The sequence below is a fragment of the Microbacterium suaedae genome (genome assembly GCF_003254645.1).
Taxonomy (GTDB): domain Bacteria; phylum Actinomycetota; class Actinomycetes; order Actinomycetales; family Microbacteriaceae; genus Microbacterium; species Microbacterium suaedae.
This window is the reverse complement of record NZ_PNFD01000001.1, coordinates 916,481-974,151: the sequence shown is the minus strand read 5'-3', so window position 1 is coordinate 974,151 and position 57,671 is coordinate 916,481. Positions and strand designations below refer to the sequence as shown.

The following is a 57,671-nucleotide window of genomic DNA, read 5'->3' as shown; positions in this document are numbered from 1 at the left end:
GTGGCTCGCGTCGGATCCCGATCGGCAGCCCGAGCGCGACGCCTTCCTCGCGCGGATGTTCTTCGCGGGCGATCTCGATGACGACACGCTGCGGAGCGTGATCGCGCGGAGGCGAGACGAGACGGTCGCCGCCCGGGATGAGCTTCGCGGGATCCGCGAGCGCACCCCGCGCCCCGATCCTTCGGTCGATCGCGCGGGATGGCTGCGATCGAAGACGCTCGATCACGGGATCAGCGACCATGACCTGCACATCGACTGGCTCGACGACCTGCTCGCCGGGATCCCGAAAGAGGAGGAACGATGAATCGTCCGGTGATGTTCCTGCACGGGGGCAACGTCGGCGGCTGGATCTGGGAGCCCCAGGTCGCCGCGCTCAGCGACCGCCTCACACTTGCTCCCGACCTCCCCGGCTATCGGTCGCGCCGGGAGGATCCATGGATCAGCTTCGACGCTGTCGCCGACAGGCTCGTCGACGTGATCGACGAGGAGGTGGGCCAATCGGTCGATCTCGTCGGTCTCTCGCTCGGCGGCATCACCGCCCTCCACCTCGCGTCGCGCTATCCGGATCGCGTCGCGTCGGTATTCGTCACGGGAGCCTCGGTCCTGCCGTACACGTGGGCGATGCGGGCCGCGAATCGCGTCGCGCTCGCTGTCTGGAACCGTCGGTTCTACTGGGTCGGTACTGCGCGTCAGTTCGGCCTTCGGGGTGCCGACGCCGAGGACTTCCTCGCGGTCACGCCACCTGTCACTCGCGAGAACATTCGCCAGCAGCTGGCCGAGGTGTACCCCGGCGGACTGATCGCATCCGAGAGGATCACCGCCCCGCTGATGGCAGTGGCCGGCGAGAAGGAGACCGCCTACTTCCACGACTCGCTCCGGGTCATCCGGGCGGGCGCGCCCCGCGCGACGACGGGGCTCGCCCCCGGCATGCACCACGCGTGGAATGGTGAGGATCCCGAGCTGTTCAATCGCATCCTCCGTACCTGGCTCGAGGAGCGCGCGGCGCACCCCGACCTCCTGCCCCTGCCCGGCGACGCGGCCGGTCAGCGGCGGCGCGCGACCGCGGCCTCCGGGCGCAGATCGAGTCGCCGCAGCGTCTGAGCGTTGAGCGCGACGACGACGGTCGACAGCGACATGAGGATCGCGCCCACCGACATGGGCAGCACGAAGCCGATCGGTGCGAGCACGCCCGCCGCAAGCGGCACCGAGATGAGGTTGTAGCCCGCCGCCCACCAGAGGTTCTGTCGCATCTTGCCGTAGCTGGCGCGCGACAGCTCGATCACCGACAGCACCGAGCGGGGGTCGTCGCTCGCGAGCACCACACCCGCCGAGGCGATCGCGACATCGGTCCCGGCCCCGATGGCGACCCCGACGTCTGCCTGGGCGAGCGCGGGGGCGTCATTGACTCCGTCGCCGACCATCGCGACCCGCCGCCCCTCCGCCTGCAGCTCGCGCACACGGGCGGCCTTGTCCTCGGGGCGCACGCCCGCGAAGAACCGGTCGATGCCGAGCTCCGCGGCCACCGACGCCGCGACGGCCTCGGCGTCGCCCGTGATCATCACGACCTGCGCGCCGCGTGCGTGCAGCGCGTCGACGGCCTCGCGCGACTCGGCGCGGATCCCGTCCGCGAGGCGCAGCGCGCCGGCGACGGATCCGTCGACGAGCACGTGCAGGATGATCGCGCCCTCGCGGCGCCACGCGTCGGCGACGGCGAGCTCTTCCGCGCCCTCCTGCGCGAGCATGTATGGGCCGCCGACCTGCACGACGCGGCCGTCGACGACGGCGCGCACGCCGACCGCGGGGGAGGACGAGAAGTCGTGCGCTGGGAGAACCCGGATCTGCCGCTCAGTGGCCGCGGACACGATCGCGTGTGCCAGCGGGTGCTCGGAATCTGTCTCGGCGGCGGCGGCCAGCGCGACGAGTTCGTCGGCGTCGATGCCGTCGGCGGGCTGCACGGCCGTGACGGCGGGGGCGCCCTCCGTGAGCGTGCCGGTCTTGTCGAACAGCACGGTGTCGACGGTGCGCATGCTCTCGAGCGCGAGCCGGTCGGTGATGAGCACCCCGCCGCGTGCCGCCCGTTCGGTCGAGATCGATACGACGAGCGGGATTGCGAGGCCGAGGGCGTGGGGGCATGCGATGACGAGCACCGTGATGGTGCGCACGACGGCCTGGTCGGGAAGCCCGATCGCCGCCCACACGACGGCCGTGATGATGCCGGCGCCGAGCGCGAACCAGAACAGCAGGGCGGCGGCTCGGTCGGCGAGGCGCTGTGCGCGCGACGACGACGCCTGCGCTTCGGCGACCAGGCGCTGGATCCCCGCAAGCGCCGTGCCCTCGCCGGTCGCCGTGATCTCGACGCGAACGCCGGAATCGGTCGCGACGGTGCCCGCGACGACGTCGTCGCCGACGTCGCGCCAGACTGGGCGGGACTCGCCCGTGATCATCGACTCGTCCATGCTCGCCGATCCCTGCGTGATGCGGCCGTCGGCGGGCACGCGCCCGCCCGGGCGGATCACGACGACATCGCCGACGGCGAGGTCGTCCGGGGCGACCGTGACGGTCGTGTCACCCTCGACCCGCTCGGCCTCGTCGGGCAGGAGCGCGGCGAGCGAATCGAGCGCCGACGTCGTCTGTGCGATCGAGCGCATCTCGATCCAATGGCCGAGCAGCATGATGACGACCAGCAGCGCCAGCTCCCACCAGAACTCGAGCTCGTGATGAAGCACGCCGAGGCTCGACCCCCACGACGCGACAAACGCGACCGTGATCGCGAGGCCGATGAGGAGCATCATGCCGGGGCGTCGCGCCCGCAGCTCGCTGACGGCCCCCGTCAGGAAGGGGGCGCCGCCCCACGCGTACATGACGGAACCGAGGACCGGCGGCACCCAGGAGAGCCACGCCGCGTCCGGCAGCGGATAGCCGACGAGCGACGCGAACATCGGCGACAGCGCGACGACGGGCACCGCCACCACGAGCATGATCCAGAACAGGCGCCGGAATCGCGCGACGTGATCCCCGTGGCCGGCGTGGTCGGAGTGGTCGGAGTGGTCGGAGTGGTCGGCGTGGCGGGCGGGACCGGCGTGTTCGGAGTGCTCGGAGTGCTCGCCCTGCTCGCCCTGCTCGCCCTGCTCTGAATGCTCGCCGTGGCCGGCGTGATCCCCGTGGCCGGCGTGGCCGGCGTGCTCGGAGTGTTCGCCGTGCTCGCCCTGCTCTGAGTGCCCGCCGTGGCCGACGGGACCGGAGTGCTCGCCGTGCTCTGAGTGCCCGCCGTGGCCGGCGTGTTCATCGCGTGTGTGGCCGTCGTGCCCGGTGGTCTCGACCGTCGCGTGGTCGTGGTCGTGGTCGTCGCCGTCGTGGTGGTGCGCGTGCGGGTCGTTCGGGGTCATGACGCCTCCTTAGCCGCGGGCATCTCGTCGGATTCGATGCGTTGAGTGTATACCCCCAGGGGGTATCTGGGGGCCGTCTCGCGTACTCGATTCGCCGACGGCGATCGCGCGCCTGCGAGACTGATCGGCATGCGCGCGATGGCGGAGACTCTGGAACGGCATCAGACCGCGCTCTGTCTCGCAGCGCTCGCCGTGGGGGCGGTCGTCGGCCTCGTCGCGCCCGGGGCGGCGGGGACTCTGGGCGTCGCCGTCGAACCCGTGCTCGGGCTGCTTCTCTACGCCACCTTCCTCGGCGTGCCGTTCGATCGGATCCGCGTGGCCCTGCGCGACGGACGCTTCCTCGCGGCGATCCTGGTCGTCGACTTCCTCGTCGTGCCGGCCGTCGTCTTCGTGCTCTCGCGGATCGTCGCACACGACCGCGCGCTGCTCGTCGGCGTGCTGTTCGTGTTGCTCACGCCGTGTATCGACTACGTGATCGCCTTCACCGGCATGGCGGGCGGCGCGAAGGACAGGCTCCTCGCAGCCGTTCCCCTCCTGCTGATCGGGCAGATGGTGGTTCTGCCGCTCGCGCTCTGGATCATGGTGGGGAGCGACGTCGTCGCGGCGATCGAGCCCGAGCCCTTCCTGCGCGCGCTCCTGCTGCTCGTCGTCCTCCCGCTCGCGGCGGCCGCGCTGACGCAACTCGCCGCCGCGCGCTCGCGGCCCGGCCGGATCGTACGGGAGACCGCGACCACGGCGATGGTGCCGCTCATGATGCTCACCCTCGCTCTCGTCGTGGCGTCGCAGATCCACGGCATCGGATCCCACCTCGGTGCGTTGTCGCTGGCGATCCTCGTCCACGTGCTGTTCGCCGTCGCGATGGTGCCCCTCGGGATCCTTGCAGGGCGCATCGCCCACCTCGACGTGCCCGGTCGGAGGGCGCTCGTCTTCAGCGGCGTGACACGGAACTCTCTCGTCGTGCTGCCGTTGGCGCTCGCGCTGCCGGAATCGTTCGCCCTCGTGCCGCTCGTGATCGTCAGCCAGACGCTCGTCGAGCTGGTCGTGATGGTGATTCTCGTCCGCGTCGTTCCGCGGGCCGTTCCGGCTCACGTCTGACACCGCGGGCACGAGAACACGCGACGCTCCTCGCCGGGATTCGCGCCGAGTGCGTCTTCTTCGATGAGGGTGCCGCAGCGGCGGCACGGCTGCCCTGCGCGGCCGTAGACCCAGTGGTCGTGCCCGCGCCGTGCATCGCCCGTGAAGGTGCGCACGGGGCGCGCGAGGTTGCTGCGGATGGCGCGTACGCCGAGCGCGACGAGTGAGGCGACGTCGACGTCGGACATGGGGGTGCGCGGTGCGATGCCGCGGAGGAAGAGCATCTCGTTGGCGTACTCGTTGCCGAAGCCCGCCACGTTGCGTTGGTCGAGCAGAGAGACGTGGGCGGGGCGCGTGTCGCGCGCGAGGCGCCGGGTGGCTTCGTCCTCGTCCCAGTCGCGCCCGAGCGGATCAGGGCCGAGATGCGCGACAACATCGGCCTCGCGCTCGCGCGGCAGCAGCTCGACGACGGAGAGATCGAAGCCGACGGTCGTCCAGCCTGCGGCGTCGAGAATCGCCCGCGCCTGGAAGGTCGGGCGCCGCCAACGGTCGTCCACCCGGTACGTATGCCATTCGCCCTCCATCGCGAGGTGGGTGTGCAGGGTGACGTCGGCGATGCGGTGCAGCAGGTGCTTCCCGACGGCTCGCACGCTCTCCACCCGCTCGCCGGTGAGATCCGCCGTCGCGGCGCGCGGGACGCGCAGGTCGAAGCGGGTGAGGACCTCCCCGGCGAGCACCTCGTGCAGGCGCCTCGCCGTTCGGTGGACGGTGTCTCCTTCAGGCATGTGCGGGCCTCCTGCCCGTACGGTGCATCTCGCGACGCAGCGAGAGCCCCTTGGTCGCCTCGACGAAGCCGGCATCGCGCAGATGGCGGGCGAGCGGTGCGCGGAAGACCATTGCGCCGTTGACCTTCTCGACCGTGAGGGTGTCGAGACGCCGATCCCGGGCCGCGCCTGCGAGCCCATGTGCCGCGGCGGCGAGAACGTCGTCTTCGTCAGAGAACGCGAGCGCCGTGCGCCCGCCGCGTTCGAGATAGAGGATGAGATCGCCGTCGATGAGCACGACGATCGCCCCGGCCTTGCGCCCGGGTCGGTGCGTGACCTCGTCGAGCGCGGGCCACGCGAGGGCCGCGCCGTAGGGATTCGCGGGGTCGGTCGCCGCGAGCACACGCGGTGCCCGCGGCGCCGGATCCGGCACGGCGCTGAACGTGCGCAGCCGGTCGATCGTGGGCGACGCGGCGAACTGTGCGGCACCGAGCTTCTCGATCAGGTACCCGCGGCGGCAGTGGCCCGACTCTTCGAACGTCGCGAGCGTGCGGTAGACCTGCGCGAAACCGCCCGGCGCGCCCTCGCTCTGCACCGATCCGCGCGTCACGACGCCGTAGCGGTCGAGCAACAGCGACGCGTGTGCCGCGGCTCGCACCGTCTCGTCGGGCTCGGGCGACGGCAGGAGCGACCAGCGTCCGCCCGCGGTCGGGTCGCGCGGCGTCGCCGCGGGCCGGGGAAGCGAGATGCCGCGAAAGGTGCGGGTGCGGGGCGCGCGGCGGGCTGACTTGTGGCTCTGGGATCCGCGCGAGAGCAGGCTGCGCACGGGTGCGAAGGTATCGTTCGTGGCGCGCCCCGCCCAGACGAGACGCCAGAGGGCCTCCGTGACCGACGACTCGGAGATCTCGGACGCCTCGGACGCAGTGAGCCGGGATCGCACCATGTCGGCGATCTGCGCGGCGAAGAATGCGCCGCCGGGGGAGAGCGCGTCGGCGATGTGCTCGTCGAGAGGGTCTGCGAGTTCGACCTCGTCGGTCGCGAGCGTGAGAGGCACGGCGTCGGCGGGATGCAGTGCGACCCATCCGTCTCTGCCGGCGATCTGGCCATGGCCTGACCAGACCACCTCGCCGGCGGCCGTCAGCTCGTCGAGGAGAGCGGGGACGTAGTCGCGCACGCGGCTCGGCAGGATGAATGACTCCCAGGCGCTCGCGGGAATCGGCACACCGGCGAGCTGTTCGACGACCTGCAGGACGCCGTCGACGCCCTCGAGCGGACGGTCGAAGTGATGCCAGGAGGGCAGGAAGCGTGCATACGCTTCGGGCGACACGGGCTCGATGGATCCGCGTAGGGCGGCGAGCGAGCGCATCCGGATGCGCCGGAGCGCCTCGGCGTCGCACCACTCGGGTTCGTCGGCGATCGACGTGGATCCTTCGGGAAGGAAGAACCCGCTGACGGCGCGACCCTGCGTCTCGAGCCGCTGCAGCGCGTGACGCGCGACGGCCGCGCCGACCCCGAGGCGCGCGGCCAGCGCGGCGACCGTGAACGGCCCGTGGGAGCGCGCGTATCGGCTGACGAGATCGCCGAGGGGGTCGGCGAGCGGCTCGGTGAACGCGGCAGGGACGCCGACCGGCAGAGCTGTGCCCAGGGCGTCGCGCAGGCGCCCCGCGTCCTCGATCGCGGCGGTGCGCTCCTCGCCCGCCACGGTCACGCGGATCGCCCTCCGCGAGCGGACGAGCTGGTCGAGCAGGTCGGCCGCCTCCTCATCCGTGGCGTGGCCGCTGTCACCCGGCGCGGCCCCTTCAGGGTCGCCAGAATGTGCGGGTTCTTCGAGGCTTGTACTGGCACTTCCTGGCGACCCATCGGGGGAGAGCGGACCTTCGTGCCCGGTGGCGCCTGGCCCCGGACGAGAGTCGCCAGGAAGTGAGGGTGTTTCTGGGGCGGGACTGTCGTTTTCTGGCGACCCTGCCTGCAGGCGGACCGCGACCTCGGTGGCCGTGAGAGGACCGAGCAGGCGCAGCAGATCGGCGACGCCCTCGACACCGCGCACGCGGCGATCCGGCGCGAGCCGCTGCGCCTCGAGCTCGAAGCGGGCGACGACGTCCGGGTCGAGCAGTTCGCGCATCTCGACGCGCCCGAGCAGCTCGCCCAGCAGCGCCGGATCGACCGACAGAGCCGCGGCCTTGCGTTCGCCGAGCGGCGAGTCGCCCTCGTACATGAACGCGCCGACATATCCGAAGAGCAGATCGCGGGCGAACGGCGAGGGCTGCGCAGGGTCGGACTCGACGAGGCGGATGCGGCGCTCGCCGATGCCGCGGGCGAGTCGCAGGAGCGCGGGCAGGTCGTAGACGTCCTGCAGCACCTCGCGCAGAGTCTCGAGGATGACGGGGAAGGTCGGATGCCCGCGGGCCACGTCGAGCAGCGCGGCCGAGCGCTGCCGCTGCTGCCAGAGCGGCATGCGCTTGCCGGGCTGGAGGCGCGGCATGAGCAGCGATCGCGCCGCGCATTCGCGGAAGCGCGAGGCGAAGAGGGCGGATCCGCCGACTTCATCGGTCACGATCTGCTCGAGCTCGTCGGGCTCGAAGACGAACAGCTCGGCGCCCGGCGGCTCGGCCTCGGCGTCGGGGATCCGTGCGATGATCCCGTCGTCGCTCGCGACCGCGGATCCGTCGACGCCGAGCCGCTCGCGGATCCGTGCGCTCACGGCGAGTGCCCACGGAGCGTGCACGTGCATGCCGTATGGGGAATGCAGCACGATGCGCCAGTCGCCCACCTCGTCGCGCCCACGCTCGACCGTCAGCGTGCGGTCGGTGGGGAGGGAACCCGTCGCCTCCCGCTGCTCGGCGAGGTGCGCCAGGAGATTCGCGCGCGCGTTCTCGTCGAGGCCTGCTTCGCGCAACCGCTCGTGGGCTGTCTCGGGCGTCGCCGCGTCGATCTCGCGCGTGAAGCGACCGAGCGCCTCGCCGAGCTCGGCCGGACGCCCGAGGCCATCGCCCGTCCAGAACGGCACTCGGCCGGGCTGGCCGAATGCCGGAACGACGTTGACGCGGTCGTGCGTGATCTCGACGATGCGCCAGCTGGTCGTGCCGAGGGTGAACACGTCGTTCACGCGCGATTCGTAGACCATCTCCTCGTCGAGCTCTCCGACGCGGGCGTTCTGTGTCTCACCCGCGACGAAGACTCCGAAGAGACCGCGGTCGGGGATCGTGCCGCCGCTCGTCACTGCGAGGCGCTGTGCACCGGGCCGCCCCTCGAACACGCCGCGGTCGCGATCCCAGACAATGCGGGGACGCAATTCGGCGAACTCGTCTGACGGATACCGCCCGGCGAGGAGATCGAGCGTCGCCTCGAAGGCGCTGCGGGGGAGCGTGCGAAACGGCGCGCTGCGCCGCACCGTGTCGAACCATGCCTCGACATCGACGGAATCGAGCGCGGAGGCAGCGACGGTCTGCTGCGCGAGGATGTCGAGCGGATTCTGCGGGACGGTGATCGCCTCGATGGCGCCCGCGAGCATGCGCTCTGTGACGATCGCCGTGTGCAGGACATCGCCGCGGTGTTTGGGGAAGAGATCGGCGCGGCTGATCTCGCCGACCTGGTGGCCCGCGCGGCCCACGCGCTGCAGCCCGCTCGCGGCGCTCGGCGGTGACTCGACCTGGATCACGAGATCGACCGCGCCCATGTCGATGCCCAGTTCGAGGCTGCTCGTCGCGACGACGCACCGCAGCGCGCCCGACTTGAGCTCCTCTTCGACGATCGCCCGCTGATCCTTCGACACGGAACCGTGGTGAGCCTTCGCGAGTACCGGAGCGACGCCCGCCGTCTGACCGCCCTGGGCCGGCATCGCGGCCGCGGGTGCCGTCTGATCGGGTACATCGAGTCCGAGGCGCTCCGCATGGATCTCGTTGAGGCGCGCTGTCAGCCGCTCGGCGAGCCGGCGCGAGTTGGCGAACACGATCGTCGAACTGTTCTCGAGGATCCGATCGACGATCGCCTCCTCGACATGCGGCCAGATGGATCCCGTCGCCTCGACGTTCGAGGTGTCGAACCAGTCGTCGTCGGCATCCGTACCGGCCGGCTCCGTCTGGGGCGCGGCGTTGTTGGCCCCTCCGTCGGCCCGGCCCGGTTGAGGCCCGGTGCCGTCAGCCGCGCCGTCGGCGCCCTGACCGCCGCCGGGGGAGCCGTCCTCGACCCCTCCGTCCGCACCGGATCCCGGCGCGCCGCCGGCGGGCGTCCCCTCCCAGAAACGGTCGTCGGCTGGCACCATTGGCTCGCCCGACCGTGCCCCCGCGAGATCGGCGCGGTGCGATGCCGCGCGCGGCGCCGCCGGCGGCGGGTTCTGCATATCGTCGATCGGCACGCGCACCGTGAGCTCGAAGGTCTTCGAGGCTTTCGGGGCGACGATGTCGACGGGAGCGGCTCCGCCGAGGAAGCGTGCGACCTCGTCGATCGGTCGCACCGTCGCCGAGAGGCCGATGCGCTGCGCGGGCGCATCGAGCAGATCGTCGAGGCGCTCGAGCGACACTGCGAGGTGCGCCCCGCGCTTCGATGCGGCGACGGCGTGCACCTCGTCGACAATGACCGTGTGCACTTCGCGGAGAGTGTCGCGGGCGTTCGACGTGAGCATGAGATACAGCGACTCGGGTGTGGTGATGAGCACGTCGGGCGGATTGCGTACCATCTTCTGCCGCTCGCTCGACGGAGTGTCGCCCGAGCGCACGCCCACCGTGACGGTCGGCGGATCCACCCCCAGCCGACGCGCCGCCTGGGTGATGCCGACGAGCGGTGACTGCAGATTGCGCTCGACGTCGACGCCGAGCGCCTTGAGGGGTGAGACGTAGAGGATCTTCGTGCGGCGCTTGCCGTCGCGAGGCTTCGCTCGCGGCTCGAAGCCAGGCAGCGGGCCACCTTCGAGCCCCTCACGAAAGACGCGGTCGATCGCCCACAGGAATGCCGAGAGCGTCTTTCCCGAGCCGGTCGGTGCGACGACGAGAGCGTGGCGCCCCTGCGAAATCGCCCGCCACGCGCCGACCTGAGCGTCGGTCGGACGTGCGAACGCCGCGCGGAACCACCCCGCGGTCGGTTCGCTGAAGCTCTCAAGGATGTCCACGCGTCCATCCTGCCGCCGATGTCCGACATCCACGCGGCCCCGACATCACAACGCAGTCAATCCGCGCCCGATCTCGACATAACACCTGGAATCGCCCCATTCCACGCCAGATCGACTGCGTCATGTTGCACGAGTGCCGGGGGCTGCGCGCCGAGGCCGTGCGTAGGCTGGTCAGCATGGTGTCCGGGATCGTGCGGCGGGACAGAACCCGTCCGCGTGTCGCGGTCCGAACGCTCCGCCTCGCCGTTCTCGTCGGGGTGGTGATCGCTGGTCTGCTCGCGATGCATGTGCTCGGAGTCCACGCATCGCCACTCGGTACATCAGGAACGACGAGCCCCTCGGTGCATGCGAATCCGGCGCTCGCCGCCGAGGAACCGGCCGGCACGGGCGAAATGTGCGCGATGTGCGACGGCGGAGGCGAAGCGGGGATGGCGCTCGCCTGCGCGATCGCGCTGCTCGTCGCCCTGATCCTGAGGTCGCCGAACCGACCCGTCATGGGCCGCGCGGATCCGCTCGCCAAGCTGTTCGTGGTGCCGGTGATTCCGCGGGGCGACCGATTTCCGGCGCCACTTCGCCACGCGCTCTGCATCATGCGCACGTGACAGGGAGACCGTCCCGGCATACCCCGTGTGCTGGGAACCTCTCCGGCGCGCCGAGATCTTCGGCGCGTCAGCCACGTGATACCTGACGACGGAGAAATTGATGAAGAACCGCACATCGGCCTCGGCCGCATTGACGATGATCGCCGCTCTCTTCCTCGCGAGCTGCGCCTCGTCCGAGGAGGCGCCGCCGGTCGAGGAATCGGCCATCGGCACGACCGCGGAGAGCGAGATGCTCGCCAGCTGGGATCTCGACGGGCTGGACGCCACGCAGATCATCACCCAACTTGACGAGGCGCCCGTCGCGGAGCGGCCCGAGGGCCTCATCGCATCGGTGGAACCCGACGAGCTCGTTGTGACCGACGGATCGGGCGTCGAGACCCGCCTGCCCCTGCCGGAAGATGAGATGTACGTCGCTGTTGCGCCGTTCCGTGAGAGAACGCACGAGTGCTACTTTCACAGCCTCACGACGTGCCTCGGAGAGCTCGGAGACGCCGACGTGCAGGTGAAGTTCGAGACTGACGAGGGCGAGGTTCTCCTCGACGAGGCGCGCCGAACCTACGACAACGGTTTCGTCGGGCTGTGGTTGCCTCGCGGCGTTGAGGGCGTCCTCACGATCGAGCAGGACGGCGACGTCGGCAGCGTCGACATCGCCACGAACAGTGCCGACGATCCCACCTGCATCACGGGTCTGCAGCTGAGCTGACCAGTCCCCGCGCCCGGCCCCGTGCGGGGTCGGGCGCGGGGCTCGTCAACACAACGCAGTCATTTCGTGTCCGGCGACGCGGAATCCGCCCGATCAGCCGCAGCGGCTCCCGAATCGACTGCATTGTGTTGGGTGAGGTGTCCGTCCCGGAGGTCGAGCACGAGATCGGGGTCGAGGCGTCTCAGGAACGCGTCGTCGTGGCTGACGATCAGCACGGCTCCGCCGTAGGCGCGCAGTGCCTCGAGCAGCTGTTCGGCCGTGTCGATGTCGAGGTTGTTCGTCGGCTCGTCCAGCACGAGCAGCTGCGGAGGCGGATCCGCGAGCAGCAGCCGGGCGATCGCGACGCGGAAGCGCTCGCCGCCCGACAGGGACCCGATCGGACGCTGCGCCGCATCACCGCGCAGGAGGAACCGCGCGAGTCGGTTCCGGAGCTCGCGATCGGGCACATCGGGCGCCGCCCGCTGCACGATCTCGATCGCCGACGCCGCCTCCTCGAGCCCGTCGAGGCGCTGCGGGAGGTACGCGAACCGGTCGGTGTGCAGCTCGCCGACTGCACAACGACGCCAATTCTGTGCGGAATCGACCCCTGAGCCCGCTTCTGGCACGTCGGGCGCAGAATTGGCGTCGTTGTGCAGGGGGGATGTGCCCCGCGGTGGTCGACCGTGCAGCAAGCCCTCCAGCAGTGCTGTCTTCCCGGAGCCGTTCGGGCCGATCAGCGCCACCCGCTCCGGCCCCTGCACGATCCACTGCCGGTCGCCGTCGCTGAGGGTGAGGATCCGTCGCCCCGCGGCAACGTCCGGATCGGGAAGGTCGAAGCCGACGGAGTCGTCCTCGCGGATACGACGACCCGCCTCGTCGAGCGCGGCCCGGGCCTCGTCCTCCTTCCCGCGCGCCTCGACGCGCTGTCGGCCTGCGGTCGCCTCGGACGAGCTCGCGAGGGCGTTGGCGAGGATCTTCGGCATCGAGTCCGCGGCCTTCCGCCCCGCTCGCGCGCGACGGGCGATCTTCGTCTCGGCCTCGATCCGCTGCCGCTTCTCGCGCTGCAGCACCTTCTTGGCGTCGACGGCGGCTTGGCGGGCCGCCGCCTGCTCAGCGTCGACGTGCGCCCGCCACTGCGAGTACGGCCCGCCGAACACCGTGAGAGCGTGATCGCGCAGCTCGGCCGTCTCGTCCATGAGCTCGAGCAGTTCGAGATCGTGCGAGACGACGATGAGCGCCCCGCGCCACGAGAGCACGAGGTCGTGCACGAGGCGCCGCGCGTCGCGATCGAGGTTGTTCGTCGGTTCGTCGAGCAGGGTGATGGCGGCGCCGCGCAGGCGGATCCCCGTGAGGGCCGCGAGCATCGCCTCGCCTCCCGACAATTCGCCGACGCGCGCGTCGAGCATGTCGGGCGCGAGGCCCGCCTCGGCGAGTGCGGCGTGGGCCCGCGCCTCAATGTCCCAGTCGTCGCCCACTTCGTCGAAGCGCGCGGGGTCGACATCCCCGTCGGCGATCGCCCGCACGGCGTCGAGGGCGACGTCGACGCCCAGCAGCGTCGCGACCCGTGTCGAGACGTCGAGCGTGAGCCGCTGCGGCAGGTAAGCGACATCGCCGGTTGCCGAGACGTGCCCCGCGGTCGGGGCGAGCTCGCCTGCCGCGATCCGCAGGAGGGTGGATTTTCCGGAACCGTTACGTCCGACGAGGCCGGTGCGTCCGGTGCCGAATGTGCCGGTGACGTCGTCGAGCGCGACGGATCCGTCGGGCCAGGAGAAGGTGAGATGGTCGAGTGTCAGTGCGGGCATGGTGCCTCCCGAGATCAGTGCAGGGATGCGCTGATCAGCGGTCGGGCCCAGGGCCGACGAATGCGGCGGTCCGCCCCGTGTGAGGGAACGGAAGGGCATCGCAGATCAGCGCGAGAAGGGCGCTGGCGATGCCTCGGAGGGAGGTCGGTCAGCGCGGGTTACGCGACTGCGAGGTTCCGCACCGTTTCGTTCCGTTCGTCGGGGACACAGACACCGACATTTTACACGCGCCGTGCGCGGTCACCCTGAGGAGCTCCGTACGACGAGCCGAGGCGCTGCGACGATGCGCGCGGGAGGGGCGCCGTCGAGCATCGCGAGAGCCTGCCCTGCGGCGTCCTCGCCCATCCGCGTGCGGGGCTGATCAATGGTCGTCAGGCCGGGGCGCACGAGCTCGGCGAGCTCGGTGTTGTCGTAGCCGACGACCGCGAGGTCTTCGGGCACCCGCACCCGGCGGTCGCTCGCATCGGCGACGATCTGCGCGGCGAGTCGGTCGTTTGCGGCGAACACGGCGCTCACTTCGTCGGCGGCGTCCAGGAGACGGGGGATCCCCTCTGCGTCCGCGTCGAACTCGCGAGGATGCGCGACGAAGGATCGGTAGGTGTCGCGGCGGGCGCGAGACGCCGGCCGGGAGGATCCGTGGACGAATGCGATCCGCTCGTGGCCGCGCTCCCGGAGATGCGTGAGCGCGAGGCGCGCGCCCTCCTCGTCGTCGTTCCGGATCCACCCTGCTGCGTCAGGCACCGACGCAGGCCGCCCGACGACGACGAGCGGCACGCGCTCGGCTGCGGCGTCGAGGTCGTCGGCCTGCAGGTGGCCGGTCACGGCGATCACGGCGTCGACGCCGAGGTCGATGAGGCCCTGCAGGCGGGTGCGGAGCAGGTCGCGGTCGCGGCGTCCGTGGCTGAGGATCACGTCGAACCCGGCTGAGCGGGCGGCGTCCTCGACGCCGTTGACGATCTCGGTCTGATAGGCGTTGCGCAGATCGGTGAGCAGAACTCCGATGAGGTCGCTGCGCCCACTCACGAGGCGCTGCGCCCACCCGTTCGTACGGTAGTCGAGCTCGTCGGCCGCCGCGAGGATGCGGTCGCGACTGGCGGTGCTCACGCCGCGTTCGCCGCGCAGGGCGGCAGACACGAGCGACTTCGAGACGCCTGCGGCGCGGGCGACATCGAGGATCGTCGGGCGATGCGCGGAACGGGGCATGCGCCCAGTTTCTCCTGTCCGGGGGAGCGGGGCGTGCACCGCGCCTGGAACGTTCCGGATCTGTTCACCCGGCGGACCATCGACGGCCACCGAGGGCTCCTAGCGTCGGTCTCGTGACCTTCTACGAGACGCCCTCCGATGCGATCCGGAACGTTCCAGACGCACTTCTGCTCGACTTCGGCGGCGTGATATTCGAGACCAAGAAGGATCCTGCGGGCAAGCGGATCCTGGCCGAGCGCGTCCGCGGACGCCTCGCCGCGACAGGGATCGAGCTTCCCCTCGACTCCCTCGAGCGATCGCTCGCGGCCGGGCTCACCGCCCTCAAACACTGGAAGCACGCCCAGAGTCGGCGGATCGCTCCCGCGGAGCTCGCACCGCGCGAGATCGTGGGCGACTTCCTCGTTTCGGATCTGCCCGACGCCGCGCGGGCGCTGCTCATCGCCGAGGCGAGCGATGTCCTCGTCGATGTCACGACGACTCTCTCGTCGCACGCCGTGCGCCCCGGGATCCTCGATCTGCTCGACCTCGCCGATGCGCGCGGCATCCCCGTCGGCATCGTCTCCAACGCGCACTCGGGCCGCAGCCACCGCGAGGTGCTTGCACGGCACGGGCTCGACGAGCGCTTCGTCGTGCAGTGCTATTCCGACGAGGTCGGCCTGCGCAAACCACACCCCGGCATCATCGCGCTCGCCGCGGAGGCATGCGGGACGACAGCGGATCGCTGCTGGTACGTCGGCGATACGCAGGACCGCGACGTCGTCGCTGGCCGTCGCGCGGGCGTCGGCGCCGTGATCCTCACGCGCAGCCACCACACCGATGCCCCGCCTTTCGCGGTCGCCGAGCGCGCCGACGCCGTCTATGACACCCCTGAGGGGCTCGTCGGCGCCCTCCGCGCGGCGATCGCGGATCCGGCCGGCCCCACCCCGCCTGCCGGCGCCGAGCCCACCTGCACCGCTGGGCCCACGCCGCCCGGAGGCTCGGGGCGACCTGACGCGGGCGCCACCTGCACAACGACGCCAGAACTGCATTCAGACCCGCGACACGCCGCGGATCCGGCCGCCGTCGACAGAATTGGCGTCGTCGTGCAGGGAAGGGGGCGGGCGCTGCTCATCGATCACGGCGGCGTCATCTCGTCGTCGACGCCGGATCCGGCGCTCCTGCGCGAGTTCTGCGCCTGGCTCGCCCGCCTGGTCGCCCCTCCCCGCGCGGATACGGCCGAGCCGGCTCTCGACGCCGCCGAAGTCGCGCGTCTCATCGAGCGCGCCCGCGACGCGCATCGCGCCTTCAAGCACGCCATCGTCCGTCGCCACGCGAAGCGGGAGGATCCCCTCATCGAGGCGGATCCCGTCGAGTTCTGGCGCGACTGGTTCGGATCCTCGCTCAGCGAGCGCCGACGTGCCGTCCTCACGGCCGAGGCGCACGACATCATGGCCCGCTACGGCCGTGCGAAGTCGCGCCGTACTCTGCGCGACGGCGTGCGTCAGCTGCTCGAGGCGTGCCGGGCCGAAGCGGTCCCGGTTGTCGTGGTATCGAACACTCTGAGCGGACGTGCGGTGCGCGAGGTGTGCGCCGAGCACGGCATCGCCGGCCTCGTCGCCGCGAGCGTCTGCTCTGACGAGGTGGGCCTCCGCAAGCCGGACGCCGCGCTCGTCCATGAGGCGCTGAGGATCGCGCGGGCGGATCCCGCGCAGTCGGTGTTCCTCGGTGACAAGCCGCAGAACGACGCCGTGGCGGCCCGACGGGCCGGCATCGCCGAACGGGTCCTCGTGCGCGGCGGATCCACCGCCGACGCCGATCTCGCGGACGCCCTGGCGTCCGGTCTCGCGACGCGTGTGCTTGACCACCCGGGCGATCTCGTCGCCCTCATCCGATCCATCCCCGCAGTTCCCGTCTCCTGACCCGAAGGACCATGATGACCCTCTCCCCGACCGACGAGCGCCGCGGCGAGCTCCGCGGAGGCGGCTCGATCGCGACCTCCACGCCCCAGAACCTGATGGTGTTCGTGCTGTCGATGGCTCTGTTCGGGCTGTCGAACATCCTCCTCGAGGTGATTCCGGACATCACGATCGGCCCCATCGACTTCTCCGTCAGCTACTTCGTGTTCGTCCCCCTGACGCTCGCCGCCCTCGTGAGCCCGTTCTGGGTCGCGCTCGGCGCACCTCTCGGCGAGATCGTGTTCACCGACCTGCTCATGGGCGATTTCTCGGGGCTCGCAGAGGTCGAGGGCTTCATCCAGATGTTCCTCGCCATCTACATCGCGGGGTCCGTCATCCGCAATCCGCTCAGTCGCGTCCAGGTGTTCCTCGGAGCGATCCTCATTGTCGGGATCGACAAGTTCCTCTCGGCCGCTGTCGACCTCGCCAAGGTCTGGGTGGGCGTCGAGGATGCGGAGTTCGTGCAGGGGCTTCCGGAGTCGGTGCTGCTTCTCGAAGGCATCGGCTTCGGCATCGATCTGGTGATCTCCGGCGTCCTTTTCGGCGCGATCCCCGCGATGTGGCTCGTGCCGGCCCTGTACCGCAAGATCGAGCCGATGCTCGGCCTCCAGCCGCGCGAGCCCGGCAAGAGGATCCCGGGATCCGTGCCGCGGGCCGGCTGGTTCGTCGTCGTCGCGATTCTCGCGGGTCTCGGGTCGTTCTTCTTCGCCTTCCTGGAGGCATGGGACGTGTCGGTCGGCACGGTCGAGGGGGAGTATCGCGAGCAGTTCGGAGACCAGTTCCTCTGGATCGGCGTCGGTGCGATCGTCGTCGTGCTGGCGGCCGCGAGCATTCTGTTCGCGGTATGGCGCCGCAGGAAGCGCAGCGCGCGGTGACGGATCCGATCATCGAGGTGCGCGACCTCAGCTTCCGGTATCCGGGAGCGGATCGCGACACCCTCCGCAACGTCGACCTCACGATCGAGCGCGGCGACTTCGTCGCCGTCGTCGGGGGCAATGGCTCCGGCAAGACGACGCTCTGCAAGACCTTCAACGGGCTCGTTCCCCACTACTGGTCGGGCGAGTTCGCGGGAGTCGTGCGCGTCGCGGGCGAGGACACGTGGGACACGTCGGTCGCACGCCTGTCGTGGTCGGTGGGCTACGTGTACCAGGACTTCCAGAACCAGCTCGTGCGCCCGACCGTGCGTGATGAGGTCGCCTTCGGGCCGATCAACTTCGGATTCGACGACCACGCCGAACGGACGCAGGATGCGCTCGCGGCCGTCGGGATCGCGGATCTCGCCGACCGGTTCGTCTGGCAGCTGTCGGGAGGCCAGGCGCATCGCGTCGCCCTCGCGTCCGTCCTCGCGCTGCGGCCCGAGGTCATCGTCGTCGACGAGCCGGTCGCGGAGCTCGACCCCGCCTCCGCGCACGATGTCTACGAGCGGCTTACGCAGCTGAACCGCGAGCACGGCATCACCGTCATCACGATCGAGCACCACGCAGAGTTCATCGCTCAGTACGCCCGTTCGGTCGTGCTGATGAGCGACGGGGCGCCCGTGTGGCATCTCCCGTCGGGTGAGGCGCTCGCGCGGGCCGGCGAACTCGCCGACCACGGGATCCCCGCGCCGCAGGTCGTCGACGCGTTGCGCAGGATCGGCGTCGACGGTGTCGCGCGCTCGGTGAGTGAGGCGGCGGAGCTCGTGCGTGCTCGGATCCCGGATCCGCCCGTGTCGGTCGGCTGCGCCGGGCCCGCGCCCGATGCGAACGATGTGGCGCGGCCCGTCGTCGTGCGGGCGCGTTCGGTGAGCCACGGCTTCCGCAGTGTGTCGGGGGAGGTTCAGCCCGTGATCGACGGGCTCGACCTCGCCCTGCGCGCGGGCGAACGGGTCGCGCTCATCGGTGGCAACGGATCCGGCAAGACCACGCTGATGCGCTTGCTCGCGGGGATCCACGTGCCGCGTTCCGGCGATGTCGAGCTCGAGGGAGAGAGCACACGGACCAAGCGCGCCGGCCGGCTGGCGGAGCGCGCGGCGTATCTGTACCAGCATCCCGAGCGCATGTTCCTCAAGAGCAGCGTTCGCGACGATGTCGCGCTGTTCCCGCAGAGCAGGAGGGATCCCGCGGCGGACGCCGTCGTCGATCGGATCCTCGAGCGAGTTCGGCTCACGGACTTCGCGGATCGCGACGGCCGCACCCTTTCTGGCGGCCAGCAGCGGCGGGCGACTCTCGCGATCGGCCTTGCGATGCGCCCCGCGCTGCTGTTGCTCGACGAACCGACGGCGAGCCTCGACGTCGCGAGCCGCGACGACGTCATCGAGATGCTCGCGGAACTCGGCGACGAGATCTCCTGCACCGTCATCGCGACGCACGACATGCACCTCGTGGCGGAGTGGGCGACGCGTGTCATCGCCCTCGACGGCGGGCGCATCGTCGCCGATACGACCCCGCGGGAACTGTTCGCCGCCGACGAGATCCTGCGCGCCGCCCGCCTCGTACCGCCGCAGGTGACGCAGCTCGGGCGCGCCCTCGGGATGGATCCCCCGCCCCTCACCGTCGACGAATTCGCGGCCGCCCTCGGCCGTGCGGAGGTCCCCGCATGACTCTCGCCCGCAAGCAGCGCGATGTGCTGAGCGTCGAGTGGATCAAGCTCGAGCTCATCCGCACCGCCTACTCGACCCGCGGCGGCCTCTTCGCCGCTATGGATCCACGCGCCGTGCTGGTCTGGTACATGATGCTCGCGCTCGCCCCGTGGTTCACACACAATCTCACGACGGTCGGGTGCCTGTTCTTCCTCGGGACGCTGTCGGTCGTGTTCGCGCGAGTCGGGCCGCTGGTGCTCGGGCTGTTCGTCATCGGGCTTGGCTTCGAGCTGGTCTACCTCGTGCTGGCGGCGACGATCTTCGGCGGTGATTTCTCGACGTTCGTCGCTCTGACGGAGGTCACGGCGAAGATCGGCGTCATCTCCCTTGCGAGCCTCGCGGCGTTCGTGTCGTTGGATCCCGAGAAGCTCTCTGACGCGCTCCTGGCGTTGCGGTGTCCGCCCACTGTCGCTTTCGCGGTGTCGTACGGCTATCGGATGATGCCGATCCTGGTCGAGGAGTTCTCGACCGTGATGGAGGGATATCGGCTTCGTCAGGCGGGTCCCGCGAAGTCCGGGCTGCTCGGCTGGCGCCACCTCGCACACTGGGGGACGCTCGTCGTGCGGGCCTTCTACCCGATCTTCCTCAACACCGCGAAGTCGGTGCGCACGACCGTCGAAGCTCTCGAGGCACGCGGATTCACGTTCGCGACGATCGATGGCCGTGGCCGCCTGATACGCATCGGGGGGCTGCGATACGGCTGGCTCGATCTCGCCGTCGTCGCCGCCACGGCGGTCCTCATCGCTCTGTGCTACGCCGCAGGCGCGCACTGGCCGCTGTACCGGGTGTGACGCCGCCCCTGCGCAGGCGCGCGCTGATCTCCGCCGCGCGACGGATCCGTGAGGCCCGTTCCGCGCCTACAGATCCGTTGCGCACACCGTCCCATCCTCTCGTGACGCTGCGTCGCAGACGCACGAGATCACCCCAGTGGACCATTGCCCGACTATGTTCGCATGACTTCAGACAGGTCGCGCCCGTAGCTCAGGAAGGCGGGGACAAGGGTGCTGAGGCCAGCGGTTACGGTCGCGACGATCAGGGAGACCAGGGCGTACCACGGCTCATACGGCGGTGCTTCGATGCCCAGCTGATCGCCGAAGGACCCGACAACGAGCGGGAACAGAACGATTGAGGCCGCGGTAGCCACTATGGCTGCGATGAGAGCGAGAATCTGTGATTCGAGCATCACTATCCCCGCAATGTTCGCCCGGCTGGCGCCCATCGTCCGCCGGAGCGCGAACTCCTTCGAACGGGCGCGCGCAGTTGCCAGTCCGATGTTGAGGATGCCGACGATTGTCGTCGCGAGAGCGAGCGTGCCCAGGACGAGAAGGACCTGCGCGGTGGTCGCGATCTCCGAGGCGAGTCCGCCGACTCGATCAGTGCGGGCGGCCTCTCCAAGCGTGAACGGTGCACCAAGCTCGGCGAGCATCTTGGCGGCCCCGGCGATCTCCTCCGGCACAAGGGCCGGTCCGTTCAAGACGATCATCACGGGGCCCAACGTCGACTCGAAACGGAGGTAGTCGGCGAGAGTCAGGTAGGCGTGAGGCTGGTCGTCTCCGTCGCGCACGACACCGATCACGACAGCATCGAGTCTTGTCTTGCTCGTTCCGACACCCACCGAGGCACCGGTGTCGAGACGCGCGTAAGCGGCTTCGTTCAGAACCAATCGGGGTGCGAGGGAGTCCTGAACCGAGAGCCATTCCCCCGCGATGAGTGGGAACGGTCGAATCTCTCGCAGGCTCGGTGTCGCGAACGTCAGAGCGACGTTATCCGCGGGTGCGTCCCCTGCCCAGACTCCGACGTCGGCGTCCTCGAGAGTCGCAGCCACCTTGCGAGCGTCGGTGCGCGCCCGCATCTGAGACATGGTGCGATGCAGCACGTCTATGGACCTTATGCCGGAGGTGGCAACCTGCGCGGTTGCTTCGTCGCCTCCGGTCAGGATCGCTTTCTGGGTGACGGCCTGCTGCATGACGGCTGTCGCGCTGATAACCGCGACGAAGCCGAGCATGCCCAGGGTCAGAGTCAGGATTACCAGGGCGCTACGGACGGGTGCACCGCGAAGCCCCTGGAATGCGACACGCAAGCTCTTCATCGCGTCCGCCTTTCAGGCTCATGCAGGTGGCCGTCGCTGACGTGCAGCGTTCGGTCGGCTCGGGATGCGACTTCGCTGTCGTGCGTGACCACGATCATCGCGGCATTTGTGCGATGCACGAGATCGAGCATGAGATCCAAGACGAGAGCCCCTGTCTGCTCGTCAAGTGCACCCGTTGGCTCGTCAGCGAGTATGAGACGGGGCCCGATCACGAGAGCGCGCGCAATCGCAATCCGTTGACGTTCACCGCCACTGACCTGGACGGGGCGCCGTCGCGCGAGATGGCCGATTCCCAACTGGTCTAGCTGCTCAAGAGCACGACGTCTGATACCTCGAAATCCGTCTCTGCTCGAGTGCATCAGTGGCAGTTCGACGTTTTCCAGAGCACTCAAATGCGCGACAAGTCCAGAGTTCTGGAGCACGAACCCGATCGACGTCGCACGCAACCGTGCCGCGGCGCTCTCACTGAGGCGCATGACCTCCGTGTCGTCAAGATGATAAGAAGTGCCCCGGTCGAACGGGGCGAGAAGACCGAGGCAAGACAGCAACGTGCTCTTGCCTGATCCGGATCGGCCAACGATGGCCAACGACTCGCCTGCCCGCAGTTCCAGCTCCACCTTGTGAAGGACACGCACGCTGGCCGCAAGAGTGCGCGACGCGTTCTCCAGGCCGATGATCCGCTCAGCCATCGGAATCAAGCAGCGACGGGCTCGGAATCCGCACCACGTCACCTGCCTCCAAGCCGCTCACGATCTCGATGTACGCTCCGTCGGTGAGGCCAAGCTCGACCGGGCGTGGTTCGCGGCCCTCGCCAACATAAACCGTGCCACGTTCGCGAGTACCCGCAACCGCGTCGATGGGTAGCGACAGAACATCCACGTGCTCGTCGAGGGTGAGTGCCAAAAGGCCCGTTGCGCCGACGACGCTAGGAACATCCGTGGGAAGCCGACAGTACAACGCGTATACGTCGCCGTCCTGCGTCGGCCGTGGATCAGCGAGCGTGCAGTCGAAGGGCCCGGTGGACCCAGTCAATTGGGCTCGCACTGGGTGGGGCGTCCGCCCGGCCAATCGAAGCACCTGCGCCGGGGTGAGCGCGGCCATCAACAGCAGCGCCGAATCGTGAGCACTCAGCAAGGGCGTGCCTTCCCCGACCTCCGCTTCAAGAGCGGCGAGTGGCTGCACGGACGTCACCGTTTCCGGGATCGTTATCGGTTGAGCGCCACCATCCGCGCCGGTGAATGAATAGCGTTCCTGGCTCTCGCTCAGTCTGCCTGATTCGCTCGCTGTGATGGCGAAGTCGGCGCCGCTCGTCACCGTGACGTCAAGCGTGAGTACGTCCGTGATTGTTCGGGTCGTAACCTTCGCGGTTGCCGCTACTTCGGTGCTGTCGGGACCAGGCACAGGGTCGCCCTCGTCGGCGTGACAACCGGCGAGAGCGACGACGATGCTCCCGGCGATCGTCACGGCCAGCGCGCGTCGTAGGACGTTGCCAGTCACTTGCCTTCCACCTCCCGGTAGTACCCACAATCCGAGTCGTACCACCCACGCAGTTGCGTCAGATCACCGAGTTCAGCGGCATCCAGCGCCTTGTCCCAGATGCCGTCCGGATCCGAGTAGTGAGCAAGCGCCCAGTCGGTCGACTGGAACGTGCGCATGTTGTCCATCGCGGTCGCCTGAGCCTCCGGGGCCTGGGAGCTCAGATAGACGTCTTCCCAGGCACAGTTCCAGAAAAAGTAGGCAACCGCTCCGGCGTTGCCGTCACCGATATTCCCGTCCATATGCGGAGGTTCATCCGGCAAGGTGACGCCTGTAGGAAGCTCCTCAGGGAATGACGCGACGATCTGCTGGTAGAGCTCGACATACTCCTTGCTCGTCAGCACACGCTCCGTCCCTACCGTGTGATTTTCGTGAGATCCACTGCACGCAGTGGTGGCCGCGAGCGTCAGCGTCAACGCGACCACCACGGCACTCCGTCGAGCTTTCACAGGGTGAGAACCCCGCTAAACGTCGGAGGCCAGAGCGCGACACACCCGCTAGTCTGCTCAGCGTTCCCAACTCTCGCGTTCATCGCGAGCGAGGTATTCGGAATCGAGGTACTACCACTGGAGGTCTTGTACGAGGCCTTGGTTCGGCTCGTCGGAGCCTGCTCAAGCGTCGCCGTGACCTGGGTGCCCGACGTGTTACGCAGCCCCGTTCGCAGTTTCCACACGCTGGCCCAGTGAGCGTTAGCCGTCAATTTGAGACCCGCGCCACTGCCCGGAGAGTGGGCCCGAAAATTACCGGACTGGAACAGAGCTCCCGCACAGTTCAACGTTGCACTGACGTCGTGTGTTGCAGCGGCAGCTGGCACCGCCGTCGCCAGAGTCAGTCCGACGGCAGCTGATGCGGCGATCAGAGCGAGCCGAGAACCTTTCTTGTTGCGTTTCTTCGTGTCGCCGCTTTCCTGCGTGGCAATCAGCCTGCTTCTCATGTTGTCCTCGTTCCACTCGGTGACTCTCATGGAGAACGCCGGGATTGGTGTCCTCACCCTGCCTATTTCCGGCAGGTGCTGATAACTTTCATGCCGTTGGGAAACTTCTGGGATTGACTCCGCCGGACGTGCCGCCCCGAGCACAGAGGGCGATGACAGGAAGCTGATTCTGTCGCAGCGCGTCGACGACGAATGTGATGACGGCCGCGCCCAGGGAGATGCTCCGTAAGGCGCGGCGGAAAGTGCTCGACGAGTCGAGTGATCGGCTGGCGATGAAGAACAGGATCCCGGCGAGCATGTATGGCGCACCGAGCGAGACACGCGCGGTTCGCGCGATCTATCCGGCCAGGTCAGCGGGAGGGAACCGCACGAGAACCAGCGCTACCGCACTCACGAACAAGCCAATGAACGCGGCAGAGCGCCACTTCCCTCGCCGCTCCCGCTGAGGCGGCACTTCAGACATCTCAAGTTCCTCCTTCGTGTGTCGACGCACCAATGTGTGAGCTCGACGCCTGACCGGCCCGCCGAAGCACTGGCTCTGGCCAGCCCCGGAGGCGTCTTGCCTGGGTCGTTTCCTGCCGGCGCGGCGTCTGACACCAAACTCGCGACTGTTATCCACTCGTTGCGTTCTGCGGTGGCCTCCGAGACAGACCGCTTGTCGCGTTGGGCGCGACACGAAAGAAATCTATGAGCAAGGCGTAAGAAGTCTGCCCCGTCCGGAAACATCTCAGATGTATGGATAAGCACGTATGGCCGGTCACCGTGACCGGGCGGTCGGGAGGGCGGTGACGTGGGCGCCGAGTTCGATGCATTCTTCCGCGAGAACTACCAGCTCGTGGTCGCGTCGGCGGAGTACCGGCTCAGCTCCCTCACCGATGCGGATGAGGTCGCGGCCGCAGCCTTCCGCATCGCCTGGCAGCACCACGCGGCAGGCGGCGAGCTGAGTGTTCCGTGGTTGTACGGAGTGACGCGCAATCTGATTGGCAACGAGTACCGGGCACGTAAACGGCGTACGGCGCTTGTTGAGCGCGCGGCCGAGCAGACGGCCGTCGTCGATGAGGGTGCGGAGGACCGCGCCGAAGAGCTGCGTTCGGCGGTGGTGACGTTGCCGCAGCACCATCAGGACGTATTGAGGATGACCTACTGGGACGATCTGACTGCCACAGAGATCGGCGAGGTGCTGGGGTTGACCGTTCCGACCGTGCATGTGCGCTTGTTCCGTGCCAGGCGGGCGCTGCGGAAAGCGCTCATGAGCGAGATACAGGAGGTGGCCACTGATGGACGGTGATCTGGAGAGCGAACTCCGTGCCGCAAAGCCCGGCACGGTGAGACGGCACGACCCGATCAGCGAGCGAGGCCTCCTCCTCCTCGAGGAGATCAACCGGGAAGCGCGCACGCACAAGATCTCACCTCGCCGTCTGCGCAGCCCGTGGCGCGCGGCCGCATCGAGACCCCCTCGCCGGGGTTCATCATCCGCGCGACGGAGGGTCCTCCCTCTGGTCAGCGGGGGGTTCGTCGTGGTGATGGTCGCGATCGCGGCTATCGCACTGAACGTGATGAGCCCGGGGGCCGCTATGGCGTTGACGCCGCCGCTGCTGGAGACCACGCCTGTGGCTGGGGAGCCGTCGGACGTGATGCGGGAGATCGGTGAAGCAGTCGGGAATGAAGGGGACGCCGCCGTGGACGGGAACAAGATCCGATTCACCAGCTGGGCCCTGAATACGACCATCGGCGAAGACGGGACGATCACTTCCTCCGCGGTGGAACCGCAATGGCGCGAGGTGACGTTCGCGGACGATGGGAGCACACGAATGGTCATCACCGCGGGCGTGCCGTTCGATGGCGCGCCGACCGAGAACCTCCCCGAGCCTGGGACGCTGCTGGAGGACACGACCTACGAGGCGGGATCTGAAGAGTTCGGTTTAACTTTCCGGGAAGAGCCGCCCACGGATCCCTCCGCGGTCGGCGACTACCTCCAGCGCGCCATTGGCCTCGAGGCTCCGTCTCTGGGTGACTACTTCATCGCCGTCGGCGGTCTCCTCAGCACGCGGATCCTCACGGGCGAACAGGAGAACGCGCTCGTGATGTTCCTCAGCGAGCAGAATGATCTCCGCATCGCGGGAAGCACGACCGACCGGCTCGGGCGAGAAGGGATCGTCCTCCGCGCGTCCGGCAGGCTGGCCGGCTACCAGGACTACCTCATCATCTCCCGTTCCGGCCAGATCCTCGCTTCCGAGACCATCTACGCCGGTGACGATCGCGACGACATCCCCTCTCCCGCTGTCGTCGAGTACACCGCGTGGGAACGCTGACCGTCCCCATCCGTCCTCAAACCGCCCTCAACATGATTGGTGTCCGATGCTCCGTCGTCGCTCTGTCCTCTTCGCCCTGCTCATTCCTGCCGCCCTCGGCCTCGTCGCTCCGCAGGCCGCCACGGCCGCTGAAATCGTCCAGACATCGTCGGTGCAAGAACAGGTCGATGAGGTCATCGACGATTTCGGCGGGGAACAGACGGCATGGAACGAGGTGAGCTGGGATGACGGTGACGTCACTCTCACGATCGTGCCGGAGACCTCGACCGCGAGCGCGCGGATCGTTTCTGCCGCAGCGGCCGCGACGAAGAACAACTGCGCGACCGGCAAACACTGCGCGTTCGCCAGCGCCGGATACCGGGGGAACGTAATGACCTTCTCGACCTGCGCAACGAACCAGAGCGTCGCCGTGCTGGGCAGTGCCGGCTCTGTGGCGAACAACCGCAGCAACAAGACCGTGAAGGCGTACAAAGGCACCACGCTCATTGCCACCATCGGCGCAAACAGTGGGAAGGACACAGCCGGCACCACGAAGCTGAGCTGCTTCTGAGCGCAGAGCGATGACCGGCGAGGCGCGCATGCCTCTCCGCCACCGATGCCGGGCAAGCTGGTCCGGTCATCGATCTTGCGTCGCTGAGTGGACCGCTCACCGTGGTCGAGAAGATCCATCACTCACCGGTGGCGCCCGCGTGCTGGCGGCGACGATCTTCGGCGGTGACTTCTCGACGTTCGTCGCTCTGACGGAGGTCACGGCGAAGATCGGCGTCTTCTCCCTTGCGAGCCTCGCGGCGTTCGTGTCGTTGGATCCCGAGAAGCTCTCGATGCGCGCGGATTCACGTTCGCGACGATCGATGGTCGGGGCGCCTCATACGCATCGGGGGCTGCGATACGGCTGGTTCGATCTCCGCCGCGCGACGGATCCGTGAGGCCCGTTCCGCGCCTATCGTGAGGGCATGGCGGACGGATCGCGCAGACCGCGCAGGCGGTTCAACTGGGGGCTGGGCATCGGGATCGGTGTCGCGGTGGGCGTCGGGCTCTGGGTCGCGACGGACGATCCGATGTGGCTCGGGATCGGCGCCGCCTTCGCGGTGATGTTTGCGGTCGCCTTCTCTGCGCGCGACGACAGCTGACGTCGCTCGGCGACGGCCCTGGCGTGCGCCACGTGCCCGTCCCGCACGGCAGGGGGTGGTCGGCCCCGGTGCCCCGAAATACCGTGGAGGGGTGAGCGGCGACGCAGGCGATGGCAGGCGCGCACCGAACGCGGGCGCGGCGGCGGGGCTCGGCGTCGGCCTCGTCCTCGCGTTCTCGGGATCCTTCGACGCCGTCGCCTTCGTGGCGATCGTGGTCGTCGTGTCCGTTGTTCTCGCCTTCGTACTCGCGGATCCGTCGGACGACGACGGAGAGGGAGACGACGGCACCCTCTGACGGATCGGCGTCCGATCCTGAGAAACCCCTTGACGCCCCTGAAACGTCTCACTATGTTCTGGGATAGCGCTTTCCTGGCGCCGTGGGCAGTCTCCACGGCGGCGGTTGGCGTGCCCGCGCACGGGTGACGCGTCGGCGACGAGGTCGACGCGAAGTGATCAGAGAGGATCGGATGTCCAGCGCATTCTGGCGCGCCGGCGGCTCCTGCAGGAGTCCGCGGCGCACGACCACACGACTCATCAGCGGATCGGCGGCGGCGGCCCTCGTCGTCAGCGGACTCGTCGTCACGGGAGGCGCGGCATCCGCCGACGTGCCCGTGCTCCGCGCGGCGGCCGGGGCGGCCGCCGAGGCGGTGCGATTCGACTTCGGTCCCGGCGCGACGGCCGACGGATACACGGCCGTCACCGCCGAGACCGCGTACTCGCCCGAGGCCGGCTTCGGCTTCCTCGAGGAGGGAACCATCACGGGGGCCGATCGCGGTGGCGATGCCCTGCGCGGCGACTTCGTGACCCCGAAGGAGGCGAGCTTCGTCGTCGATCTCGACAATGTCGACTACACCGTCTCGCTCATCGCCGGCGACACGGAGGGCCCGACGGATATCGCCATCACGAGCGAGTTCATGCAGAAGGTGCAGCCCACGCAGCGCGCCACGGGCGAGTTCCTCGAGATGGACTACGACATCGCGCTCGTCGACGGGCAGATGACCTTCACGTTCACAGGCGAGACCCCCAACATCGCCGCGATCGAGATCACGCCGCATCCCGTCCGCGATGCGGCCGACGTCCCCACGGCGTACCTCACGGGCGACTCGACGATGCAGACCTACGACCCGTACTGGGAGCCCCAGGCCGGGTGGGGGCAGATGTTCGATCGCTTCCTGACCGACGACGTCGCGGTCGACAATCAGTCGATCGGGGGCCGCAGCTCGCGTTCGTTCGTCGAGCAGGGCCGTCTCGACAGCGTCCTGCGCAGTGTGCGCCCGGGCGACTACGTGTTCACGCAGTTCGGCCACAACGACGCCACGCAGTCGGTTCCCGAGCGCTATACGAGCCCCGAGGACTTCCGCGACTATCTGAAGATCTACGTTGAGGGCACGCGGCAGCGCGGCGGCACCCCGATCCTCGTGACGCCCGTGAACCGCCTCGACTACGACGCCGAGGCGGGCCTGTTCAACGAGAGCTTCCCCGAGTACGTGCAGGCGGCGAAGGATGTCGCTGCCGAGCTCGAGGTGCCGCTCGTCGATCTGTCGGCCTCCAGCCGTGCGTACCTCGACGAGATCGGGGTGGAGGACGCGAAGTCGGTCTTCCTGCACGTCCCCGCGGGGGTGTACCCGAACCGGCCCGACGGCACGCAGGACGACACCCACTTCCAGGAGTACGGCGCGATCCAGATGGCGCGCCTCGTCGCGCTCGACGTGGCCGAGCTCGGGCTGCCGATCTCAGGCGCGGTCGAGGTCTCGACACCCGACGCCGTGCCTGCTGCCCCGACGGGCCTGACCGTCGCGGGCACGACGGGCGCCTCGGTGAACCTCACGTGGGACGAGACGCCGGATGCCGACATCTACCGGATCTACCGCGCGCCGGCCGGATCTGACGAGTTCGCGCTCGCGGGCACCTCGACGATCCCGCAGGCGCCGATCTCGGGCCTCGACGAGGGGGAGAGCTACGACTTCCGGGTCGCCGCAGCCAACGGGCTCGGCGAGGGCGAGGCCAGCGCGATCGTCACGGCGACGACGCGCGTCGCCGAGTACCGGTACGACTTCGGGCCCGTCGGATCCGTCGTCGCTGACGGCTTCGACGAGGTCACGCGCGAGACGATCTACGACGCCGATCGTGGCTACGGGATCGTCGACGCGAGCGAGATGATCGACCGCGACCGCGGATCCGATCTCGACGACGTCGCGCGCGACTTCGTCGCCTACTTCGGCGGCGAGTACGACTTCGTCGTCGACGTCCCGAACGGCGAGTACTCGGCGAGCGTGACGGTCGGCGATCTGCTCGGCACGGTGCGCACGAACGTCGAGATCGAGGGGCGCGACTACGGCGGAGTCTCGGCGCGCCAGGGCGCGAGCGAGAAGGTATTCGAGGACATCGTCGTCGAGGATGGCCAGCTCACGCTCACCATCACGGGCCAGACGGGGCACCTCAATGGCTTCGAGATCACGCCGATCCTCGTCGCTCCGCAGGCGCTCTCGGTCGACGCGGTCGAGGTCGCCGGCGCGACCGGAAGCGTCTCCCTCAGCTGGCAGGAATCGGCCGATGCCGACTCCTACCGCGTGTATCGCACCGCGGCCGACGGAGAGGCGCAGCTCGTCGCCGAGACCGATGCGCTGCAGGCGGTGGACGACACCGCCGCCGCCGGATCCACGTATTCGTACGCGGTCGCGGCCGTGACGGGATCCGAGGAGTCAGTGCCGTCGCAGGCGGTCGAGGTCGACGTGTTCGATCCGGATGTCGCGGTTCCCGCCGCGCCCACGGGGCTCGTCGCCGACGATGTGCAGGCGCGGGAGGTGACCCTCTCGTGGGACGAGACGGACACGGCCCTGTTCTACCTCGTCAGCCGCTCGGAGACCACGGACGGCGAGTTCGAGGTCATCGGCCGCACCGAGGAGGCCACGTTCGTCGACAGTGATGTGCTGACGACCGTTCCGTACTTCTATCGCGTGCAGGCCGTCAATGCCGGGGGTGCGGGCGAGGTGTCCGAGACGCTCGAGACGCCCGCCGACACCGTTCTCGAGCGCGACGCCGAGCGCATGGGTCGTCAGCCGGTGGCCGTGGCGCAGGACGACGGCGTGTACCTCGGCTGGCGCATGCTCGGCGAGGATCCGTCTGACATCGCGTTCCACGTGTACCGCGACGGCGAGCGGATCACCGACGAGGCGATTGCCGACAGTACGAACCTCGTCGACGGGGAGGGAACCGCCGACTCGAGCTACCGGATCGCGCAGATCCATGACGGCGAAGAGTTCTGGGCGACGGACGAGTTCACGCCGTGGGATCAGCAGTCGCTCGACGTGCCGCTCGACAAGCCCGAGGGCGGCTACACGCCCGACGGCCAGCCCTACGAGTACACGGCGAACGACGCCACGGTCGGCGACCTCGACGGCGACGGCGAGTACGAGATCGTGCTCCTGTGGAACCCCACGAACGCGCAGGACAACTCGCGCTCCGGGTACACGGGCAACGTCTTCCTCGACGCGTACAAGCTCGACGGCACGAAGCTGTGGCGCGTCGACCTGGGCCACAACATCCGCGCCGGCGCGCACTACACGCAGCCGATGCTCGCCGACCTCGACAGCGACGGTCGCGCCGAGCTGTTCGTCAAGACGGCGGACGGCACGGTCGACGGCGAGGGCGCGGTGATCGGGGATCCTGACGCCGATTGGCGAGCCTCGAACGGCTACGTCCTGCAGGGGCCGGAGTTCCTCACGGTGTTCGACGGCGTCACGGGCGCCGCGGTCGACACGATCGACTACATCCCGGCTCGCGGAGACGTGGGCTCGTGGGGTGACACCTACGGCAATCGCGTCGACCGCTTCCTCGCGTCGGTCGCGTACCTCGACGGCGAGCACCCCAGCGTCGTCTTCAGCCGCGGCTACTACACGCGTGCGGTCATCGCGGCCTTCGACTTCGATGGCGAGAACCTCACCGAGCGGTGGACGTTCGACTCGTCGGAGCCGGGCAACGGCGCCTACTACGGCCAGGGCAACCACAACATGAACGTCGCGGACGTCGACGGCGATCAGAAGGACGAGATCATCTTCGGATCCGCGACGATCGACGATGATGGCACGGGCCTGTACTCCACCGGCCTCGGCCACGGAGACGCCCTTCACGTGAGCGACTTCGACCCCTCGCGCCCCGGGCTCGAGGTGTTCGCGGCGCAGGAGGATATGGGCGCGTCCGGCAACCGCGGCGCGACATTCCGTGACGCGGCGACCGGCGAGATCCTCTGGGACATCCCCGCAGATCGCGACACCGGCCGTGGGGCGATGGCCGACATCGACCCGCGCTACGACGGCGCCGAGGGCTGGGCCGTCGGTGGAGACGCCGCGTGGAACTCGCCCGTGGGGCAGCTGAAGAGTGCGAGCGGGGAGCTGATCTCCGAGTCGATCCCGGCCGCGAACTTCGTTGGCCTGTGGGACGGCGACCTCCTCAGCGAGATCGTCGATCACGCGTACGACGAAGAGACCGGGGCGGGCGCGCCTGTCGTCTCGAAGTGGGACTACGAGAACGAGCAGCAGGTGCCGATCTTCGAGCCGGAGGGCGTGCTGACGAACAACAGCACGAAGGGCAATCCCGCGGTGCAGGCCGACCTGTTCGGCGACTGGCGTGAGGAGCTCGTCTACCGCACGAGCGACTCGACGGCGCTGCGCATCTTCACGACGGTCGACGAGACCGAGCACAAGCTGCGCACGCTGATGTCGGATCCCGCCTATCGCGTGGCGGTCGCCACGCAGCCGTCGGCCTACAACCAGCCCCCGCACACGAGCTACTTCCTCGGTGAGGGCATGGAAGAGCCGCCGGCACCGTCGATCCGGTACACGACCGACGCGCCGGAGCTTCAGCCGGTGGAGGTCTCGCCCGTCACGGCCGAGGTCGACGTGCGCACGGTCGGCCGCACCGTCATGCTCGTGGTCACCGCGAGCAACGAGGGGGACGAGACCGTCCGGGTCGACATCGCGTCGGAGTTCGGCGAGAAGAAGATCCAGCGACTCCACGCGGGCGCTGCGCGGTCGGTGGTGCTCCCGACGCGCGAGCGCGAGATCGAGTCGGGATCCGTGGAGATCACGGTGACCGACGAGAACGGGGAGGCGACGACGTCGACCGTCGCGTACGACGCCGAATAGGAGGCGAAGTTCGAGGGCGGGTGGTGCGTGAAGCGCCACCCGCCCTCGGCGCGTCTGGCTAGAGCTGCTTGCGCAGGAAGGTCGCGACGTCGGCGATCTCCTGCGGAGAGACCGCGTGGGCGAGCCCGGGGTAGATGCGCCCGGCGAGCTCGCAGTGCCCCGGAAGCCAGTCGGTGGTGTGCACGACGGCCGCCTCGGGGATCACGTCGTCGGCGGATCCGCGCCCCCAGAACACGGGCGGACGCGATGCCTTCAGCGTCTCGTCGCCCGGCAATTCGCCGCCCGCCGCGTATCCGGACAGGTTGACGACGAACTCGACGCGCTCGGGATCCAGCCGCAGCGTCTGCAGCGCCACGGCGCCGCCCTGCGAGAACCCGAGCAGGCCCACCGATGTCGCGCCGGTCGCGGCGACGTCGAGCCACTCGCGCACGCGCTGAGCCGACTCCGTCACGCGGTCGGGATCGCGCGACTCGAGCCCTTCGATCGGGTACCAGGAGTACCCGCTCATCGGGAACGGCGGATTCAGGGGCGCGCGCACGGACGCGATCGCGAACTCGTCGGGCAGGTGCTCGCTCAGTGCGAAGAGGTCGCGCTCATCGGAGCCGTAGCCGTGCAGAAGCACGAGGAGCGGTCGCCCCGCGGGCTCGCCCTTCCACAGCACGGCGTCGTCGTCGAGTATCGGCGTCTGCATGGATCCATCATCCCGCGGACATCCGACAGAGAAGAATTTCGCGCATCCGGAAATACCCCTAGGGGGTATGCTGTTATCGTCGGCGAGGAGAGGAAACAACATGTCGCACGAAACGCACACCCACGGCTACATCGAAAGCAAGGACAAGGTGCTCGCGCGCCTCCGGCGCATCGAAGGTCAGGTGCGCGGACTTCAGCGCATGGTCGATGAAGACACGTACTGCATCGACATCCTCACCCAGGTGTCGGCAGTCAAGAAGGCGCTCGAATCCGTCGCCCTCGGGCTGCTCGACGATCACCTCTCGCACTGTGTGGCCGACGCAGTCCGTGAGGGCGGCGACGTGGCCGACGAAAAGATCACCGAGGCGTCCGACGCGATCGCGCGCCTGGTTCGTTCCTGAGGAGAAGACGAAATGACCACGAAGACCTACACCGTTCAGGGCATGACCTGCCAGCACTGCGTCATGAGCGTGACCGAGGAGGTGTCCGAGATCGACGGCGTCGAGAAGGTGGACGTCGACCTCGCGTCCGGTCGCCTCGAGGTGACGGCGCCCGACGTCGACGACGCGGCAGTGAAGACGGCGGTCTCCAGCGCGGGCTACGCGCTCGCCGCGCCCGGAGACCTGGGCCTGAGGTCCAAGTAGCCCACCACGCTCTGTACGAAATGCGGAGATCTCACGGAATGCGGAGGGATTCGGCGAATCCGCCCTCGTTTCGTGAGATCTCCGAGATTCGTGACGCCGAACGGCGCCAGGAAGGATCCCGATGAGGACCACCGAACTCGATCTCGACATCCAGGGGATGACCTGCGCCTCGTGCGCGAGTCGCATCGAACGCAAGCTCACGAAGCTCGACGGCGTCTCGGCGCAGGTCAACTACGCGACCGAGAAAGCGCACGTCGCCTACCCCGAGTCGATGACTCCCGACGAGCTCATTCGCACGGTCGAAGCCGCCGGATACGGCGCCGCCGTGCCCGAACCGGAGGCGGAGGACGACCGTGAGGCGCACCTGCGGCGCCTCCGCACGCGGCTCGTATGGAACATCGCGCTGACGGTGCCGGTCGTGCTCCTCGCGATGATCCCGCCCCTGCAGTTCCCCGGGTGGCAGTGGGTGTCGCTCGCGCTCGCCCTGCCTGTTGTCGCCTGGGGTGGATCAGGCTTCCACCGCGCGGCCTGGACGAATCTGCGCCACGGCGCCGCGACGATGGACACGCTCGTCTCGGTCGGCACGATCGCCGCGCTCGGCTGGAGTGTCTACGCGCTCCTCTTCGGCACGGCGGGCGAGATCGGCATGACGCACGGCTGGTCCCTGCTCGCGCACGACGCGGACGGATCCGGATCCATCTATCTCGAGGCCGCCGCCGGTGTGACGACCTTCATCCTCGCGGGCCGGTTCATCGAGGCGCGCAGCAAGCTGCGGGCGGGCGACGCGCTGCGCTCGCTGCTGGATCTCGGTGCCAAGGACGTCGCGGTGCGCGCGTCTGACGGATCCGAATCGCGGATCCCGATCGCCGCCCTGCGCGCCGGGGACGAGTTCGTCGTCCGGCCCGGCGAGAAGATCGCGACCGACGGTGAGATCGTCGAGGGGACGAGCGCCGTCGATGCGTCGATGGTGACGGGAGAGCCCGTCCCGAAGGAGGTCACGCCGGGCGACGTCGTCACCGGCGGCACGATCAACGCGAGCGGTCTGCTCGTGATCCGGGCCACACGCGTCGGCTCCGACACGCAGTTGGCGCAGATGGCGCGGCTCGTCGAAGAGGCGCAGACGTCGAAGGCGAGCGCGCAGCGTCTCGCGGACCGCGTCGCGGGGATCTTCGTCCCCATCGTCTTCGTGATCGCGGCCGGCACGCTCGTCACCTGGCTGCTCCTCGGCCAGCCCGCCGCCGCCGCGTTCACGGCGGCCGTGGCCGTGCTCATCATCGCGTGCCCGTGCGCGCTCGGCCTCGCGACACCGCTCGCGCTCATGATCGGCACGGGGCGCGGCGCGCAGCAGGGGATCCTCATCAAGGACTCCGACGCGCTCGAGCGCGCGCGCCGGATCGACACGATCGTGCTCGACAAGACGGGCACCGTCACGACGGGGGAGATGGCGCTCGCGCGCGTCATCCCCGCCGACGGCGAATCGGCGAGCGAGATCCTCCGCATCGCCGCCGCCCTCGAATCCGGATCGGAACACCCCATCGCCCGCGCGATCGCGACGGCGGGTGGGTCGCCAGAAAATGTCAGTGCAGGCGCCGCCGGACTGGCAGATTCTGGCGACCCTGCCGCGCCGCTGGGTGGGTCGCCAGAAAACGTCAGTGCAGGCGTCGCCGGACTCGCCGATTCTGGCGACCCTCGCCCGGCGGTCACCGACTTCCGGAACATCGAGGGGATGGGGGCGCAGGGCATCGTCGAGGGGCGCGCCGTCGTGATCGGGCGGCCGCGGTTGCTCGACGACTGGGCCGCGTCTCTCACGCCAGAGCTGCGCACCGCGTTCGACGAAGCGCAGCGCACGGGGGCGACCGCCGTCGCCGTCGCGTGGGACGGGAAGGCGCGGGGTGTGCTCGCCGTCTCCGACACCGTCAAGCCGACGAGCGCCGAGGCCGTGCGCGCCCTGAGGGATCTCGGCCTCGAACCCGTGCTCGTCACGGGCGACGCCGAGGAGCCGGCGCGGACCGTCGCCACCGAGGTGGGCATCGAGCGCGTGATCGCCGGGGTCCTGCCGCACGAGAAGGTGTCGGTCGTGAAGGAGCTGCAGGCGGAGGGGCGCAGCGTCGCGATGGTGGGAGACGGGATCAACGACGCCGCGGCGCTCGCGCAGGCCGATCTCGGCATGGCGATGGGAACCGGGACCGATGTCGCGATCGAGGCGAGTGATCTCACGCTCGTGCGCGGGGATCTGCGGGTCGCCGCCGATGCCGTGCGGCTCTCGCGCCGCACACTGGGGATCATCCGCGGCAACCTGTTCTGGGCCTTCGCCTACAACGTCGCCGCGATCCCTGTCGCCGCGCTCGGCCTGCTTGCCCCGATGCTCGCGGGCGCCGCGATGGCCTTCAGCTCGGTCTTCGTCGTGCTGAACAGCCTGCGGTTGAGGCGCTTCCGCTGACCGCATGTCCACAAGTCTTCGCCGAGTCCGCTGCGAATTGCACCGGACTTGGCGAAGACTTGTGGATTTCAGGGCCAGTCAGCTTGCTCGTCGCTCGGACGACACCGCTACCGAGTAGCGTGATGCCATGGCTGTGCGCACACCTGATCCCGACCCCGACGACCTGCCGGAGGACGACATCTCGAGCGACCTCAGCGGGCTCGGTGGTGTCCCCGGCGGATCCGCGAATCCGGCCTGGCTGAGCGAAGTCGAGCTCGCCGAGTCGCGGCGCCGCCTGCCGATGCTGTACGTCGAGGCCGTCCCCGTGCGCACCGACGGGACAGGGCAGGTGACTGAGGTCGGCGTCCTCCTGCGCTCGACGAGCGTGGGCGAGCTCACGCGCACGATCGTGTCCGGCAGGGTGCGCCACGGCGAGACCGTTCGAGACGCGCTCTACCGGCACCTCGAGAACGACCTCGGACCCATGGCATTCCCGCAGGTTCCGCCGCAGCCGACACCCTTCACCGTCGCCGAGTACTTCCCCATCCCCGGCATCACGCCGTTCCACGACGATCGTCAGCACGCCGTCTCGCTCGCGTACGTCGTGCCCGTCACCGGAACGTGCGAACCGCGGCAGGACGCACTCGAGGTCACGTGGATGACCCCGGACGAAGCCGCGACCGACGAGCTCTCGGCCGAGATGGAGGGCGGACGCGGCACGCTCATCCGGCAGGCGCTCGCGAGCGTCGGCGCGTTGCGCTGACGGGCATGCGAATACATCTCACGGAGGACGCGGCGGGGGCCGTCATCTCCTAGCGTGGGAAGGTGCCCCGCTTGACCTTCCGCCGCATCGGAAAGATCCGACTCGCAATCGACATCGCCATCGCGGTCGTGTTCTTCGCGATGACGGCTTTCGCCGGCGTCTTTCCCGCCGGCAACGGCGCGCTCGCCCCGGTGATCGCGGTCTTCATGGCGGGCGCGCTCGCCGTCCGCAGGTTCAGCCCCGCCCTCGCCCTTGGGATCGCCTGGGTCGGCGCGGTCGTGCAGATGCTGCTCGGCCTCCCGCCGATGGCGTCGAACTTCGCGATCTTCGGCGTCCTCTACGTGACGGCGGCGTACGGATCGCGGCTCGTGATGTGGCTCGGCCTCGCCTCGGCTGGCCTCGGGTCGGCCACCATCACGCTCTACCTCTTCGTGATCGGATGGGTGTACAACGACGGGCCGACGTGGAGCATGCTCCCCGCGCTCTTGCCGCTGTTCGGGATGGCGCTGTTCGGACTCGCCCTCTCGTGGACGATCGGTGCCCTCGTGCGGGCCCTGCGCCGCGCCCGCGAGAACCGCGAGGCGCAGTCGCTCGCCGAAGCCGAGGCTCACGCCGAGCACGAGCGCGTGCGCATCGCCCGCGACATGCACGACGTCGTCGCCCATTCGCTCGCCGTCGTCGTCGCTCAGGCAGACGGCGCGCGGTACGCGGCCGCCGCGGATCCGTCTGTTGCGACCGAGGCGCTCGGCACGATCGGGCAGACGGCCCGCGCGGCGCTGTCAGATGTGCGGATGCTGCTCGCGCAGCTGCGGCACCGCGAAGCCGAGGGGCCGCAGCCGACGATCGCCGACATCGATCCCCTTCTCGCGCAGGTGCGGCAGGCGGGCGTGGAACTCGTCGTCGACATCGACCCGGCCCCGCGGGGCGACGTGCCCGCGGCCGTGCAGCTCGCCGTGTACCGGATCCTGCAGGAAGCCCTCACGAACGCCCTTCGGCACGGCGACGGGGGCGCCGTGGACGTCGCGATCGCCTGGTATCCGGGATCCGTCGACGTGATGGTCCGCAATGCGGTGGGGGCGCGCCGCGAGCAGGAGCACGCGGGGCACGGCATCATCGGAATGCGCGAACGCGCGCAGCTCGCAGGCGGGAGCCTCGACGTCGAGCACCTCGAGGGGGTGTTCGTCGTCCGGGCCCACATTCCGTGGGCCGGACACGGCCGCGGGATCTCCGAGCGCGAACAGGGAGGGCAGCACACATGACCGAGGCACCGGTGCGCGTCGCGCTCGTCGACGACCAGGAGCTCTTCCGTGCAGGCGTGCGCATGCTCGTCGACTCGCAGCCCGATCTGCAGGTCGTCGGCGAGGCGGGCAACGGGCGCGCCGCGCTCGGCATGGTCGAGCAGACGCGGCCCGACATCGTGCTCATGGACATCCGGATGCCGGTCATGGACGGGCTCGAGGCGACGGCCGCGATCCTCGAACGGCCGGATCCTCCGCGCATCGTGATGCTGACCACGTTCGACCTCGACGAGGCCGCGGCGCGCGCGATCCGGAACGGCGCGAGCGGGTTCCTCCTGAAGGATGCCCAGCCCGAGTTCCTCCTCGCCGCCCTCCGCGGCGTGCACGCCGGATCCTCCGTCATCGCGGCCGGCGCGACCCGCGAGCTGTTCGAGCAGTTCACGGAGGAGACCCGGCCCGTGCCCGAGGACTTCGGACGGCTCACCGAGCGGGAGCGGGAGATCTTCGCCCTCGCGGCGCGCGGCCTCAACAACTCGGAGATCGCGGCGCGGGAGTTCCTCAGCGAGGCGACGGTGAAGACGCACGTCAGCCGGATCCTCGCGAAGCTCGGGCTGCGCGACCGCGTGCAGCTCGTCGTCTTCGCCTACGATCACGGCCTCGCCGGCTGACCCCGCCCGCCCCTCCGCCATCACAATGCAGTCAATTTCGGCGCACGTGCCGCGGTGGAGCGGGTTTCGGGCTCTGGCTGTCGAATCTGACTGCGTTGTGTTGCGGGGCCGAGTCATCCTTCCGGTGTACGCGGATCAATCCGGGGCCCGATGACGGCGGCCCCGCCCCGTTCGTAGCGTCGAAGGCATGGACAACACGACATCAGGCAGCGGGCTCGCCGCCCGCGTCACGCACCTCACGAAGACGTACGGATCGGGCGACGGATCCGTCCGCGCGCTCGACGACGTCACCGTCGGGATCCGCCGCGGCGAGTTCACCGCGATCATGGGGCCGAGTGGATCGGGCAAGTCGACCCTCATGCACATCATGGCCGGCCTCGACGAGCCGACGAGCGGGCGCGCGTGGATCGGCGACACCGAGATCACGGGCCTCGACGACCAGGCGCTGACGCTCCTGCGCCGTCGCCGCGTGGGCTTCGTGTTCCAGGCGTTCAACCTCGTGCCGACGCTCGATGTGCGCGCGAACATCCTCCTGCCGTTCGACCTCGACGGGCGCCGTCCGACGGTGGCCGAGAGTGAGCGGATCCGAAATCTCGTCGCGACGCTGGGGCTCGAGGAACGGCTCACGCACCGTCCTCACGAGCTGAGCGGTGGCCAGCAGCAGCGCGTCGCGATCGTGCGCGCTCTTGCGACGGGGCCCGATCTCGTGTTCGCGGACGAGCCGACGGGCAACCTCGACTCGCGCACGGGCCGGGAAGTGCTCGAACTCCTGAGCCGAGCGAGCGGGGAGCGCGGCCAGAGCATCGCCATGGTGACGCACGACCCGATCGCGGCGAGCCACGCCGATCGCGTGCTGTTCCTCGGCGACGGCCGTGTCGTCGCCGACAAGTCGCGCCAGACACCGGACGAGATCTCCGCGCACATGCTGCGCACCGAGCAGGAGCAGGCGAGGTCGGCGGCATGAGCGCTATCGCCCTCGACGCGCCCTCCCGGCGCGTCTCCTTCGGCTTCCTCCGCGAGCGCGGCATGGGCGCGAGCGTCCTCGTCGCGGCGCTGTCGTCGGCTTTCGGCGTGACGCTGCTCGCGGCGACGGCGTACATCGGATTCCTCGCGAAGTCCGCTCTCGGCGAGGGCGGCACGGTCCAGGCCATGGTTGGGATCCTCAGCGGCGTGTTCATCATCATCGCGATGTACGTCGGCGCGATCGTCACGGCCAACACTTTCTCCACGATCGTGGCGGGACGCACGCGGCAGATCGCCCTCCTGCGGCTCGTCGGCGCGACCGCGCGGGGCGAGCGCCGCCGCGTCGCGGGCCAGGGCCTTGTCGTTGGCGCGATCGGCGCGGCGATCGGCCTCGTCGTCGGTGTCGGCGCCGCCTTCGCCGGCACGGCCGCCGCGGGCGCGCTCATCGACGCACCGCCGTATCGCGACCCGCTGGCGGCGTGGATGCTGTTGCCCGCCGCGGCGGTCGTGCTGACGACATGGGCGGCCGCATGGGGCGGATCCCGTCGCGTCCTGTCCGTGACCCCGCGCGAGGCGCTGGGCGGATCCGTGGAACGCACGCACGAGGAGGCGAGCGGACGCCGTGCGCGAAACGGCGTGGCGGTCGTGATCGCCCTGCTGGGGATCCTCCTGCTCATCGGAGGCGTGCTCGCCGGGCTGTTCACCCCTCTCGCGGTCCTGATCTCGTTCGTCGGAGGACTGCTGTCGTTCACGGCGCTCGTGATGGGATCCACGGCCGTCATGCCGCCCGTCCTGCGCCTCGTGGGGCGCGCGTTCGGCGGATCCGCGACGTCGCGCATGGCGGCCGAGAACGCGCTGCGGTATCCCGAGAGGTCGAGCCGGATGTCGATCGGCGTGGTCGTCGGGGTGACGCTCGTGACGATGTTCGCGGTCGCGAGCGAGACGCTGAAAGCCGTCGTCCTCGGCGGGCTCACGGCCGACGAAGCCGAGGAGCTGGGGTTCTCGACCTTCCTCGACACCTTCTCTGGCGTGATGATGGGCCTCGTCGCGTTCTCCGCGATCATCGCGGCCGTCGGGCTCGTGAACCTCCTCACGATCGGCGTCGTGCAGCGCCGCACCGAGCTGGGGCTGCTGCGGGCGCTCGGCCTGTCGAACGGCCAGATCCGGCGGATGGTGCTGCTCGAGGCGGCGCACATCACGGTCGCGTCGACGGCGCTCGGTCTCGTGCTCGGCATCTTCTACGGCTGGGCGGGCGCCCAGTCGACGATGGGATCCGTGCCGGAGGGCGGCCTCATGGTGCTGCCGGCCGTTCCGTGGATCCCGGTGGCGATCGTCGTCGCCGCGATGGCCGCCCTCACGTTCGTCGCGGCCGTCGCCCCCACACGTCTCGCGACCCGCATCTCGCCGGTCGAGGCCCTCGCGGTGGAGTAACCATGGGTCGCCAGAGAATGCCAGTGCGCGTGCCGCGCGACTGACATTCTCTGGCGACCCAATACGGGGGTGGCAGACGGCGAAGGCGGATTCCTAATCGATGTGCGGCATCGCGTTCGGATCCTCGAACACGGCGGTCGCGTCGTGGAACGCCTGCGCGAGGGCGTCGCGCACCGCGATGATCCCCTTCGCATCACTCGAGGACTCGCGGGCGGCGGTGAAGATCTCGCGGGTGGGGGAGCCGGGAAGGTCGATGAGTCGCACGGGGCTCTCGTCGCCCGCGAGCAGCTGTTCGGGCAGCAGGCCGACGGCGTGGCCTGCCGAGATGAGGCGCACCTGCGCGAGGAGGTCGGCGGCGCTGTAGCGCACATCGGGCTCGAAGCCGGCGCCGCGGCACTGCTGCACCGACCAGGTGCGCACGGCGGTGCCGATCGGCTCCATGATCCACGGTTCGGCGGCGGCGTCTGCGAGCGAGCGGATGGGGGAGTCGGGGCTGACGGCGAGGCGGATGGGATCCCTGCCGAGCGTCACACGGTCGAGCCCCGCGCGGTGCTCGCGGGTGTGTCCGGGGTACTGCTCGGCGATCACGAGGTCGAAGCCGCGCGCCTCGACCTCGAACAGGCCCTCCTCGGGCGGCAGCACCCACGCCTCGACGCGCATCCCGGGGTGCGTGACGGCGAGCATGTCGAGCATGCGCGGCAGCAGCGCGCGGGCCGAGGTCTGCAGGGCGGCGATTCGGACGGGCGCGGGCATGGGGTTGTCGACGTCGATGTCGGCGCGGGCGCGTTCCTCGAGGGCGAGCACGTTCGCCGCGTGCGCCGCGACGGTCTCGCCCTGCGCCGTGAGGCGCACGCGGCGCCCGTCGGCCTGCAGAAGGGGCGCGCCGACCTCGCGTTCGAGCTGGGCGAGCTGCTGTGACACGGTCGACGGCGAGTAGCTCAGCGCTGTCGCGACCGCCGTGATCGTGCCGCGCAACTGAAGCTCGCGCAGCAGCAGCAGTCGGTGCGTGCTCCAGCCCGTGCTCATTCTTCGACAGTAGCGAACGGATCCGTTCGAGTTCATGGGGTGTTTCCGGCGCGTCCGGAGGAGCACCATGGGTGCACCGCGTTCGCGATGACGGGAACGCCAGGAGCGAAGCTGTGCCCCGCCAGCACCGGTGCTCCGGAAGTTCCATAGCATCTCTCGCGATCGTTCGAAGTTTCCGAACGGATCCCTTCGAAACTGTGTGCTTTACCTGATGGTTCACAGGGCGCACGATTGAGGGACCGAGACCCGAAAGAGGTGAACTTCATGACCATCGAGCCGCGAAACCACGCGCAGTTCCAGGCCCCAGACACGACAGGAGCCGCTATGCATCCCGCCGTCGATCAGGCGCTCGCCGATCAAGCGATCGCGCAGGTCCGCACGTGGCTCGAAGCCGCCCGCGGCGAGAAGGTCGATGCCGCCGCGAAGAACCTCGCCGGCGTGCTCAGCGACCCCCAGGGTCTCGACTTCGCCGTCGGGTTCGTCGACGGCGTCGTGCAGCCCGAGGACGTCCACGTCTCGGCCCGCAACTTCCGTCGCGTCGCGCAGAACGTTCCCGCGTTCCTCCCCGCGCCCCTGCGCGGGCTCGTCCGCCTCGGCGGATCCGTCGCCACGACGTTCCCGCACATCGTCGTCCCCATCGCGCGCCGCGTGCTGCGCGAGATGGTGCGTCACCTCATCGTCGACGCGAGCGAGAACAAGCTCGGCCCCGCCCTCGCGAAGATCGGCGGCGAGGGCACCCGGCTCAACGTCAACCTGCTCGGCGAGGCGATCCTCGGCCAGCGCGAGGCGGAGAAGCGCGTGGCCGGCACGATCCGCCTCATCGAGCGCGACGACGTCGACTACGTCTCGATCAAGGTGTCGTCGACCGTCGCCCCGCACAGCCTCTGGGCGCACGATCAGGCCGTCGACGAGGCTGTCGAGGCGCTCGCACCGGTCTACCGCGTCGCGCGCGAGAACGACACCTTCCTCAACCTCGACATGGAGGAGTACAAGGATCTCGACCTGACGCTCGACGTCTTCCAGCGGATCCTCGACCGCGACGAGTTCCAGACGGTGCGCGCAGGTATCGTCCTCCAGGCATACCTGCCGGACAGCCTCGGCGCCATGATGCGCCTGCAGGAGTGGGCCGCGCAGCGCGTCGCGAACGGCGGATCCCCCGTGAAGGTGCGCGTCGTCAAGGGCGCGAACCTGCCGATGGAGCAGGTCGACGCCGAAACCCACGACTGGCCGATGGCCACGTGGCCGACCAAGCAGCACACCGACGCCGGGTACAAGCAGGTGCTCGACTACGCCCTCACGCCCGAGCGCATCGCGAATGTGCACATCGGCATCGCGGGCCACAACCTCTTCGACATCGCGCTCGCGAAGCTCCTCTCCGAGAAGCGCGGCATCCGCATCGAGCCGGGATCGGGCGTCGAGTTCGAGATGCTCCTCGGCATGGCGACGCAGCAGGCCGCGGTCGTGCGCCGCGACGTCGGCGAGCTGCTGCTCTACACGCCCGTCGTGCACCCCGACGAGTTCGACGTGGCGATCGCATACCTCATCCGCCGTCTCGAAGAGGGCGCGAGCTCCGACAACTTCATGTCGGCCGTGTTCGACCTCGACCGCGACGAGCGGCTCTTCCAGCGCGAGAAGGAGCGCTTCCTCACCTCGATCGAGATGATGCCGACCGAGGTGCCGACGCCGAACCGCGTCATGGATCGCTCGCAGCCGCAGCCCGAAGGGCCCCGTGGCGAGTTCCACGGCACCCCGGACACGGATCCGGCCGTCGCCGCGAACCGCGAATGGGCCGCGGGGATCCGGTCGCGCATGGAGGCGTCCGAGCTCGGGAACGCGACTCTCGCGGACGCGACGATCCGCGAGCCCGAGGCGCTCGACGGGCTCATCGAGGACGCCGCCTCGGCCGCCGAGGCGTGGACCGCGCGCCCCCTCGCCGAGCGCGTCGAGATCCTGCACCGTGCCGGTGACGCGCTCGAGAAGCACCGCGCCGACCTGCTCGAGGTGATGGGATCCGAGTGCGGCAAGGTGGTCGAGCAGGGCGACCCCGAGGTGAGCGAGGCCATCGACTTCGCGCACTTCTACGCCCGCAGCGCCGAGCTACTCGCCGACGTCGACGGAGCCCAGTACACCTCCGCAAAGGTGACGGCCGTCATCCCGCCGTGGAACTTCCCCGCCGCGATCCCCGCAGGCGGCGTCCTCGCGGCGCTCGCCGCAGGATCCGCCGTCGTCTTCAAGCCCGCACGCCAGGCGGCCCGCACCGGTGCCGTCATCGCGGAGGCGCTCTGGGAGGCAGGCGTCCCGCGCGACGTCCTGCGCCTCGTGAAGCTCGAGGGGCGCGAGCTGGGATCCCAGCTGCTGTCGCACCCGACGGTCGACCAGGCGATCCTCACGGGCGCCTACGAGACGGCCGAGCTGTTCCGCTCGTTCCGTCCCGAACTGCCGCTGCTCGCGGAGACGAGCGGCAAGAACGCGCTCATCGTCACGCCGAGTGCCGACTTCGACCTCGCCGCGAAGGACGCCGCTTACTCGGCGTTCGGCCACGCGGGCCAGAAGTGCTCGGCCGCATCGCTCATCGTGCTTGTCGGATCCGTCGCGAAGAGCGAGCGGTTCCGTCGCCAGCTGCTCGACGCGATCGAGGGCTACGAGGTAGGCATGCCCTGGACCGAGGGTGCGCGCATCGGGCCGGTCATCGCGCCCGCCGAGGGCAAGCTGCTGCGCGGCCTGACCGAGCTCGAGCCGGGGCAGAAGTGGCTGCTCGAACCGAAGCAGCTCGGCGACGCGCTGTGGACGCCGGGCCTGCGCGAGGGCGTGAAGCCCGGAAGCGAGTTCCACATGACCGAGTACTTCGGTCCCGTCGCCGGCATCATCGAGGCCGAGACGCTCGAGGAGGCCATCGAGATCGTCAACGCGGTCGAATACGGCCTGACCTCGGGCCTGCACTCGCTCGACGTCGACGAGATCCAGACTTGGCTCGGATCCATCCAGGCCGGCAACGCCTACGTCAACCGCGTCATCACGGGCGCGATCGTGCAGCGTCAGCCCTTCGGTGGCTGGAAGAAGTCGGCGGTCGGCGCCGGCACGAAGGCCGGCGGCCCGAGCTACCTCTTCGGGCTCGGCACCTGGACCGACGCGCCGGTCGAGGGCGAGGTCACACGAGACGCGGCCGTGCGCCGCGCCGCCAAGGCGGTGCCCGCGGAGGACCGCGAGTGGCTCGAGACGGCGCTGGGAACCGACATCGCCGCATGGCACGACGAGTTCGGCGTGGCGCGCGATGTGCAGGGCCTCGAGCTCGAGCAGAACGTACTGCGCTACGTGCCGACGGCCGTAACCGTGCGGTACGAGGGATCCCGCATCGCAGAGCTCGTGCGCGTCGTCGCGGCGGGTGTGCGGATCGGCGCCCCCATCACGGTCTCGAGCGCCGAGCCGCTGCCGCGCGAGGTGCGCGAGTACCTCGCGGAGGCCGGCGTCGCCGCGCACGTCGAGGACGCTGAAGCGTGGTCCGCGCGTGCCGCGTCGTACACGGAGACGGGGGCGCGGATCCGCCTCATCGGAGGATCCGCGGATCCGATCATCGAGGCGACGAAGGGCGAGCCGAACATCGCGATCTACGGCCACGACGTCACGTCGGCCGGACGCGTCGAGATGCTTCCGTTCGTGCGCGAGCAGGCCGTGTCGATCATGGCGCACCGCTTCGGCAACCCGCGCCGCTACGAGGTGCCGGTCGTCGCGGGCGGCGCAAGCGACCTCGTCGCCCGCTGAGCCCCACCCCTCCCAACACAACGCAGTCGATCCGTACGGATCGTGCCGGCAGCGGCGCGATCGGGCCTTCCCGGCGTCGGATTGACTGCGTTGTGTTTTGTGGGCCGGCAAGCTGCGGTGGCTCACACAGCGCCGTCCGGTCATCCTCTGATTCCACCCCCTTCCAACACAACGCAGTCGATCCGTGCGGATCGTGCCGGCAGCGGCGCGATCGGGCCTTCCTGGCGTCGGATTGACTGCGTTGTGATGGCAGGTCAGCGTGCTCACATTCGCCGAATGTGGCGGATTTCTCCACAATCGGGGGTTCAGCGCCTGCACGGCACGGCGAAACAGAGCACTGTTTCGGGGCATGACCAGCATGGAGATCCCGCGCAGCTACTCGTATCAAGACCTACGTGCCGACGGGATGACGCGTGAGACCATCCGCGCGAGCGTCGACGTCGGGCTCCTCTTCCACGCGCGGCGAGACGTGTACGTCCGACGTGAATACTCGGATCGCGTGCTGCGTGCGGCGCGGGTCGGCGGACGGGTCGACTGCGTGTCGATGCTGCGCGAGAACGATGTCTATGTGTTCGCCGCGGAGGATTCGCTTCATGTGCAGATCCCGCGCCATCGCTCCCGACTCCGTTCCCCCAGGCGGCGAGGCACACCGCTCGACCGAACGGCTCACCGCATCGTCGTACATTGGCGGGACGACCCATCGGACGCCGACTCTCTGTTCGCGGATCCCGTGCACGCTCTCGCTCGGGCCGTCGGCTGTCAGCCCGTACGCCCCGCGATCGCGACGCTCGACTCCGCCCTGAACACCGGCTTCATCTCTGAGCACCAGCTCGACGCGGTCTTCGCCATGATCCCGCTGCGCCGGCACTCTATCCGCGCGGCCATCGACGGACGAGCCGAGGCGGGACCCGAGACCTTCGCCCGCCTGCTCTGTCGCACATTCGGCGTCAGCGTCGAGCTGCAGGTCGACATCGCGGGCGTCGGGCGTGTGGATCTCGTGGTCGACGGATGGATCATCGTCGAGTGCGACAGCCGGGCCTTTCACGGCGGGTGGGAAATGCAGGAGCGCGATCGGCGTCGAGACCTCGCGGCCGCGAGGCTCGGGTACACCACGCTCAGGCCGACGGCGAACCAGCTCTCTTGGGAGTCGGGGCTCCTCCTGGACGCTCTATCCGGGCTCCTCGTCCGCGGACCCCAGCAACACGGCGCAGTCAAAGCGCGACGCCGCCGGCGCTGACGGGGTGGAGCCACCGCCTCATGCGACAGATTGACTGCGTTGTGATGTGGGGCCCCGCGCAATACGCGAGCAGCCCAACACACAACGCAGTCAATCTGAGGCGGGAAGTGCCCCGGAGGGGGATCTGGGCGGTTCGCCGCTCGTATTGACTGCGTTGTGATGTGGCGGTCGGGGTCACTCCCGGACGACGCCGCCGTCGGGCGCCAGCACCCACCAGATCTCGCCCACGGCCTGGCCGGCCACGTCGCCGGGCTCGGCGTCGCCCGCGAAGTAGTACAGCGGCCAGCCGTCGAGGGTGAGCTGGGTGGATCCGTCGGTGCCCGTGATCGTGCCGATCTCGCCCGTGACGCCGGAGACGGCGACATCCGTCGCATCCTGCTCGGTCGTGACCGGGGGCCAGTTCTCGAGGCAGTCGCCCTCGCACGTGCTCTCGCCCGAGCCCTGCGTGTCCTGATCGAACATGTACACCGTGAGGCCTTCACCGTCGACGACGATCTCGCCGAGATCGGACTGAGCGGTGGAGAGTGAGGTCTGTTGCATATCGTCCATGGGCTCGTCCTCGGCGGGGGCCCCGTAGCCGCCGCCCGACGTTCCGGACATGTCGCCGCATCCGGACAGCCCGATCGCCAGCGCGATCGCGGCGCCCGCGGCGGCTGATCTTGCGATGGAATTCATGACGTGTCTCCTCGACCCGGACCTCGATGGTCCGTCATGGGGAACACGACGTGCCTCGCCGGAGAGTTCACTCTCCGATCGCATCCGCCGGATCGCCCTGCAGCAGCACGGCGTCGTTCGCGATCGAGCGCACCTCGATCGAGGCGATCTCGTCGGGTGAGAGCTCCGTTCCGGCGCTGAGTTCGGCGGTGGATCCGGCATACGCGCGCCACGTGGACAGCTCGCTCTCCGTGCCGTCGGCCGCGACGACGACGAGGGCGTATCCCCATCCGTCGGCCGGGGCACCGGGCATCTGCTCGTAGCGGCATGTCATGTCGACGCGCGTACCCCACGGCACGTCGGTGAGGGCGACGGACGCCGAGACCGGCACGTCGACGACGGCCTCGAGCGCGAGCGTGTCGCCCGGCGGATCCTCGGGGCTGCCGCCCGAAACCAGCAGCGGAATCGCGATCGCGGCAGTGAGCGCCACGACCGCGGCCGCGCCGACGACCGCACCGACGACGCGGCGGCGGCGATGACGCGCGCTGGCGAAGTCGACGATCCGCGCGCGGGCGTCCGCGTCGTTGCCCGGGACCGCCGGTTCCAACGGATTCACCTTCCGGACAGCGCCCAGGGACCGTGCGTGCGCACCCGTCGGACGCCCTCGCACTTCGTCCATGCTTACCGGATTCGCGCTCGTGTCGTGCGCGCCCTGCGCGGTCCGGAGGTTCTCGCCCGCGTCTGTATCCGAAGGCCCCGCGACGCTTGCATGTGCGTGGTCCGGATCCGTCGGGTTCGTATCGGATCCCGCGGCTCCTGCGGGATCCGCGCCGACGGCGGCGAGCCCCTCCGCGCGCTCGCGCGGGACGCGCGACAGCAGCCCCGGCAGCGGCGCGAGCTCGGTGAGGGAGGCGCGGCAGGGACCGCACTCCTCGAGGTGCTCCTCGAATCGCGCGCGATCGGCCGGGCTGAGCGCCCCGAGCACATACGCGGCGTCCCACTCGGCGAGCTCTTGGTGGCTCATCGCGTCACTCCCTTCTCCTGCAGCGCGAGGCGCAGGGCGCGCAGTCCGTAGTGCAGGCGTGATTTGACGGTGCCGGAAGGCACGTCGAGTTCGGCCGCGATCTCGGCGACGGTGCATCCGCCGTAGTAGGCGCGGACGACGACGATCCGGTGTGCGTCGCTCAGCGAGCAGAGTGCCTCCTCGATGAGGATCGCGTCGAAGACGGCGTCCGTCGCGTCGCGCACGGCGGTGTCGGGCGGATCCGCGACGGCGTTCTCATGCCGGGCGTGCGCGCTGCGCGCCTCGTCGACGACGAGGTGCCGCGCCACGGTGTACATCCACGAGCGTACGGACGACGGATCCTCGGCAAGGATCTTCGGTGTGCGCCAGGCCCGCAGCAGGGTCTCCTGGACGACGTCGTCGGCACCCGCCGCATCGCCCGTGAGGTGCACGACGTATCGGCGCACGGGCGCCGCATGGGCGTCGAAGAGCGCGCCCAGTCGCTCGGCGTCGTCGTCCGGCATCTGCCACCTCCTGTGGTGACACGAGGCGGGGCCCGCAGGGGTTCACCTGAACTCGAGCGGGCGCGGGCTCGTGTCACGAGTATGGACCTCACCGAGCTCGACGTCATGGGGTTGCCGCTGCATCCCCTCATCGTTCACGCCGTCGTCGTGCTGCTGCCGCTTGCGGCGCTCGCGCTCGTCGTCGGCACGATCTGGCCGGCCGCGCGACGGCGACTCGGTGTCGTGACGCCCGGCCTCGCCCTGGTTGTGCTGGTGCTGATGCCCCTCACCTTCCTTTCCGGGGAATCGCTGAAGGCCGATGTCGGCCCGGTGCCGTCCGTGCTCGCGCACGAGGACCTCGCCCGGATGCTCCCGCCGTGGGCGATCGCGCTGGCCGTCGTCGCGGTGGCGCAGTGGGCGTGGTTCCGGTGGCGCCCCGCGCCGCGCGGCGAGCGGCCCCCGGTGTCGCACCGCGCGATCACCGTCGCGCTCGCCGCGGCCGCGATCGTGGTGGCGGTGGGCAGCACCGTCCTCGTGATCCTCATCGGTGAGGCCGGCGCCCGCTCCGTGTGGGGATGAGGGCTGCTCCAACACAACGCAGTCGATCTGGGCTGGAGAAGACGGATCCGGCCCGATTCGGCGACCTCTCCGCCGAATCGACTGCGTTGTGTTGGGGGCGCCGCGCTCAGGGGGTGCGCTGGAGCACAGCACGCAGAGTGTGGCTGTTCCAACACAACGCAGTCAATCCGGCCCGCAGCGGCGCACTTCGGCCTGTTCTCGCCCCTGTCGTGCCGAATTGACTGCGTTGTGATGCTGAGAGGCGGGTCAGAGCTCGGTCGTCAGGAACTGCTGGATGTGGCGGCGGGATCCTGCGACCATGTCGACGTCGAAGCCGTTGAGCCACATCACCTCGAGGCCTTCCGTCATCGCGAGTGACGAGAGCGCTGCCGCGCGGGCATCGAGGTCGGCGGGGGCGTCTCCATCCTCCGCAGCCTCGCGGAACGCCTTCTCGACGCCCCTCACCACCATCTGCTGGCGCTCGCGGAAGTGCTCGTGGGCCGGGTGGTCGGGGTTGATCGCTTCGGTCGACAGCATCCGGTAGGCCTGGATCATGCCGCGCTTGTCGAGCTGCGTCTCGGTGATTCGCGCGAGTGAGCGCAGGAACTCGATGCCCCGTTTGTCCGAGATGATGCGCTGCGCTTCTTCATCGCGTCGGTCGAGCACGGCCTGCAGCAGGGCCGTCTTGCCGCCCTTGAAATGGTGCAGGACGCCCGTCTGCGTCATGCCGACGCGGCGGGAGATCTCGCTGACCGAACTCGCCGTGTAACCCAGCTCGGAGAACACGGCGAAGGCCGCTTCGAGGATCTGCTCGCGCCGCGCGGCGGACTTCCGGTACTCGCCGCGACGGTACTCGACCTGTGAGCCACTCATGTGAGCCGACGGTAGCAGGCGGCGTGATGAAAATGTTGCAATTCGCCGAAATTGAAAATGTTGAGCGCTATAAGTTTTGGTGCTAGCGTCACCTCAGCTGCGGATCCCCGCGGCGCCTTCGACGGTGAAAGAGGAATGCGACGATGCATCGACGGATCACAGGAATCGCTGTGGCGGCCGCCGCAGCACTGACTCTCACGGCTTGCTCCGGCGGGTCGGACAGCGGATCGAACGGATCGGCGGGCGACGGTTCGTCCGACGACGGAGGGAACCTCCGTCTCGGTGCGGTCGTCGACGTCTCGACCTGGGACCCCGCGGAAGGGTCGTGGGGTAACGAGGCGCTCTTCTTCCAGGCGGTCTACGACACCCTGCTGCGGATGAACGCCGAAGGAGAGATCGAGCCCGGGCTCGCCGAGACGTGGGAGTGGGACGACGACCGGACGACGCTGACGCTCGATCTGCGTGACGGCGTCACCTTCTCGGACGGCGAGGAGCTGACCGCCGAGGTCGCCGCCGAGAGCGTGCTCGCCTATCGAGACGGGGCCGCACCCAACGCGGGCAACCTCTCCGATGTCGACGCGGTCGAGGCCGTCGATGAGGACACGATCGCGATCACGCTCTCGCAGCCCAACCCTGGGCTCGAGGCCTACCTCGCGCAGAACGCAGGCGTCGTCGGGTCCCCGGCCGCGACCGATCCCGCGACGACGCCCATCGGATCCGGTCCGTACGTCCTCGATCTCGAGGCGTCGATTCCCGGATCCCGCTACGAGCTGACGGCGCGCGAGGACTACTGGGACGAGTCGACCCAGCACTACGACTCGATCACGATCAACTTCTACGCCGACGCGACCGCGACGCAGAATGCCCTGCGCGACAGCCAGGTCGACTACTCGAACCTGAACAGCGTCTCGCAGCTGCCCGACGCGGAGGCTGCCGGATACACGGCGCACCATGCGCCGGTCAACTGGAAGGGGTTCATCCTCTCCGACCGCGAGGGCACGGTCAACGAAGCGCTCGGCGACGTGAAGGTCCGCCAGGCGATCAACTACGCGCTCGACCGCGATGCGCTCCTTGAGGCGATCGAGAGCGGACACGGCGAGCCGACCACCCAGATCTTCGGTGTCGACACCGAGGCGTACGACGAGGATCTCGAGGATCGCTACCCCTACGATCCCGAGAAGGCGAAGGAGCTGCTCGCGGAGGCGGGCTACCCCGACGGTGTCGAGATCGTGCAGCCCAAGACGAGCTTCACGCCGGCGTCGGACTACGAGCTCGTCTCGGGCATGCTCGCGGAGTCGAACATCACGCTCGTCGCCGACGAGGTCGGGTCGACGTTCATCGGCGATCTGCTCGGCGGCAAGTGGGGCGCGTTCCAGTTCGGGCTGAACCAGGAAGCGCTCGCATGGCAGACCTATGAGCAGGCCGTCGCCCCCGGCGCCGCGTGGAACGTGCAGCACGTCACCGACCCGACGGTGCAGGAGCTTGCCGAGCGCATGCGCCACGGTGGCGAGGATGCCGACGCGGCAGCGCAGGAGATGAACGAGTACCTCGTGGAGCAGGCGTGGTTCGCGCCGATCTATCGCGTCGACGGGGTCATCGTCACGGCCCCGGGCACGACCGCCACGCAGAAGGTCGGTCAGGCCGTTCCGAACCTGTGGGACATCGTTCCCGAGTGATCGACCGGGTGGCGGGGCGCGTGCTGCGCCCCGCCCCCTCCGACGAAGGCTGAGACATGCTGAACTTTCTCCTCAAACGCATCGCGTCCGGCGCAGTGCTGCTGATGGTCCTCGCGATCGCCGCGTACTTCCTGCTCCGGATGGGAACCGCCGACATCGCGCAGCAGATCGCGGGCCAGACCGCAGGCCCCGAGCAGGTGGCGATCGTCGAAGAGCGTTTCGGCCTCGACCGGCCGCTCGTCGAGCAGTTCGCGGCATGGGCCGCGGCGCTCGTCACGGGCGACATGGGGCGGTCCTGGTTCACGGGACAGCCCGTCGGCGCGACCGTCTTCGACCGCACGAGCGTCACGGTGATTCTCGCGATCGGATCCGTCCTGCTCACGGGGATCTTCGGTGTCGTCCTCGGCGTCGTCGCGGCCACCCGCCGTGGCGCCCTCGACCGGGTCGTGCAGATCCTCGCGGTCCTCGGCCAGGCGATCCCCGGCTTTCTCATCGCCGTCGGGCTCGTGCTCCTCTTCGCGGTGCAGCTCGACTGGTTCCCCGCGACGGGGTACACACCGTTCACCGATTCGCCGGGAGGCTGGCTGCAGTCGGTGACGCTTCCGATCCTCGCGCTCGCGATCGGATCCGTCGGCGGCGTCGCCCAGCAGGTGCGCGGATCCGTCCTCGACGTTCTCGGCCGCGATCACGTGCGCACGCTGCGCAGCCGCGGCCTGCCCGAGAAGCGCGTCGTCTACCGCTACGTGCTCCGCAACGCGGGCGGCCCCGCGCTCAGCGTGCTCGGCCTGCAGTTCGTCATCATCCTCTCGGCGGCCGTCGTCGTCGAGCAGATCTTCTCGATCCCCGGCCTCGGCCCCATCACGCTCACGAGCACGACGCAGGGCGATGTGCCGCTCATGATGGGCATCGTGCTCGTCATGGGCGCGATGGTCATCGTCGTCAACCTCATCGTCGACCTGCTTCAGGGCGTCATCAACCCGAAGGTGAGGCTGTCATGACCACGACCCTCGTCACCACGATCGCCCGCACGGGCGGCAGCGACCACGTTCTCGCGCGCCTCGTGCGCCACCCGCTGGGCGCGCCCTCGATCGTCTTCCTCGCGCTCGTCGCGCTCGTCGCGCTCGCGGCACCGTGGCTCGCACCGATGGATCCCACGGTCACCGATGTGCGGAACGTGTTCGGCGAACCGGGCGACGGGCACGCGCTCGGAACCGACAGTGCGGGGCGGGATGTGCTCTCGCGCCTCATCATCGGAACGACCTACTCGCTCGCGGGCGGCCTCGTCGTCGCGATTGTCGCGGCCGTCATCGGCGTGACGGGCGGACTCATCGCGGGCTATTTCGGCGGCTGGACGGACACCGCCGCCTCCTGGCTGACGTCACTCACGATGTCGCTGCCGGGCATGGTCGTCCTGCTCGCGGCGCGCGCCGCCTTCGGGCCGTCGATGTGGCTGACGATGGCGCTCTTCGGCGCGATCATCTCCCCCACCTACTACCGCGTCGTCTACAACTCGGTGCGAGCCGTGCGGAACGAGCTCTTCATCGACGCGGCGCGCACGAGCGGGCTCACGACCCCGGCGATCATCGGCCGCCACGTGCTCACGGCCGTGCGTGCGCCGATCATCCTGCTCACCTCCGGCATCATCGCGGGCGGTATCGGGATGATGGCCGCGCTCGACTTCCTCGGCCTCGGCTCGCCCGACACCCCGACCTGGGGACAGATGCTCAGCGAGGGCTTCTACCAGCTCACCCGAGCGCCCCAGCTCGTGCTCTGGCCGGCGCTCGCGCTCGGCCTGACGATGATCGCGCTCGTCCTGCTCGGAACGGCCCTGCGCGACGAGCTCGAGGGATCCCACGGATCCGCGAAGGCCGCCCGCGCGCCCTGGGGAGCCGAGCGCGCCCCCGAGAAGGCGATCGTCCATGAGGACGACGGCCAGGCGGATCCGCTCCTCGAGATCGAGAACCTCGCCGTCGCCTACCCGGGCGACGAGGGCTGGAAGACCGTCGTCCACGACGCGAACCTCACGGTCCGTCGCGGGCAGGTGCACGGGCTCATCGGCGAGTCGGGATCCGGCAAATCGCAGACGGCGTTCGCCGTGCTCGGCCTGCTCGCGACCGGCGGCCAGGTTGTGAACGGATCCATCCGCTTCGACGGCCAGGAGCTCACGGCGCTGTCGCCGCGCGAGATGAATCGGCTGCGCGGATCCCGCATCGCCTACGTGCCGCAGGAGCCGATGTCGAACCTCGACCCCGCCTTCACGGTCGGCGATCAGTTCACGGATCCGCTCCGCGTCGTGCACGGGATGTCGAAGGCCGACGCGAAGAAGAAGGCGCTCGACCTGCTCGCGACGGTCGGGATCCCGGATCCCGAGCGCACGTTCGCTGCGTATCCGCACCAGCTTTCGGGCGGCATGGCGCAGCGCGTGCTCATCGCGGCGGCCGTCGCCACCGAGCCCGATCTGCTCATCGCCGACGAGCCGACCACGGCCCTCGACGTGACGGTGCAGGCCGAGGTGCTCGATCTGCTGCGCGATCTGCGTGAGAAGAGCGGCATGTCGGTCCTCATCGTCACCCACAGCTTCGGCGTCGTCGCCGACATCTGTGACCACGTCTCGGTCATGCAGCACGGCGCGATCGTCGAGACCGGGCCGTGCCGGAGCGTGTTCGCCGATCCGCAGCACGAGTACACCCAGAGCCTGTTCCGATCGGTGCCGCGCGGCCAGCCGCGCCAGCCGCTCGAGGAAGGGAGCGACGCATGAGCCTCCTCACGGTCGACGATCTCGTCGTCGAGTACCCCGGGCGCGGGTTCCGCGCGAAGCCGTTCCGCGCCGTGCACGGCGTCTCGCTCGACATCCGCGCGGGAGAGACCGTCGGTCTCGTCGGTGAATCCGGATCCGGCAAGTCGACGATCGGGCGCGCGATCCTCGGTCTCGCGCCCGTCACCTCCGGGACGATCACCTACGCGGGCGAGGACATCAGCCACCCGACGCCGAAGCGGCGCCGCGAGCTGAGGCGCGAGCTGCAGGTCGTCTTCCAGGATCCGTACTCGTCGCTGGATCCGACCATGACGATCGGCGACATCCTCACGGAGCCCCTCGTCGCGCGCCAGACGCCGAAGGCCGAGGCGACCGCCCGCGTGCGCGAGCTGCTCGACGTCGTCCAGCTGCCGGGCGACGCGATCGAGCGGCGCCCGCGCGACTTCTCCGGCGGTCAGCGGCAGCGCGTCGCGATCGCCCGCGCCCTCGCGCTGGATCCGAAGCTCATCGTCGCCGACGAGCCCGTCTCGGCGCTTGACCTGTCGACGCAGGCGCGCGTGCTCGATCTGTTCCTCGAGATCCAGGAGCGCACGGGCGTCGCCTACCTGTTCGTCTCGCACGACCTCGCCGTCGTGCGCGAGATGGCGCACCGCGTCGCCGTCATGCGCCGCGGCGAGATCGTCGAGTTCGGAGACGGCGACGCGGTGACGTCCCACCCCGAACACCCCTACACGCAGCGTCTGCTGCTGTCGTCTCCTGTGCCCGACCCGGTGGCACAGGAGAAGCGCCGCGCCGAGCGCAGGGCATTGCAAGGAGAGAAATGACCTTCCCGACCGACTTCTACTGGGGCGTCGCCAGCGCCGGGCATCAGAACGAGGGCGACAACGTCCACAGTGATATCTGGACGCTCGAGCACACATCGCCGACGATCTTCCGCGAGCCGAGCGGACCCGCGTGCCGCGCCTACGAGATGTGGGAGACGGATCTCGACATCGTCCGCGACATGGGGCTGAACGCCTATCGGTTCAGCGTCGAGTGGGCGCGGATCGAGCCGGAGCGCGGCGTCATCGACACCGCCGCGCTCGACCACTACGAGCAGGTCGTCGACGGCGCGCTTGAGCGGGGCATCACGCCCCTCATCACCTTCTGCCACTTCGCGGCGCCGCACTGGTTCGCGGCGTCGGGATCCTGGATCGGGCCGGAAGCGCCCGAGCTGTTCGCGGCGCACTGCGACCGCGTGATGGAACGCATCGGCGACCGGATCGGCATGGCCATCACGCTCAACGAGCCGAACCTCGAACAGGTGCTGCAGGCGCTCGGGCACATGCCGCCCGAGGTCGAGCAGGCCAAGCGCGCGATGCTCGCGCAGGCGGCGAAGGACGCCGGCAGCGACTCTTACTACGCGGCGAACATCATCCCCGCCGACGATCAGGAGCTGCTGCGCGACGGCTTCCTCCGCGCCCACCGTGCCGGCAAGCAGGCGATCAAGGCGCGTCGACCCGACCTCCCCGTCGGCGTCTCGATCGCGATCGGCGACGAGATCGCGATGGCGGGCGGCGAACAGCGTCGCGACGCCAAGCGCGAGCAGGTCTACGAGTTCTGGCTGCGTGAGGCGCGCAGCGACGACTTCATCGGCGTGCAGAACTACGAGCGCGTGTGGCACGGGCCCGACGGCGAGGTGTTCCCCGACGGTCCGCGCAACGGCATGGGCACGGTCATCTCGCACGCATCGGTCGCGGGCGCAGCCCGCTACGCGCACGAGGTCGCGGGCGTTCCCGTGCTCGTGAGCGAGCACGGGATCCAGACCGACGACGACGCCGTGCGCGCCGACTTCATCCCTGCTTCGCTCGCCGAGCTCGCGATCGAGGCCGAGCGCGGCACGCCGATCCTCGGCTACTGCCACTGGACGCTCATGGACAACTTCGAGTGGATCTTCGGATACGGATCCAAGCTCGGGCTCGTCGAAGTCGACCGCGAGACCTTCGTGCGCACCCCGAAGCCGAGTGCCGGCGTCTACGCCGACGCGGTTCGCCGATACCGTGAGGCAACATGAAGATCGAACGGATTCCCCTCCGCGAGGGACGCGACGATGTCACGCTGACCACCTATGTGCTCGACGACTCGGCCGAGATGCTCGGCGGGGCCGCGCGCCCCGCCGTGCTGATCCTGCCGGGCGGCGGGTATCTCAGCTGCTCCGACCGCGAGGGTGAGCCCATCGCGATGGCATTCGCGTCGCTCGGCTATCACGCGTTCGTGCTGCGGTACTCGGTGTACGGCGAGGTCGACTTCACGCGGGCGATCGAGCCGCGCGAGCGATCGCAGTACCCGAATCCGCTCGTCGACGTGGGGCTCGCGATGCGAGAGATCCGCGAGCACGCGGGGGAGTGGTCGGTTGACGTCGACCGCATCGCCGTGTGCGGCTTCTCGGCGGGCGGGCACAACGCGTCGATGTATGCGACGCACTGGGACAAGCCCGTCATCACGGACGCCGTGGG

Annotated in this window: 48 protein-coding genes (2 of these 48 running past the window's edge); 33 read left to right on the top strand and 15 right to left on the bottom strand. The window is 69.4% G+C overall.

Features of this window, described 5'->3' with window-relative positions:
- Positions 1 to 304: the 3' portion of a PadR family transcriptional regulator gene (locus C0012_RS04430; RefSeq protein WP_198411054.1), read on the top strand. The gene continues 257 nt to the left of window position 1, outside the view; only the last 304 of its 561 coding nucleotides appear in the window; the start codon falls outside the window, past its left edge; its stop codon occupies positions 302 to 304.
- Positions 301 to 1,101 (top strand): alpha/beta fold hydrolase, encoded by an 801-nt coding sequence (locus C0012_RS04425; protein WP_110589572.1) that lies wholly within the window; start codon positions 301 to 303, stop codon positions 1,099 to 1,101. The genes C0012_RS04430 and C0012_RS04425 overlap by 4 nt, the downstream gene beginning before the upstream one ends.
- On the opposite strand, the gene C0012_RS04420 is transcribed toward C0012_RS04425, so the two are convergent.
- Positions 1,044 to 3,386, bottom strand: a complete 2,343-nt coding sequence (locus C0012_RS04420; protein WP_110589573.1) for a heavy metal translocating P-type ATPase — start codon at positions 3,384 to 3,386, stop codon at positions 1,044 to 1,046. The two genes, C0012_RS04425 and C0012_RS04420, sit on opposite strands and share 58 nt — an antisense overlap.
- 129 nt (positions 3,387 to 3,515) lie before the next feature.
- Between C0012_RS04420 and C0012_RS04415 the strand changes: the two genes are divergently transcribed.
- Positions 3,516 to 4,481, top strand: a complete 966-nt coding sequence (locus tag C0012_RS04415) for an arsenic resistance protein (protein ID WP_110589574.1) — start codon at positions 3,516 to 3,518, stop codon at positions 4,479 to 4,481.
- Here C0012_RS04415 and C0012_RS04410 read toward each other — a convergent pair.
- Complete coding sequence (locus C0012_RS04410; RefSeq protein WP_110589575.1) at positions 4,472 to 5,245, bottom strand: DNA-formamidopyrimidine glycosylase family protein; 774 nt, start codon at positions 5,243 to 5,245, stop codon at positions 4,472 to 4,474. The two genes, C0012_RS04415 and C0012_RS04410, sit on opposite strands and share 10 nt — an antisense overlap.
- Positions 5,238 to 10,328, bottom strand: coding sequence for an Lhr family ATP-dependent helicase (locus C0012_RS04405; protein ID WP_162621886.1), 5,091 nt, complete (start codon positions 10,326 to 10,328; stop codon positions 5,238 to 5,240). Before C0012_RS04405 ends, C0012_RS04410 begins: the two co-directional genes overlap by 8 nt.
- Before the next feature lie 176 nt (positions 10,329 to 10,504).
- On the opposite strand from C0012_RS04405, the gene C0012_RS04395 reads away from it, so the two are divergent.
- Both C0012_RS04395 and C0012_RS04390 read left to right on the top strand, forming a co-directional pair.
- On the top strand, positions 10,505 to 10,930 hold the full coding sequence (locus C0012_RS04395; RefSeq protein WP_110589576.1) for a DUF6153 family protein: 426 nt from the start codon (positions 10,505 to 10,507) through the stop codon (positions 10,928 to 10,930).
- A 100-nt stretch (positions 10,931 to 11,030) separates the two neighbouring features.
- Complete coding sequence (locus C0012_RS04390) at positions 11,031 to 11,633, top strand: CueP family metal-binding protein (protein ID WP_110589577.1); 603 nt, start codon at positions 11,031 to 11,033, stop codon at positions 11,631 to 11,633.
- 59 nt (positions 11,634 to 11,692) lie between these two features.
- Here the strand turns inward: C0012_RS04390 and C0012_RS04385 are convergent, their stop codons facing one another.
- A complete protein-coding gene (locus C0012_RS04385) occupies positions 11,693 to 13,414 on the bottom strand; it encodes an ATP-binding cassette domain-containing protein (protein ID WP_110589578.1) in 1,722 nt (573 codons plus the stop codon).
- Positions 13,415 to 13,654: 240 nt separating this feature from the next.
- Positions 13,655 to 14,617 (bottom strand): LacI family DNA-binding transcriptional regulator, encoded by a 963-nt coding sequence (locus C0012_RS04380; protein ID WP_110589579.1) that lies wholly within the window; start codon positions 14,615 to 14,617, stop codon positions 13,655 to 13,657.
- Positions 14,618 to 14,730: 113 nt separating this feature from the next.
- Between C0012_RS04380 and C0012_RS04375 the strand changes: the two genes are divergently transcribed.
- Genes C0012_RS04375 through C0012_RS04360 form a run of 4 tightly spaced genes read left to right on the top strand, consistent with a single transcriptional unit; the run spans position 14,731 to position 19,962 of the window.
- Entirely contained in the window at positions 14,731 to 16,515 is a 1,785-nt protein-coding gene (locus tag C0012_RS04375) for an HAD-IA family hydrolase (protein WP_110589580.1), read from the top strand.
- Between the two features lie 14 nt (positions 16,516 to 16,529).
- Positions 16,530 to 17,426 (top strand): cell division protein FtsQ, encoded by an 897-nt coding sequence (locus C0012_RS04370; RefSeq protein ID WP_110589763.1) that lies wholly within the window; start codon positions 16,530 to 16,532, stop codon positions 17,424 to 17,426.
- Positions 17,396 to 19,132: an ABC transporter ATP-binding protein gene (locus C0012_RS04365; RefSeq protein WP_110589581.1), complete on the top strand. Its 1,737-nt coding sequence runs from the start codon at positions 17,396 to 17,398 to the stop codon at positions 19,130 to 19,132. Before C0012_RS04370 ends, C0012_RS04365 begins: the two co-directional genes overlap by 31 nt.
- Positions 19,129 to 19,962, top strand: coding sequence for an energy-coupling factor transporter transmembrane component T family protein (locus C0012_RS04360; RefSeq protein WP_110589582.1), 834 nt, complete (start codon positions 19,129 to 19,131; stop codon positions 19,960 to 19,962). Before C0012_RS04365 ends, C0012_RS04360 begins: the two co-directional genes overlap by 4 nt.
- A 152-nt stretch (positions 19,963 to 20,114) precedes the next feature.
- On the opposite strand, the gene C0012_RS04355 is transcribed toward C0012_RS04360, so the two are convergent.
- From C0012_RS04355 to C0012_RS04340, 4 genes are read right to left on the bottom strand one after another with little or no spacing between them, the layout of a single operon-like run.
- Positions 20,115 to 21,260, bottom strand: a complete 1,146-nt coding sequence (locus C0012_RS04355) for an ABC transporter permease (protein ID WP_110589583.1) — start codon at positions 21,258 to 21,260, stop codon at positions 20,115 to 20,117.
- A complete protein-coding gene (locus C0012_RS04350; protein WP_110589584.1) occupies positions 21,257 to 21,949 on the bottom strand; it encodes an ABC transporter ATP-binding protein in 693 nt (230 codons plus the stop codon). Before C0012_RS04350 ends, C0012_RS04355 begins: the two co-directional genes overlap by 4 nt.
- Positions 21,942 to 22,757 carry an efflux RND transporter periplasmic adaptor subunit gene (locus C0012_RS04345; protein WP_110589585.1) on the bottom strand — a complete coding sequence of 272 codons (816 nt, stop codon included), beginning with the start codon at positions 22,755 to 22,757 and terminating at the stop codon, positions 21,942 to 21,944. The genes C0012_RS04350 and C0012_RS04345 overlap by 8 nt, the downstream gene beginning before the upstream one ends.
- Positions 22,754 to 23,140 carry a hypothetical protein gene (locus C0012_RS04340; protein ID WP_110589586.1) on the bottom strand — a complete coding sequence of 129 codons (387 nt, stop codon included), beginning with the start codon at positions 23,138 to 23,140 and terminating at the stop codon, positions 22,754 to 22,756. The genes C0012_RS04345 and C0012_RS04340 overlap by 4 nt, the downstream gene beginning before the upstream one ends.
- Positions 23,141 to 24,520: 1,380 nt before the next feature.
- Here C0012_RS04340 and C0012_RS04330 point away from each other — a divergent pair.
- From C0012_RS04330 to C0012_RS04310, 7 genes are all read left to right on the top strand, one after another.
- Positions 24,521 to 25,018, top strand: coding sequence for an RNA polymerase sigma factor (locus tag C0012_RS04330; protein WP_110589588.1), 498 nt, complete (start codon positions 24,521 to 24,523; stop codon positions 25,016 to 25,018).
- Positions 25,019 to 25,247: 229 nt separating this feature from the next.
- Positions 25,248 to 26,042, top strand: a complete 795-nt coding sequence (locus C0012_RS15375; RefSeq protein ID WP_162621888.1) for a hypothetical protein — start codon at positions 25,248 to 25,250, stop codon at positions 26,040 to 26,042.
- 46 nt (positions 26,043 to 26,088) lie between these two features.
- Positions 26,089 to 26,592, top strand: a complete 504-nt coding sequence (locus tag C0012_RS04325; protein WP_162621889.1) for a peptidase inhibitor family I36 protein — start codon at positions 26,089 to 26,091, stop codon at positions 26,590 to 26,592.
- Positions 26,593 to 26,731: 139 nt separating this feature from the next.
- Positions 26,732 to 26,968, top strand: coding sequence for a hypothetical protein (locus C0012_RS15545; protein WP_198411053.1), 237 nt, complete (start codon positions 26,732 to 26,734; stop codon positions 26,966 to 26,968).
- 27 nt (positions 26,969 to 26,995) lie between these two features.
- Positions 26,996 to 27,172, top strand: coding sequence for a hypothetical protein (locus C0012_RS15540; RefSeq protein ID WP_198411052.1), 177 nt, complete (start codon positions 26,996 to 26,998; stop codon positions 27,170 to 27,172).
- Between the two features lie 91 nt (positions 27,173 to 27,263).
- Positions 27,264 to 27,467, top strand: a complete 204-nt coding sequence (locus tag C0012_RS04315; RefSeq protein ID WP_110589590.1) for a hypothetical protein — start codon at positions 27,264 to 27,266, stop codon at positions 27,465 to 27,467.
- Positions 27,468 to 27,639: 172 nt separating this feature from the next.
- A complete protein-coding gene (locus C0012_RS04310) occupies positions 27,640 to 32,316 on the top strand; it encodes a rhamnogalacturonan lyase family protein (protein ID WP_110589591.1) in 4,677 nt (1,558 codons plus the stop codon).
- Positions 32,317 to 32,374: 58 nt separating this feature from the next.
- Here the strand turns inward: C0012_RS04310 and C0012_RS04305 are convergent, their stop codons facing one another.
- Positions 32,375 to 33,007 carry an alpha/beta hydrolase gene (locus C0012_RS04305; protein WP_110589592.1) on the bottom strand — a complete coding sequence of 211 codons (633 nt, stop codon included), beginning with the start codon at positions 33,005 to 33,007 and terminating at the stop codon, positions 32,375 to 32,377.
- Between the two features lie 100 nt (positions 33,008 to 33,107).
- Here C0012_RS04305 and C0012_RS04300 point away from each other — a divergent pair, with 100 nt between their 5' ends.
- The 8 genes from C0012_RS04300 to C0012_RS04265 all read left to right on the top strand — a co-directional run bounded on the left by C0012_RS04300 (position 33,108) and on the right by C0012_RS04265 (position 41,132).
- Entirely contained in the window at positions 33,108 to 33,407 is a 300-nt protein-coding gene (locus tag C0012_RS04300; protein WP_110589593.1) for a metal-sensitive transcriptional regulator, read from the top strand.
- A 12-nt stretch (positions 33,408 to 33,419) separates the two neighbouring features.
- Positions 33,420 to 33,650: a heavy-metal-associated domain-containing protein gene (locus C0012_RS04295; RefSeq protein ID WP_110589594.1), complete on the top strand. Its 231-nt coding sequence runs from the start codon at positions 33,420 to 33,422 to the stop codon at positions 33,648 to 33,650.
- Positions 33,651 to 33,771: 121 nt separating this feature from the next.
- Positions 33,772 to 36,090, top strand: a complete 2,319-nt coding sequence (locus tag C0012_RS04290) for a heavy metal translocating P-type ATPase (protein ID WP_110589595.1) — start codon at positions 33,772 to 33,774, stop codon at positions 36,088 to 36,090.
- A 127-nt stretch (positions 36,091 to 36,217) separates the two neighbouring features.
- A complete protein-coding gene (locus C0012_RS04285; protein WP_110589596.1) occupies positions 36,218 to 36,832 on the top strand; it encodes an NUDIX hydrolase family protein in 615 nt (204 codons plus the stop codon).
- A gap of 62 nt (positions 36,833 to 36,894) precedes the next feature.
- Entirely contained in the window at positions 36,895 to 38,091 is a 1,197-nt protein-coding gene (locus C0012_RS04280; RefSeq protein ID WP_232527769.1) for a histidine kinase, read from the top strand.
- On the top strand, positions 38,088 to 38,738 hold the full coding sequence (locus C0012_RS04275; protein WP_110589597.1) for a response regulator: 651 nt from the start codon (positions 38,088 to 38,090) through the stop codon (positions 38,736 to 38,738). Before C0012_RS04280 ends, C0012_RS04275 begins: the two co-directional genes overlap by 4 nt.
- A 187-nt stretch (positions 38,739 to 38,925) precedes the next feature.
- Entirely contained in the window at positions 38,926 to 39,702 is a 777-nt protein-coding gene (locus tag C0012_RS04270; RefSeq protein WP_110589598.1) for an ABC transporter ATP-binding protein, read from the top strand.
- Positions 39,699 to 41,132: an ABC transporter permease gene (locus tag C0012_RS04265; RefSeq protein ID WP_110589599.1), complete on the top strand. Its 1,434-nt coding sequence runs from the start codon at positions 39,699 to 39,701 to the stop codon at positions 41,130 to 41,132. The genes C0012_RS04270 and C0012_RS04265 overlap by 4 nt, the downstream gene beginning before the upstream one ends.
- Before the next feature lie 93 nt (positions 41,133 to 41,225).
- Here C0012_RS04265 and C0012_RS04260 read toward each other — a convergent pair whose 3' ends face one another.
- A complete protein-coding gene (locus tag C0012_RS04260) occupies positions 41,226 to 42,158 on the bottom strand; it encodes a LysR family transcriptional regulator (protein ID WP_110589600.1) in 933 nt (310 codons plus the stop codon).
- 264 nt (positions 42,159 to 42,422) lie between these two features.
- Between C0012_RS04260 and C0012_RS04255 the strand changes: the two genes are divergently transcribed.
- Both C0012_RS04255 and C0012_RS04250 read left to right on the top strand, forming a co-directional pair.
- Positions 42,423 to 45,917, top strand: coding sequence for a bifunctional proline dehydrogenase/L-glutamate gamma-semialdehyde dehydrogenase (locus tag C0012_RS04255; protein WP_110589765.1), 3,495 nt, complete (start codon positions 42,423 to 42,425; stop codon positions 45,915 to 45,917).
- 349 nt (positions 45,918 to 46,266) lie between these two features.
- Entirely contained in the window at positions 46,267 to 47,154 is an 888-nt protein-coding gene (locus tag C0012_RS04250; RefSeq protein WP_162621890.1) for a hypothetical protein, read from the top strand.
- A gap of 174 nt (positions 47,155 to 47,328) precedes the next feature.
- Here the strand turns inward: C0012_RS04250 and C0012_RS04245 are convergent, their stop codons facing one another.
- The 3 genes from C0012_RS04245 to C0012_RS04235 form a co-directional block, all read right to left on the bottom strand.
- Complete coding sequence (locus C0012_RS04245; protein WP_110589602.1) at positions 47,329 to 47,829, bottom strand: COG4315 family predicted lipoprotein; 501 nt, start codon at positions 47,827 to 47,829, stop codon at positions 47,329 to 47,331.
- 67 nt (positions 47,830 to 47,896) lie between these two features.
- Positions 47,897 to 48,832, bottom strand: a complete 936-nt coding sequence (locus tag C0012_RS15795) for a zf-HC2 domain-containing protein (RefSeq protein ID WP_110589603.1) — start codon at positions 48,830 to 48,832, stop codon at positions 47,897 to 47,899.
- Complete coding sequence (locus C0012_RS04235; RefSeq protein ID WP_110589604.1) at positions 48,829 to 49,335, bottom strand: sigma-70 family RNA polymerase sigma factor; 507 nt, start codon at positions 49,333 to 49,335, stop codon at positions 48,829 to 48,831. Before C0012_RS04235 ends, C0012_RS15795 begins: the two co-directional genes overlap by 4 nt.
- A gap of 81 nt (positions 49,336 to 49,416) precedes the next feature.
- Here C0012_RS04235 and C0012_RS04230 point away from each other — a divergent pair, with 81 nt between their 5' ends.
- Complete coding sequence (locus C0012_RS04230; protein WP_110589605.1) at positions 49,417 to 49,893, top strand: DUF2231 domain-containing protein; 477 nt, start codon at positions 49,417 to 49,419, stop codon at positions 49,891 to 49,893.
- A gap of 246 nt (positions 49,894 to 50,139) precedes the next feature.
- Here C0012_RS04230 and C0012_RS04225 read toward each other — a convergent pair whose 3' ends face one another.
- Positions 50,140 to 50,745, bottom strand: coding sequence for a TetR/AcrR family transcriptional regulator (locus C0012_RS04225; protein WP_110589606.1), 606 nt, complete (start codon positions 50,743 to 50,745; stop codon positions 50,140 to 50,142).
- A 170-nt stretch (positions 50,746 to 50,915) separates the two neighbouring features.
- Here C0012_RS04225 and C0012_RS04220 point away from each other — a divergent pair, with 170 nt between their 5' ends.
- The 6 genes in view from C0012_RS04220 to C0012_RS04195 are tightly spaced (at most 56 nt apart) and all read left to right on the top strand, a layout consistent with a single transcriptional unit that may run on beyond the window.
- Positions 50,916 to 52,421, top strand: coding sequence for an ABC transporter substrate-binding protein (locus C0012_RS04220; RefSeq protein WP_162621891.1), 1,506 nt, complete (start codon positions 50,916 to 50,918; stop codon positions 52,419 to 52,421).
- Between the two features lie 56 nt (positions 52,422 to 52,477).
- Positions 52,478 to 53,419: an ABC transporter permease gene (locus tag C0012_RS04215; protein WP_110589608.1), complete on the top strand. Its 942-nt coding sequence runs from the start codon at positions 52,478 to 52,480 to the stop codon at positions 53,417 to 53,419.
- A complete protein-coding gene (locus tag C0012_RS04210; protein WP_110589609.1) occupies positions 53,416 to 55,179 on the top strand; it encodes a dipeptide/oligopeptide/nickel ABC transporter permease/ATP-binding protein in 1,764 nt (587 codons plus the stop codon). The genes C0012_RS04215 and C0012_RS04210 overlap by 4 nt, the downstream gene beginning before the upstream one ends.
- Positions 55,176 to 56,000, top strand: a complete 825-nt coding sequence (locus C0012_RS04205; RefSeq protein WP_110589610.1) for an ATP-binding cassette domain-containing protein — start codon at positions 55,176 to 55,178, stop codon at positions 55,998 to 56,000. Before C0012_RS04210 ends, C0012_RS04205 begins: the two co-directional genes overlap by 4 nt.
- On the top strand, positions 55,997 to 57,229 hold the full coding sequence (locus tag C0012_RS04200) for a family 1 glycosylhydrolase (RefSeq protein WP_110589611.1): 1,233 nt from the start codon (positions 55,997 to 55,999) through the stop codon (positions 57,227 to 57,229). The genes C0012_RS04205 and C0012_RS04200 overlap by 4 nt, the downstream gene beginning before the upstream one ends.
- Positions 57,226 to 57,671 carry the 5' end (the start) of an alpha/beta hydrolase gene (locus C0012_RS04195; RefSeq protein WP_110589612.1) on the top strand. Its footprint extends 481 nt past the window's final position, so only the first 446 of its 927 coding nucleotides appear in the window; its start codon is at positions 57,226 to 57,228; its stop codon lies beyond the right edge, outside the window. The genes C0012_RS04200 and C0012_RS04195 overlap by 4 nt, the downstream gene beginning before the upstream one ends.

Excerpts from the sequence above, each read along its gene's own strand:
- C0012_RS04250 (WP_162621890.1), top strand. The coding sequence starts at position 46,267 with ATGACCAGCATGGAGATCCCGCGCAGCTACTCGTATCAAGACCTACGT.
- C0012_RS04285 (WP_110589596.1), top strand. The coding sequence starts at position 36,218 with ATGGCTGTGCGCACACCTGATCCCGACCCCGACGACCTGCCGGAGGAC.
- C0012_RS04415 (WP_110589574.1), top strand. The coding sequence starts at position 3,516 with ATGCGCGCGATGGCGGAGACTCTGGAACGGCATCAGACCGCGCTCTGT.
- C0012_RS04410 (WP_110589575.1), bottom strand. The coding sequence starts at position 5,245 with ATGCCTGAAGGAGACACCGTCCACCGAACGGCGAGGCGCCTGCACGAG.
- C0012_RS04215 (WP_110589608.1), top strand. The coding sequence starts at position 52,478 with ATGCTGAACTTTCTCCTCAAACGCATCGCGTCCGGCGCAGTGCTGCTG.
- C0012_RS04310 (WP_110589591.1), top strand. The coding sequence starts at position 27,640 with ATGTCCAGCGCATTCTGGCGCGCCGGCGGCTCCTGCAGGAGTCCGCGG.
- C0012_RS04200 (WP_110589611.1), top strand. The coding sequence starts at position 55,997 with ATGACCTTCCCGACCGACTTCTACTGGGGCGTCGCCAGCGCCGGGCAT.
- C0012_RS04230 (WP_110589605.1), top strand. The coding sequence starts at position 49,417 with ATGGACCTCACCGAGCTCGACGTCATGGGGTTGCCGCTGCATCCCCTC.
- C0012_RS04355 (WP_110589583.1), bottom strand. The coding sequence starts at position 21,260 with ATGAAGAGCTTGCGTGTCGCATTCCAGGGGCTTCGCGGTGCACCCGTC.
- C0012_RS04290 (WP_110589595.1), top strand. The coding sequence starts at position 33,772 with ATGAGGACCACCGAACTCGATCTCGACATCCAGGGGATGACCTGCGCC.
- C0012_RS04365 (WP_110589581.1), top strand. The coding sequence starts at position 17,396 with ATGGCGCCGCAGGAAGCGCAGCGCGCGGTGACGGATCCGATCATCGAG.
- C0012_RS04260 (WP_110589600.1), bottom strand. The coding sequence starts at position 42,158 with ATGAGCACGGGCTGGAGCACGCACCGACTGCTGCTGCTGCGCGAGCTT.
- C0012_RS04425 (WP_110589572.1), top strand. The coding sequence starts at position 301 with ATGAATCGTCCGGTGATGTTCCTGCACGGGGGCAACGTCGGCGGCTGG.
- C0012_RS15540 (WP_198411052.1), top strand. The coding sequence starts at position 26,996 with ATGGCGGACGGATCGCGCAGACCGCGCAGGCGGTTCAACTGGGGGCTG.
- C0012_RS04265 (WP_110589599.1), top strand. The coding sequence starts at position 39,699 with ATGAGCGCTATCGCCCTCGACGCGCCCTCCCGGCGCGTCTCCTTCGGC.
- C0012_RS04360 (WP_110589582.1), top strand. The coding sequence starts at position 19,129 with ATGACTCTCGCCCGCAAGCAGCGCGATGTGCTGAGCGTCGAGTGGATC.
- C0012_RS04385 (WP_110589578.1), bottom strand. The coding sequence starts at position 13,414 with ATGCCCGCACTGACACTCGACCATCTCACCTTCTCCTGGCCCGACGGA.
- C0012_RS04275 (WP_110589597.1), top strand. The coding sequence starts at position 38,088 with ATGACCGAGGCACCGGTGCGCGTCGCGCTCGTCGACGACCAGGAGCTC.
- C0012_RS04295 (WP_110589594.1), top strand. The coding sequence starts at position 33,420 with ATGACCACGAAGACCTACACCGTTCAGGGCATGACCTGCCAGCACTGC.
- C0012_RS04370 (WP_110589763.1), top strand. The coding sequence starts at position 16,530 with ATGACCCTCTCCCCGACCGACGAGCGCCGCGGCGAGCTCCGCGGAGGC.
- C0012_RS04420 (WP_110589573.1), bottom strand. The coding sequence starts at position 3,386 with ATGACCCCGAACGACCCGCACGCGCACCACCACGACGGCGACGACCAC.
- C0012_RS04205 (WP_110589610.1), top strand. The coding sequence starts at position 55,176 with ATGAGCCTCCTCACGGTCGACGATCTCGTCGTCGAGTACCCCGGGCGC.
- C0012_RS04380 (WP_110589579.1), bottom strand. The coding sequence starts at position 14,617 with ATGCCCCGTTCCGCGCATCGCCCGACGATCCTCGATGTCGCCCGCGCC.
- C0012_RS04350 (WP_110589584.1), bottom strand. The coding sequence starts at position 21,949 with ATGGCTGAGCGGATCATCGGCCTGGAGAACGCGTCGCGCACTCTTGCG.
- C0012_RS04225 (WP_110589606.1), bottom strand. The coding sequence starts at position 50,745 with ATGAGTGGCTCACAGGTCGAGTACCGTCGCGGCGAGTACCGGAAGTCC.
- C0012_RS04255 (WP_110589765.1), top strand. The coding sequence starts at position 42,423 with ATGACCATCGAGCCGCGAAACCACGCGCAGTTCCAGGCCCCAGACACG.
- C0012_RS04210 (WP_110589609.1), top strand. The coding sequence starts at position 53,416 with ATGACCACGACCCTCGTCACCACGATCGCCCGCACGGGCGGCAGCGAC.
- C0012_RS04300 (WP_110589593.1), top strand. The coding sequence starts at position 33,108 with ATGTCGCACGAAACGCACACCCACGGCTACATCGAAAGCAAGGACAAG.
- C0012_RS04245 (WP_110589602.1), bottom strand. The coding sequence starts at position 47,829 with ATGAATTCCATCGCAAGATCAGCCGCCGCGGGCGCCGCGATCGCGCTG.
- C0012_RS04305 (WP_110589592.1), bottom strand. The coding sequence starts at position 33,007 with ATGCAGACGCCGATACTCGACGACGACGCCGTGCTGTGGAAGGGCGAG.
- C0012_RS04325 (WP_162621889.1), top strand. The coding sequence starts at position 26,089 with ATGCTCCGTCGTCGCTCTGTCCTCTTCGCCCTGCTCATTCCTGCCGCC.
- C0012_RS15795 (WP_110589603.1), bottom strand. The coding sequence starts at position 48,832 with ATGAGCCACCAAGAGCTCGCCGAGTGGGACGCCGCGTATGTGCTCGGG.
- C0012_RS04235 (WP_110589604.1), bottom strand. The coding sequence starts at position 49,335 with ATGCCGGACGACGACGCCGAGCGACTGGGCGCGCTCTTCGACGCCCAT.
- C0012_RS04395 (WP_110589576.1), top strand. The coding sequence starts at position 10,505 with ATGGTGTCCGGGATCGTGCGGCGGGACAGAACCCGTCCGCGTGTCGCG.
- C0012_RS04270 (WP_110589598.1), top strand. The coding sequence starts at position 38,926 with ATGGACAACACGACATCAGGCAGCGGGCTCGCCGCCCGCGTCACGCAC.
- C0012_RS04390 (WP_110589577.1), top strand. The coding sequence starts at position 11,031 with ATGAAGAACCGCACATCGGCCTCGGCCGCATTGACGATGATCGCCGCT.